Source organism: Bacteroides sp. f07 (assembly GCF_042854785.1).
Classification (GTDB): domain Bacteria; phylum Bacteroidota; class Bacteroidia; order Bacteroidales; family Bacteroidaceae; genus Bacteroides.
Map to the genome: position 1 here is coordinate 3,229,603 of NZ_BAABXI010000001.1, position 57,671 is coordinate 3,287,273.

Consider the following 57,671-nt stretch of genomic DNA (forward strand, 5'->3'; position numbering starts at 1 on the left):
GTTTCACTTATTACAATACCTCCAAAACGACCGGTAAATGTCATACCCAGGTTGACACCTTTATATCCGAATCCTAAATTCCATCCCATATTCATCTTAGGCAGAATAGAACCCAAATGAGTTTCTTTATTTTCCAAGGAAAGACCTACTCCATCCTCATTGAGGATGTATCCGTTCAAATCACGTTTCAGCACTTTCTGTCCGTATACATCTCCCATCGAACCGCCTACACGCAGAACCAAGTGAGCATCCGTCTTTCCATAAGTCATCATTTCAAGTTCCGGCATTTCTATCGGTTCTCCCGTAGCATAGTTATAGACACCATCGGCTAGTTGCTTGATTTTATTACGGTTCCAAGTCAATGTATAGTTAGTGGAGAAAGAGAAATCGCCCCATTTCTTATCGTAGCCCAAAGCCATTTCGATACCTTCATTCATAATGTTTCCACTCTGAATCGGAATTTTAGAATATCCGGAAGATTCGGACAAGCTGGCATAAAATGTCTGGTTGTAAGTATTGGAACGATAATAAGTCAAGTTGAAGCTAATATCATTCAGGAATTTGGCATCTACACCTATTTCCCATGATTTCGTGCGTTCCGGTTTTAATTTAGTGTTCGGATAAATAGATGTACTGGTCCAATTATGCGATGCTTCGTCATATGGGTAAGTAATGGATGTCATGAAACGGTCGTAAGAGTTACCTACCTCTGTGTATGAACCGCGAACCTTCAGGAATGACAACCAGTCCGGCGCATCAAACATGCTGGAAATAATAGCCGAAAGACCTACCGAGGGATAGAAGAATGACTTATAGTCAGAAAATGCCAATCTGGAATCCCAGTCATTACGACCGGTGACAGTCAGATAAAGCATTGACTTCCACCCGAGTTCAGCATTTGCAAAAATAGCTCTTGTCTGGTCATGCCAACCGTCCTGTTTAGGTTTCCACGCTTCATCGAAGTTGATATTATGTACGGCAAAGAAATTAAGAATCTTCAAACCGCCTTCATACCCCATAGATTCATAGCGATTGTCGTTTAAAGATACGCCCAGGTTCACATTAACCGACCAGTCATTGATATTCTTATTCACTGTAGCAATAGCATCCGCATATGTACTCTTTGATTGTGCCCAAGAATCAGCATAAGTACCTCTGTCACCAGCAACCAGGCTACCGGTAGAAGCATATGCCTTATATGTCCTGCGGTTTTCATAATTGTCAACCTTCACACGCCCTGTTACATCCAGCCAATCAAATATCTGGTATTTGAGAGAAGCGTTGACCATGTAACGGGTCTTTTTATTTTCACGTATCTGGCGATTTTGTATCCAGTATGGATTTGCCAGTCCACTTGAAGTTCCTCCATAAGGCCAGTATTGTTCCATGATATCCAAACCTTCATTATATCGCTCATACATACGCAAATCTTCAAAGTTTTCGGAACGAGGGAAGCGATAAAGTCCGGGCAGAGGATTATAGTAATATCCCTGGGACATCATGTTTTTATCATTCTGAAGAATATAACTCGCACCGGCATCCAAGGTCATTTTGTCATTCAAAAAACTGGTTGTGTTGCGTACGGTAAAATTATAACGGTTATATCCGCTGTTAGGCAGAATATTTGTCGTATTGGTGGTAGAAGCAGACAGATAAGCCTGATTCTTTTTATTACCGGTAGATAAAGACATCGAATTGATTATATTACTTCCTGTACGGAAGAAATCACGCGGATCGTAATCACTGTTTACAATCGGTCCCCAACTATCCAAATTTCCCGCAACGTTTCCATATTTGCTCTGCATTTCAGGCATCATGGCTACTTTGGAGAAAGTGGTATTATTGGAAACGGTTACAGATGTCTTGTCTACCGAGCCTTTCTTTGTAGTAATTAATACAACTCCGGCAGCGGCAGCATTACCGTACAATGCAGCAGCGGAAGGACCTGTCAACATGGAGATTGATTCAATATCTTCGGGGTTGATATCGGCAGCACCATCTGTACCCGGCTGATCGGAATAAATACTTCCGCCACCACCGTTCGACATATTGTACATCGGCACACCGTCAATCACATAAAGTGCAAGGTTGGAAGAAGTGATGGATTTGACACCACGCATAACGACACGTGAAGCACCACCGGTTGTATTAGATGAATTGATAGTAACACCCGCTACCTTACCATTCAAAGAAGAAATAAAATTGGCATCTTTGATTGTAGTCAATTCATCGCCTTTCACTTGCTGTACGTTGTATGACAAAGCCTTTTCCGAACGCTTGATACCTAATGCGGTAACAACAACTTCATCCAACACCTCAGCATCCTGTTTCAATACAATCTGATAAAATTCTTTATTAGAGGCTGCAACTATTTGAGTAGCATATCCTATATAAGATATTTTCAGTTTGGAATTGCTGAATGCTTTGATTGTAAAGTTTCCGTCTATATCCGTAATGGTACCCGTAGAGCTTCCGTCAACAGAGATGTTCACACCGATTAACGGTTCGCCACTTTCATCGACAACTTTACCTTTGATTGTTTTCGCAATCTGTTGCGTCACTGGCTTTTGTTCAGTTATTATGATATAATTATCATGGATTTGATAAATGAAACCTGTTCCTTTCAAGATTTCATCGAGTGCGGTAGTCACAAGTGCGTTTTTCAAGTTCAGATTAACAATTGTCTTTCCTCTCAATTGAGAATTACTATAATTTATTGACATTTGAGTCTGTTTTTCCACAGTCTTCAATGCTTCAATCACAGTAATATTTTTCTGTTGGATAGTGATTTTACTATCCTTTTGTCCCAAAACAAGCGTAGGTATCATTAATAATACTAAAAAAGGAAGAAAAACTTGCTTTTGGAATACTCGTCCTGCTATTTCTTTATATTTTTGTAGCATCTTTCTCGTATTAGTAAATTGGTTATTATTTCTATTTAATCGTTAGGAGTTTGCGTCAATTAAACGCTAATATCAGGAAAGTTTTTGATTTCATATCCGGAAGGAACTGGCATTCCCTCCGGGTATTTTTTTACATGGTGTGCTAAGTTAACAATTAGACAATAGGGATTATTTTTTATCAGTTATATAGCATTTATTATCTTTAATCACATAGTGGATATCTCCTGTTACCTGCGATACAATTTTCATAATTTCATCCAAAGTCGCCTGTTTGGGAAAACGGAAACTGTATGTGTTATTATTCAAACTATGGAAACTATATACAAAAGTATAAGGATATTTACGTTCAAGTCTCGTAAATATGTCTTCCAAATGCGCATCACTAAATACAGTTTCTCCCCGTTGCCAAGCCAGTACATCATCAACTTGTGATTGTTGCAAACTACTTTTCTTCGTCAACTTATTATAAGATAACTGTTCATTGGGTTTCAATATAACACTTGAAATCAAATTATTATATTCCACTTTTACACTACCCGAAATCAAAGTAGCATGTACTTCTTCATTTTCCGAATAAGAGTTTACATTAAATTCCGTACCTAAGGCTGTCACCTGAAAATCAGCACCTTTTACTATAAATGGATGTTTTTTATCTGGCTTCACCTTAAAATAAGCCTCCCCCATCAGGTAGACACTTCTAGTTTCACCACTAAAACTCTCCGGGTAGAACAAGGTACTTTTAGAGTTTAGCATTACAGAACTGCCATCCGGCAAAGTCAATTCACGTATTTCCGCAGTTGGTATATAACATTCTATCAAATCACCGGAAAAATCCCCTTTCTCTAAAAGTAAATAGATAGAAACTGACGATACTGCCAACAACAGCGCTGCAGCCACCTGCCAAACCCGTAATATATATTTCTTCTGTGATGAGGCAGGCCGGATACCTATATTTTGTTGCATACACCGTATGGATTGCTTCATTCCTTGGGGAACTTTCTCCTGACCGGCTTCCTTCCAAAGAGTATTAAGAGCTTCCATCTTCTCCTCAGCATGGTCTTCGTCTGCCAACCAGTGCCGGAATTGCTTCTGCACTGAAATCGGATAATCATTTTGACTAAACAGTTCTATTACTTGTCGAATATAATTCTTCATCATTATTTCTTTTTTATTTCGGCCTTATACTTTAAAGACAACTAAAAACAATGTACTACTTAAGGATACTAACAAAAAAATTAAAAAAAGAAGTATTTTCTTTAGGTCTATTAATGCCAAATAGACTTGATGTTCCACTGTACGAATAGAAACACCCAGTTTTTCCGCAATATCTTTATAGCTTAATCCTTGGAATCTGCTGGCTTCAAAAATCACCCTCCGACGCTCGGGCATCTTCGCCAAAGCAAGCCGGAGTATCATAAGCAACTCTTTATAATAGATATTCTTCAGAGCCTGGTCATCTTCTATTATTTCGCAAAGTATCGCATTCTCCGCAAAATCTGCCTGATAGTCCTGCTCGATACGCTGATGCTTAAACATATTAAGAATGATATTCCGTGTTGCTACAAAAATATACCCATCCAATTTATCATTGGGGGGTTGCCATATTTCCGGTTGTTGCCAGAGTTTACAAAAAACATCTTGTGCGACATCTTCTGCATCTTCATCCGACTTTAACAACCGCCGGGCAAAATTTTTCACTTTAGGAAAGTTAGTGATAAAAAAATACTGGAAGTCTTTTTCCATTTGTTTTTGATTATTTTCCATCATAATACGTTAAAGTAACAACGGACAAATTAAGCACATTGACAGCAAAAAAACAACAGTAATATTGTTTTTTATCAAATAAGGCAAAATAAGAAAAAACAATTGCCAAGAATAAGAATATCCTTGAAACATATTCATTTATATAAGAAAAGACAAACCTCTAAAATCGTCCTTTTTTGCTCAAAATTCTTAAACCTGTGCATTTTTTACTCGGATTTCTTGTCAGAACCAAGTGTTTGAGTAATTTTGCATGCTGATAGTTAACCGGATAGTTTGGATAGCAAGAGATTACTACTTGACTACTGGCTGCTAACTTGTAGAAATACTAATACTAAAATTTATAGCATGAGTTTGAAAATTGTTGTATTGGCAAAACAAGTTCCCGACACACGTAATGTTGGGAAGGATGCCATGAAAGCCGACGGGACGATTAACCGTGCGGCACTTCCCGCCATCTTCAACCCCGAAGACCTGAATGCTCTTGAGCAAGCGCTTCGATTGAAAGATGCTCATCCAGGCTCTACCGTAACCATCCTGACAATGGGACCGGGACGGGCAGCCGACATTATTCGTGAAGGACTTTTCCGTGGTGCAGATAACGGTTACTTGCTGACCGACCGTGCTTTCGCTGGTGCAGATACACTGGCTACTTCTTACGCACTGGCTACCGCCATCCGCAAAATCGGTGACTGTGACATTATTATCGGTGGTCGTCAGGCTATCGACGGTGATACAGCCCAGGTAGGTCCTCAAGTAGCAGAGAAGCTGGGATTGACGCAAATTACATACGCAGAAGAAATTCTGGAAGTGGGCGATGGTAAAATCAAAGTGAAACGCCACATTGATGGCGGCGTTGAAACAGTAGAAGGTCCGTTGCCTATCGTGATTACCGTAAACGGCTCGGCAGCCCCCTGCCGTCCGCGCAACGCGAAACTGGTTCAGAAATACAAACATGCCAAGACTGTCACTGAAAAACAGCAGGGTAATCTTGATTATACAGACCTGTATGACAAGCGCGACTATCTGAATCTAGCAGAATGGAGTGTAGCTGACGTAAACGGTGACCTCGCACAATGCGGTCTGTCCGGTTCGCCGACAAAAGTGAAAGCCATCCAGAACATCGTGTTCCAGGCTAAAGAGAGCAAAACCATCAGCGGCAGCGACCGTGACGTGGAAGACCTGATTGTTGAACTATTAGCTAACCACACCATCGGATAATCATGAATAACTTATTTGTATATTGCGAAATAGAAGAAGGTAACGTTGCAGACGTCAGTCTCGAACTTCTGACCAAAGGTCGTTCGTTAGCCAACCAGTTGAACTGTCAGCTCGAAGCTGTGGTTGCCGGAAGCGACCTCAAAGATATTGAAAAACAAATTCTTCCTTACGGAGTAGACAAACTTCACGTTTTCGACGGTGAAGGACTCTATCCTTATACTTCACTTCCTCACACCTCTATTTTGGTGAACCTCTTTAAAGAAGAGCAACCGCAAATCTGCCTGATGGGTGCTACCGTTATCGGTCGTGACCTCGGTCCGCGCGTTTCTTCTGCTTTAACCAGCGGGCTGACTGCCGACTGTACTTCACTCGAAATCGGTGACCATGAAGACAAGAAAGAAGGCAAGACTTACAAGAACCTGTTGTACCAGATTCGTCCGGCATTCGGCGGTAACATCGTTGCTACGATTGTAAACCCCGAACACCGCCCGCAAATGGCAACTGTCCGCGAAGGCGTGATGAAGAAAGAAATCCTCTCTCCGACTTATCAGGGAGAAGTAATTCGTCACGACGTGAAGAAATATGTAGCCGATACGGACTATGTAGTGAAAGTAATCGAACGCCACGTAGAAAAGGCAAAGAACAACCTGAAAGGTTCTCCAATTATCGTAGCCGGTGGTTACGGTGTAGGTTCGAAAGAAAACTTCGACCTGCTGTTTGACCTCGCTAAAGAACTTCACGCAGAAGTAGGCGCCAGCCGTGCTGCCGTTGACGCAGGTTTCGCAGAGCACGACCGTCAAATCGGCCAGACGGGGGTAACGGTTCGCCCGAAACTCTACATCGCTTGTGGTATTTCCGGACAGATTCAGCATATCGCCGGTATGCAGGAAAGTGGTATCATCATCTCCATCAACAACGACCCGGACGCTCCTATCAACACGATTGCCGATTACGTAATCAACGGAACTATCGAAGAAGTTGTGCCGAAGATGATTAAGTATTATAAACAAAATAGCAAGTAAGGAAAGATGGCTAATTATTATACAGACATACCGGAACTCAAGTTTCACTTGAACAATCCGATGATGAAACGTATTTGCGAACTGAAAGAACGCAATTACAGAGATAAAGATGAGTTCGACTATGCTCCGCTGGACTTCGAAGATGCTGTAGACTCTTACGACAAAGTATTGGAGATTACCGGAGAAATCACCGGAGAAATCATAGCCGCCAACGCAGAAGGCGTGGACGAAGAAGGTCCCCACTGTGCCAACGGACGTGTAGAATACGCTTCGGGAACTAAACAGAACCTGGACGCTATGGTAAAAGCCGGCTTGAATGGCATGACCATGCCACGCAAATTCGGCGGTCTGAACTTCCCGATCACCCCGTACACCATGTGTGCGGAAATCGTAGCTGCCGCCGATGCAGGCTTCGGAAACATCTGGTCTTTGCAGGACTGTATCGAAACTCTGTACGAATTCGGTACAACCGACCAGCACAGCCGTTTTATCCCCCGCGTATGCCAGGGCGAAACGATGTCTATGGACTTGACAGAGCCGGACGCAGGCTCCGACCTTCAATCCGTTATGCTGAAAGCTACTTACAGCGAAAAAGACGGATGCTGGTTGCTGAACGGTGTGAAACGTTTCATTACGAACGGTGATGCCGATATTCACCTCGTACTGGCACGTTCGGAAGAAGGGACAAGAGACGGTCGTGGTCTTTCCATGTTCATCTATGACAAACGTCAGGGTGGTGTGAACGTACGCCGTATCGAGAACAAACTCGGTATCCACGGTTCACCTACTTGCGAATTGGTATATAAGAATGCAAAAGCCGAACTTTGCGGTGACCGCAAACTCGGTTTGATTAAATATGTAATGGCTTTGATGAACGGTGCCCGCCTGGGTATTGCCGCACAATCCGTAGGTTTGAGCCAGGCTGCTTACAATGAAGGATTGGCTTACGCCAAAGACCGCAAGCAGTTCGGTAAAGCAATTATCGAATTCCCGGCAGTATATGACATGCTGGCTATCATGAAAGGCAAGCTGGATGCCGGACGTGCATTGCTGTATCAGACAGCACGCTACGTAGACATCTACAAAGCATTGGATGACATCGCCCGCGAACGTAAACTGACTCCGGAAGAACGTCAGGAACAGAAGAAATACGCAAAACTGGCCGACAGCTTCACTCCGCTCGCCAAAGGTATGAACTCTGAATATGCTAATCAGAATGCTTACGACTGTATCCAGATTCACGGCGGTTCGGGCTTCATGATGGAATATGCTTGCCAGCGTATCTACCGTGATGCACGTATCACCAGCATCTACGAAGGAACGACTCAGTTGCAGACCGTAGCTGCCATCCGTTACGTAACTAATGGTTCTTACATCGCCACTATCCGCGAGTTTGAAACAATTCCCTGCTCACCGGAAATGGAACCGCTGATGTCCCGTCTGAAGAAGATGGCTGACAAATTTGAAGCAAGCACCAACGCTGTAAAAGAAGCACAAGACCAGGAATTACTGGACTTCACTGCCCGCAGACTGATGGAAATGGCTGCTGACATTATCATGTGTCACTTGTTGATTCAAGATGCCAGCAAATCTCCTGATCTGTTCTCTAAATCTGCCCATGTATATTTGAATTATGCGGAAGCAGAAGTAGAAAAGCATACAAGTTTCATCGAAAACTTCGACAAAGAAGACCTGGCTTTCTACAAAAAGTAACAGATTAGCTGTCAATAATAGAATAAAGCATCCCTTCTCTTGAAGCGGATGCTTTTTTATTTGTCATATTCTGTCATTTATCATTATTATTCTATACATTTGTCAAGGAGATAAGTAAATTTTAATCAAGAACCAGATATAGAGAAAGAAATATGCCACTCAAACCTTCATATGACGACAAACTACATTTATCAGGATTATCAAATACGGAAATTCTAATATTAGCCCTCGAGGCTGCTCAGAAACTTGAATGGAAGATTGAAAAAATAGCTCCGGAAGGCATCCTGTTCCAAGTCCCGTTCAATATGTATTCCCACGGAGAGGAAATAACCTTTACCATAGAACAGGGAAGTGACGGAGAAGTATCCGTCCGCAGCCAGTCTTCTTCCATACAATTTGTAGATTACGGCAAAAACAGAAAGAATATCCAAAAACTACAAAAGGCAATGGAAGAGGCAAGAAACAGCCTTTCCCCGGAAGAACTGACCCAAAAAGGAAATGAGCTGGAAGAAGATTTCAACCGCCCGCTCACAGAAGAAGAAAAAGCATATATAGAAGAGGAAATGAAAAAAAACTCTATCCTATCTTTCTTCATACCACGCAAAGGATTCATAGCGACACCTATCCTTATCGATATCAATATTCTGGTATTTATCCTGATGGTCGCTTCGGGAGTGGGAATCTTGAATCCCGATACATTACCACTATTAAAGTGGGGAGCCGACTTCGGACCACTGACTCTCACAGGTGACTGGTGGCGTACTGTAACCTGTAATTTTATTCATATCGGCGGTTTCCATCTTGCGATGAATATATACGCTTTCATGTTTGTCGGTCTTTTCCTGGAGCAGCTAATAGGAAGCCGACGAATGTTCGCTTCTTATTTTCTGACCGGATTATGCTCGGCAGCATTCAGCCTGTATATGCACGGCGAGACAATTAGTGCCGGAGCTTCCGGAGCAATCTTCGGACTTTACGGCATATTCCTCGCCTTCCTCCTGTTCCACGGCATCGCCAAAGAAGAACGGAAGGCATTATTAACCAGCATCCTTATTTTCGTCGGCTATAATTTGATTTACGGACTGAAAGAAGGAATCGACAATGCCGCACACATCGGCGGATTATTGAGCGGCTTCCTATTGGGAATTGTTTATGTATTCAGTAATAAGTTCAAGAACCCTGACGCGCAGCGAACCGTATCCATCATTGGAGAACTTGGCATATTCTGCATATTCCTGTTCAGTTTCATTATGCTTTGCAAGAATGTGCCGCCTCTCTACCAGGAGATACGTCAAGAGTGGGAAAGCGGCATCGTGGAAGCCTACCTTAATGGAGAACTGGAAGAAGAAAACGAGAATCATCCGGTTATGAGCCCTCCCGGCAACTCTTCCGACAGGCAGTTTCCTTCATATGTTCCTATCGGCAATAATGACACCTGGCTTTCTTATTATGATGCAGAAACCAATTTCAGTTGCCAATATCCTACCAACTGGAGAAAAATAACAGGAGCAAAAGGATTGACTCCCAGTGCCCCACCGCCATTGCTCAAGCTTGTCAACGGAGCCAACCAACTGACAGTCGTTTCCATCGCCTACGATACTCAGAAAGAATTTGAGCATACGAAAAAACTGTCGCTCATTGTCCCGCGGAATGAGAAGGGGCAGCCATCGGAAGATTATAAGCAAAACGACATCAACATCAACGGACTGCCCATGACAAAAACAACAAACCCGCTGCATATCGGAGCTCCCGATGAACCGGGAAAAGATATACAACAAATCTCATTTAAATATTTCCAGGAGAAGAATAAAAGAATATATAGTATTGTCATGCTTCTCTACGATGAAGAAGCAGCCGCCGATTTAGATGCCATTGTATCGAGTATACAAATAACCAAATAAAGAGAATATGAGAGTCTATATCCAAGTCAAACAATTAGGAAAGCGAAAGTGCAGCATTGAAAAGATGCCCGTTGATTTTCCTGTTCCGCCTGCCCATGTACAGGAATTGATTGAAGCCATCGTCAGTTGGCAAGTCAGTGAATACAACGAACGCTTACAGCAGAGCGAAGTGCTGAAATACCTCACTCAGGAAGAAGTGGAAGATAAGGCAGCTTCAGGCAAAGTAGGGTTCGGAGTCAACTATAACGGCAAACCCGCCGCAGAAGCAGAAGCTATCACCAATGCCCTGCAATCCTACGAAGACGGAATTTTCCGGATTTTCATTGATGACATGGAAGCGGGAGACTTATCCTCTCCCATCCTGCTGGAAGAAGACTCCACATTAACCTTCATCCGGCTGGCTATGCTGTCGGGAAGATTATGGTAATTATTATATCCTACCAAACACTTAAAAACAAATAGAATCATGAGACTTATTTATAATGAAGCATTAAACAAACGGGTACTTCCGTATCTGGAGAAACTGACCCAAAAGAGAAGCAGCCTGGACAAAAAGACAGCCGCCTTGTTTGACATATTCATGTTATACTTTAATATGGATACCCGGTACGGCACCTATAACGACAAGCTGGAACCTTGCATTATAAGTGTCATCAAAGAAGAAAACATCAAAAGCGTAGCCAATCTTTTCGATGGAAAACTGAGCAAACTGCTCCGTTACATATTGGGAGATGAATATGCCCGCCTGTTCCACACCTATCTGAAACTCAAAGTACATTGCCCGTACACTCACGGCTATTCACGGCGTTCACAACGTGCCGCCAACCCTTATCTGCACTTCAACCACGTCATAGACGCATTGACACAATTCCTGAAACTGCGCGCCACCGGCTTTACAGAACAAGCCATATTGAACGGTGGAAATACACCGGAAGAAATAGAAGCATACAAAGACTGCATGAGCTGCGAGAACTGGATAGCCGCCCAAATAGCAGAAGGCAACAAAACAGTCATCGAATACCTGCATAACGTGCTGACCAGCGAAAATAACGCCAACCGCCTCAACCAGGGACATCTCAAGGCTATCGCAATGAGCGGATACCGCCCGTTGCTGGAACTGGAAGGAAAATTGCTGCTGGCAGCAAAACTACAAGAAGGACTCCGACAAGCTATCGTGGAAACGATGGACGAAGGATGTCCCGAAAGCTATCTTCATCTGCTTACGGTAATTTATGAGAACGGATTGCAACGTTTTGCTTCCGTGAAACGTGGTATCGCGGTAAGTACAGGCATCGGAGAACAGGACAGCAGCGAACGTGTCACCAATAAATACATAGAACTAATCCTGCACTTCCTGAACAACCAACAACAGGCACGCAAAGCCCTTCAAAGCAAAGATACCGTCGAACTCTACCTGGCCTTATGGAGCATCGGGTTCTATAATACAAACGACATCCAAGCACTTGCACCTGAAATTCTCAAAAACGGGGCCAAGCACCAAGTACAGACTTTCCTTTACTTCCTGCTCTGTACGCAACACTCCGGCATGAGTTATTACATCAGTAAAGAAGCTTTCGAAAAATGGCATAACGACCCGTCGGTCGTAGCAGCCATTCTCCCGCTCTATCTCACAAATTTCTATCTCAGCCGATATGGCGGACGTGAAGACCCCAAACTCACCGATTACTTTGAGAACAGGGAAGAAGCTGTGCGCCACTACGGATATTTAAAACAAATCTACCACTCCATCTCAGCCAAAGAAACCTATGCTCCCTATATCTTCCCTTGGGAAAGCACACAACTGACCCGTTCGGAAGTTATCCTCAAAATGGCATATATCGTCTGGATGCTGAATGATTCTGCCATGAAAGATGACCTTTGCGGCTATCTGGCATCTCTTGATTCCTATATGCGGGCAAGCTATATCGGCATTGCCCTGAATCCGCCTACCAGTCCGCTGCAAGAAGAATACATCCTCCAATCATTGGGCGACCGCTCATTGGACGTACGCAACGAGGCATACAAAGTATTGTCCGAAATGACCTTATCGCCCGAACAGAACCTGAAAGTAGAGGAACTGCTACGTTTCAAATACAGCGAAATGCGCATTAATGCCATCAACCTGCTTATGAAGCAACCGAAAGAAGAACTGGCAGGCAGTATCCGCCGGCTGATTACAGACAAGGTTGCCGAACGCCGCCTGGCGGGACTGGACATGATGAAGACAATTCATAACGTAGAATTCCTGCAAGACATCTACCAGAAACTTCTTCCTGCCATCAAAGAGATTCAAAAACCAAATGCCAAAGAAAAGGTATTGATAGCGTCTTTGATTGGTGACGGAACGGAAAAGAAAGCTACACAGCACTACACCAAAGAAAACGGTTTCGGTCTGTACAATCCTGCATTGGAAGTCAGCCTGCCGGAAATCACACCGGATAAAGGGTTCTATGTCAAGAAAGCATTTGAGTTTATCAGCTACGGAAAAGCGAAACTTACTTTCGAAAGGTTGAGCAAATACATCGCCGCGCACAAAAACGATGAGTTTAAAAACGACTACGGAGAAGCACGCCTGGTAGGTAACAGCGTACTGATGAAATGGAGCAACTACGGTGGACTGAGCGGTCTTGGACTCCCGGAACTTTGGATGGATTTCTACGAACGGGAAATCGGGAGCTACGAAAAACTATTGATGATGAGTTTCATGCTTGCATCAACAGGTGTCGCCCAAGAAAACGATGACTATGACGAAGGGGATGAAGAAGACAGAAAAGCCGATATTAAATCCGCCAATAGCTTTGAACCACTTGTGAACAAGATGTATGCAGGCTTCAGTTACCGCGGATTACAGAAAGTACTCCGGAAGTTGCCCTATTATGAGCAAATGGAAGACATCATCGATGCACTGGCATACGAGTACAGAGACGAAACGGTTTATCAGCGAATGGCCGCCAATATGCTGCTCCAGCTAATACCATTGCTCAATACAGAGAATATCTTCCGTCAATATACAAACAAGCATACATGGCTCAGAGATTCAATGGAATACGGAGAAAAGGTCATTGTTTATCCGATACACAACAACAAGTTTGTGCAATTCTGGCTTGACACCCCCTGCAGACCGATAGACGATGCCCTGTTTACCCGTTACTTCACCGTGCGCTATCAGCTATATAAGCTCACCAACTATATGGAGCACACGCCCGAACTGGAAGAAACCGATTCCTATCTGCAATCCGCAGACTTTGCCCGTGCCTGGATGCTGGGGCTGATACCGGCAGAAGAAATATATCGCGAACTGACAGGACGTGTCAACTCCCCCACACAAATCAAGAATATCACTCTTGCGTTGAATGAAAACCGTCGTCCCAACGAAGTGGACAGAGAGCGGTTCGCCTATATCAAAGACTTCAACTTCACTTTATTCCGACCATTATTGCAAAAGGCTGTCGACCGGATTCTGGATATAGAACTATCACGCGGAGACTCTGAAACGCAGGTTACCCGCCTGGCGGAAGAACTGACCTGCGTCTATGGAGCCGAAACATTCATCCGCATCCTGCAAGCGTTCGGCAAAGATACGTTCATACGCGACAGTTACAATTGGCGGAACACGAAACGGGAAGTATTGAGCAGCCTGCTTCACGTTTGCTACCCGTTGCCGGCAGACACAAGTGCCCAGCTCAAGAAACTGGCGAAACAAGCCGAAATCAGCGACGAACGGCTGGTGGAAGCCGCCATGTTCGCTCCCCAATGGATAGAACTTACCGAACAGGCAACAGGATGGAAAGGACTGACAAGCGCAGCATACTATTTCCACGCCCATACCAACGAGACTTGCGATGACAAGAAAAAGGCAATTATCGCCCGTTATACCCCGATTGACGTAGAAGACCTTCGGGAAGGCGCTTTCGACATCGGGTGGTTCAAAGATGCTTTCAAGACGATTGGCAAACAACGTTTTGAAGTGGTTTACAATGCCGCCAAATATATCTCATGCAGCAACAGCCACACCCGTGCCCGCAAGTTTGCCGACGCCACCAACGGTGCAGTGAAAGCAGAAGATATAAAGAAAGAAATCTCGGCCAAACGCAACAAAGACCTATTAATGAGTTACGGACTTATCCCATTAGGGAAAAAAGCGGATAAAGAACTGTTGGAACGCTACCAATTCCTGCAAAAATTCCTGAAAGAAAGCAAGGACTTCGGAGCACAAAGACAGGAAAGCGAAAAGAAAGCAGTGGCTATCGCTTTGCAAAACCTGGCTCTCAACTCCGGTTACGGTGACGTCACCCGCCTGACCTGGAGCATGGAGACGGAACTGATTAAAGAACTTCTCCCCTACCTGTCCCCGAAAGAGATAGACGGTGTGGAAGTCTATGTACAAATCAACGACGAAGGCAAAGCGGAGATGAAACAAGTCAAAGCCGGAAAAGAACTCAACAGCATGCCAGCCAAATTGAAGAAGCATCCGTATGTAGAAGAGCTGAAAGCGGTACACAAGAAACTGAAAGACCAACACGCCCGCTCCCGCATCATGCTGGAACAGGCTATGGAAGACTGTACGCGCTTTGAAGAAAACGAGCTCCGCAAGTTGATGCAGAATCCTGTTATTTGGCCGCTACTGAAGCATCTTGTCTTTATCAGTAACGGACAAACAGGTTTTTATACCGATGGATTACTGGTGACAGCGAATGCCGTCTGTCTCCCGCTGAAACCAAAAGACGAATTACGCATCGCCCATCCTACCGACCTGTACACGAGCGGCGAGTGGCATACGTATCAGAAGTTCCTGTTCGACAAAGCCATCCGCCAACCTTTCAAACAAGTGTTCCGCGAACTGTATCTACCGACTCCGGAAGAGGAAGAAGCCACACAATCCCGCCGCTATGCCGGAAACCAGATTCAACCTCAGAAAACGGTTGCCGTCCTGAAAGGACGCCGATGGGTAGCCGATTATGAAGACGGGCTTCAAAAGATATATTACAAAGAGAACATTATCGCCACTATCTACGCTATGGCAGACTGGTTCTCTCCTGCCGATATTGAAGCCCCGACACTGGAATATGTCTGCTTCCACAACCGCAGGGACTACAAACTGATGAATATTTCAGAGATTCCGCCCGTTATCTTCTCCGAAGTGATGAGAGACGTGGATTTGGCAGTCAGTGTAGCCCATGCCGGAAGTGTCGATCCGGAAACCAGTCACTCTACCATCGAAATGCGCAGCGCATTGGTGGAACTGACGATGCCATTATTCCATCTCAACAATGTGAAAGTGGCAGGCAACTTTGCTCATATCGAAGGCAAGCTGGGAAAATATAACATTCATTTGGGCAGTGGTGTGATTCATCAGGAAGGCGGTGCGCAAATTGCAGTTCTTCCGATACATTCGCAGAGCCGCGGACGCCTGTTCCTGCCTTTTGTAGACGAAGACCCGAAGACTGCCGAGATATTGACAAAGATTATCTTCTTCGCAAAAGACGATAAGATAAAAGACCCGAGTATCCTGAATCAAATCAAATAAGAACAATATGGCAGAAAATTTATCAATCAGTACAGGAAGCAAAGAAGAGAAATATCGTGAGTTACTTCCACAGTTACATACTTTAGTCAGCACGGAAACGGATTTCATAGCCAACCTTGCCAATGTTGCAGCGGCTCTAAAACAGACTTTCGGTTTCTTTTGGGCAGGTTTTTACATAGTGAAAGGAGATGAACTCGTATTAGGTCCGTTCCAAGGGCCTATCGCTTGCACACGTATCCGTTTCGGCAGAGGAGTTTGCGGAACAGCCTGGAAAGAAGCACGTACATTGATTGTCCCTGATGTAGAGCAGTTTCCCGGACATATAGCATGCAGTTCGGATTCCAAATCGGAAATAGTAGTACCGATACTAAAACAAGGTGAAGTAATCGGAGTATTGGATATAGACAGCGATACACCGGATAGTTTCGATACAGTTGACGCACGTTATCTGGAAGAAATCTGTACATACATCGGATAACTCCATCCGTGCTGTTATCATACAAAAAAACAGAGGCTCCGATTGGGTAAATCAGAGCCTCTGTTTGCTATAAATAGAGCCTCAGTTTGGTGTAAACAGAGGCTCTGTTTTTCTTACCAGTCAATCTCTTCTATTTTCCGTTCACGGTATAGCGTAAGCTGCTTACGGAGTGAGTTCATTTCATGCCTCATCTCCTCCATTCTTTCCAATAAATGATGAATGGCATCAATACCTTCCATGTTTATGGACAAATCATAATACATCCTGCTATATCGCTCCACATTCGGAAGTTCGGACACAAGCAGATAATGTTCATTACCCTCGGTATGTACGTTAATCAAACCGCCCTCTTCCAGCATATCTATGAATGAAGGCTCAATATGACATTTGTGACAGTATTCACTGACAATAATTAATTCGGTCTGCATAGCACTCATTCTTTTTAGTTCATACTCTGTAACTCGCGGAACAACTCTTTCTGTCTGTCCGTCAGGTTCGTAGGAATCTTGACAGAATAGGTCACAATCAGGTCACCGAATTGTCCTTCCTTCTTATAAACCGGGAATCCCTTGCCTTTCAGACGGACTTTCGTACCGTTTTGGGTTTCCGGTTTTATCTTCAGTTTCACTTTACCGTCCAACGTGTCCACAACCTTTTCACCACCCAGTACGGCTGTATAAAGGTCTACTTCCACGTCTACGTACAAATCGTCACCCAGGCGCTTGAATACCGGATCTTCGGCTATTACGAAAGTGATATACAAGTCGCCCGCAGGTCCGCCGTTGATACCTTCGGCTCCGTAGCCTTTCAGTTTAATCACTTGTCCGTCGGCTACACCGGCAGGGATAGTGATACGCACTTGTTTTCCATTGACAGTCAATATCTGTTTATGCGTCTGAGCAGCATCACGAAGAGACAGGTGAAGTTCGGCATTAAAGTCCTGTCCGCGGAATCCCGCAGAACCTTGTCCTCTTCCCCCCCGATGTCCACCGAACATTGATTCGAAGAAATCGGAAAAGCCACTGGCATTACCGCCGGAGAAGCCTTCGCCGTCGGAACTGTACCAATATGTTCCGTTACCGTCAGAGAATCCCTGTCCGCCACCGCCAAATCCGCCGAAACCTCCTGCACCGCCAAAGCCACCGGCTTGTTGCTGCGCCCGTTTCTGTGCTTCGAATTCATCGGCATGCTTCCAATGTTCTCCGTACTCATCATACTTTTTACGTTTCTCAGGGTCACTCAGTACCTCATTGGCTTCGTTGATTTCCTGAAACTTATCCTTTGCACTCGGGTCATTGGGATTCAGGTCAGGATGGTATTTCCGGGCCAACTTACGAAAAGCCTTTTTGATATCGTCCTGAGAAGCACTTTTGTCTACTCCAAGAATCTTGTAATAATCTATATAGGCCATGTTTTATGAATTTAATCGTTCATACATCATACGGCAAATAACACACCAATCCCGCTTTTGGATTCAAAATTTAGCACAATTTATAATAACCGGCTAATAATCAATTTCCTTTTGCTCCAACATTTGGAAATCTTGCTTTTTCATACCCAAATCATCCAACGGACGGGGTTCGTTATGGTCATTCAAATAGACCCTCGGCTTCATTTGATAAAGTGAAGCTATTACGGATTGTGAATTATCCCGGTAAGGAGTTTCTATTCCACCCAAATCCAGTATGGTCGGAAAAAAAGAGCTGCTGGAAGACACATTCTTATCCCTATTATCCATTGCGGCTTCCCAGTGTTCAGGGTAAGTCTCGCGATAACTGCCGGACATCCAAACAAGAAACGGCACATGAAGCTGATAGTAAGAAGGTACAGGCGAAGCATGAAGGAACAAATGACGGGAATCGTCGAAAATATCCTCTCCGTGGTCGGAAGTATAAATCATGGCGGCGTCTGCCTGTTGTTTTTCCAGCATACGGATGATTCTTGACAGGAAAGCATCCGTGTAACGGATAGAATTATCGTAAGCGTTCACCAAGTTATTCCGGTACTTCCTTTCCGCGTCAACCGGATAATCCGGTGTGAAGAACGTGTTTTCCAAAGGATAACGTTCGCGGTAATTAAAATGAGAGCCATAGGTATGGAGCACGATGAACTGTTTCGTAGCCCCTTTCTCCAGTTCTTGTTCCACTAATTTCAAGAGTTCGTCGTCAGACGGGTTGTAACTGTAATCAATAGAATCTTCTTTTATAAAATCATACGTATCGGCTTCCATCCCGAAAAAATCGATAAACGAATGGTTATAACGCTGATTGGAGAAGAAAGCAGTTTGGAAACCCGCTTCTTTAAAAGCGGTGATAATCCCTTTTTGATGATAAATAGAGTCGTAGTTGCAGGCATTGACGTCCGACATCAGCATAGGTACACTTTTGTGTGTCGTATTTGATTCAGTCAGTACCTTCGGAAAAGCAATCAATCCGGTTTGCCGAGACAGCAACGGATTCGTTTCACGTTCATAACCATATAATTGCCAGTTCAGGGCACGGGACGTCTCCCCTACTACCATCACATATACTTCCCGTTTTTCTTTCGGACGGGTAGTTTTGGCATGGAAGGTAAAGTCTTCCGACGTGTGATGATAGTTCTGTGTCAAGGCTGTCCGCTGAAAGGCAAGACCTACATTATAACAGACGTTCAGCGGATATAAATCCGATTTCAGTTCATATCCTGAATCCTGCACATAGGCTCCGGCAAGGCTGAGAAGGGAGATTCCCAAAACGATGAGTGCTCTCCTCCGTTCTCTGCGGATAAACTCTATCGAGAGTTTCCGCTTGTGGATAATTGAAATCGTTCCCAATATCAGTGCGGGAACATACAGTATGACTACGGCGATAATGGCAGGTGTCAGGTTATCAAGTAGTTCGAGCGCTTCACTCGAATTGGTAGTCACCAGGTTCAAGAACATATCCACAGCGATGATAGACTGTCCGAACAAATAAAGCAATACGATTTGGAAAGCTCCGAAAAAGAGAAACAGGAACAAAATCCAAAGCATTTTGCCACAGTTCCTCGATAAAGTCATCAACAGGTAATAGCCTCCTAAAGGCAGCAATACATTAGTTACTTTTGCCATCACCGGCAGCGGCTCCGTAAAACAGAGGACGATGTTAGGCACTATCAGGATAAACAGAAACAGATAAAACAAGTGTTCCTGATTTTCCAACCAATTCTTTATATTCTTAAAAAGCTTCATTTATATTAAAGATAAATCCGGTCTGGTGTTTACCAAAACCTAAGTCCAAACGTACATTCACTCTCTTTTTAAACTCCCAACGGTAGCCGAAACCATAGTTGGGAAGAATATGTTTCGGGGCAAAGTCGGAGAACTTCGGAAAGATAGTCCCTGCTCCCACCCATACGGCCACTCCATTTCGTTTCCAAACGTGTTGCCGCAGTTCTATTTGCGCATCCATCGCACACTTATCGCGATAACGCCCTTCGTAGTACCCACGCATCGAATAAGAGCTTCCTAAAGTTGCCATCAATCCCCACGGGGTATCTCCGTAAGTCAGCAGTGTGTGGAATTGTCCTGCCAGCACTCCGCCTTTCCATACGGGGTGATAGTAACTGGTAGTCAGTTCGGTACTGCTGAACGCATATTTATTGCCAAGAAAAGCAGGACTGAACCGCTGGTCCAGCCGCAGATAGTACCCCCGGTAAGCATTTGTCAGAAAATCACGTGAGTCGTAGAGAAGAGAAAGCCCGAGACTTATGTTGGTAGTCCGTGCCGCCATTCCTTCCCATAGCTCCGGCTTTTCAAAATCGCGTCCGTCGATGTAATCGAATACAGCCATCGGCCCGATATAGAAATTCTTTGCCATACAGAACATGAAGTCCACCTTCACCTGTGCTTGGAAACGTTTATATTCACTTTCATTATCGGAATTTGCTCCGTTATCGTATCCTCTTCCCCAATAGAGACTGGGAAAAGAGTAAAAATAAAGATTATAGTTCAACCGGTATTTATCCTGTGGAAACAGATGAGTTCCGCGGACTCCCAATAAATAGAATCCCACCGTAGAGACATCTCCGTAAAGAGATACGTTTGAAGGCGGAAGAATTGTATTATTATAATCCGTACGATATAAACCTGCCGCCACCAGTCCGAGTCCGAACTTCGTATCACTGGAATAGTGAGGGCCTCCTATCACACTGAAATCGAACTTTTTATTCTTTTTTTCCTTATTAGCATCATTGAAGTAATCAAGAAACTTCTTGAAAAAGCTGCGCTTTAGCGGAACAGAATCATTAATGGCCGTAACAGATACAGAATCTTCCGGCATTCCTATCTGAATAGAATGCGTCTGCGCACTAATAAAGGTTTGTGTCAATAATAATAGCGCAAGTAATATCAGCCTGTTCTGTCTAGTATCCATATATAATAAGAAGTTGAAAACTTCGGGGACAAAGTTAGTTTCAAACTTCTTATTACAACAGCGTTACACAGGATTTTGTTGTTCCTTATTTCTCTTTTAACGTTTCAAAACTCGTATAAATTCGTCAACATCTTCTTCTGTGGTATCAAAAGAAGTTACCAGACGAATCTCGTTGTTATCCTCGTTCCAAAAATAAAAGAAGTAAGATTCCAGCATCCGGTCGATTATCGGGCGGGGCATCGTCAGGAACAACTGATTGCTCTCTGCTTTTTGAGTGAAGGTTACCTCCGGAAGCTTTTTCAATTCATTGTAGAGTTTGGCAGCCATTGCATTGGCATGACTCGCATTCTTCAGCCAAAGCCCATCTGTCAGATAAGCCGTGAACTGGCAGGAAAGATAACGCATCTTCGATGCCAGTTGGGCGGATTGCTTACGGATAAAACGGGCTTCCGGTTGCAAGTCCTTATTGAATATGATAACGCACTCACCCATCATCAATCCGTTCTTCGTTCCTCCGAAACTAAGAATATCGACTCCGCAATCTACGGTCAATTCTTTTAAAGAAAGATTTAAAGCGGCACAGGCATTAGCAATTCTTGCTCCGTCCATATGAACGTACATACCGTTCAGATGGGCAAAGTCAGTAAGACGTTTCAGTTCTTCGGGAGTGTAAATCGTGCCAAGTTCGGTACATTGGGAGATATAAAGAGCTTTGGGCTGTGAATGATGCTGGTCACCAAAGCCGTGAAGATAAGGTTGCATCAATTCTGGGGTAAGTTTGCCGTCCGGGGTAGCAATCGGACGAATCTGACAACCGGTCATTTTCACGGGCGAACCACATTCGTCAACATAGATATGGGCGGTTTCCGCACAAAAGATAGAATGATACGGGCGGGTCATTAATTGCAGTGCCACGACATTGCTGCCTGTTCCATTGAATACAAATAAAGGAACGCAGTCCGGAGTGAAGGTTTCCTTAATCTTTGCTACGGCTTCTTCCGTCCATTTATCATCGCCATAACCTAACGCATGGTCTATATTCGCCCGGTTCAGCGCTTCCATCACCAACGGATGCACACCGGAATTATTATCAGAGGCAAAACTTCTCATTGTTTCCTTACATTTTAAATTGGATTGCAAAGTAACAGAATTATTTTCAGATATCATCTGAAAGGAACAGACATAAAAACAAAAATCCCCGAAGCATTGACTATCCTGTCGTTACTTCGGAGATTCTTTTGTTCTTGTCGAGGTACTAAGCTCCTTCAGCCAATGTAAACATTTACACAGAGATACACGTAAAGTTCTTCTTCACACTGATCGAACTCTATCTTATTCTCTCTTGACAACCATCCCAAAGCAGCGCCCAACTCTTTGTCCTTCAGTCCGGATTTTCTTTTCAAAAGTCCATAGCCCCACTTCTCGTTATTGCTAAGCAGTTGCCAAACTTTACCGGCATTCACACCGATTTCACTTCTATTCATTTTCTACAGTTATTAAGAGGTTTAAAACATTAGGTTAAGATTTCGCCCATAAAGAAAACAAAAGGATATTGCAATTGTTTATTCTACCTTACTAAAAAGTTGTTACAAAATTCTTTTTAACATAAAAAACATGATGTGTTCCGACACAAAGCCGCTATTAGCATATGTTAAATTAGAACTTTTCTTTGTAAGCAACTGTTATTAGTTAAAAATCAACCCTTAACTAATTTCAAATATGGCAAAGAAAATTGCAGAACAACTTATTAATACTTTAGCAGAGTCTGGAGTAGAACGCATTTACGCTGTGACCGGCGACAGTCTGAACGAAGTAAACGAAGCTGTCAGAAAGAACAATAAGATACAATGGATACATGTACGTCATGAAGAAACCGGAGCATATGCCGCCGCAGCGGAAGCCCAACTGACCGGCCGTCCGGGATGCTGCGCAGGAAGTAGCGGGCCGGGCCATGTCCATCTTATCAACGGCCTGTATGACGCACATCGTTCGGGTGCACCGGTGATCGCTATTGCTTCCACTATCCCTACCGGAGAGTTCGGTACTGAATATTTCCAGGAGACGAATACAATCAAATTATTCAATGATTGCAGCTATTATAATGAAGTAGCTACTACGCCTGCACAATTTCCACGTATGCTTCAATCCGCCATTCAGACGGCTATCACCCGCAAGGGAGTATCAGTAATAGGCTTACCGGGAGATTTGGCAAAGGCTTCTGCCGTCTCTGTCGATTCGTCGGTACGGAACTATCCTGTTGTACCGGAAGTTTGTCCGGCAGAAGAAGATTTGGCACAACTGGCCGACTTATTAAACAAGCATAAACGTATCACTCTTTTCTGCGGCATCGGCTGCCGGGGAGCGCATGAGGAAGTAATCGCGCTTTCCGAAAAGCTGAATGCTCCGGTAGTTTATACTTTCAAGGGAAAGATGGAAGTACAATATGAGAATCCGTATGAAGTAGGTATGACCGGACTTTTAGGAATGCCTTCGGGATATTACAGCATGCACGAGGCAGAAGTGCTTCTCATGCTCGGAACGGATTTTCCTTATTCTGCATTTTTGCCGGATGACATTAAGATAGCTCAGATAGATATCAAGCCCGAACGCCTGGGACGCCGTGCCAAAGTGGATATCGGACTTTGCGGAGATGTCAAGATGAGTATCCAGGCTTTACTCCGTATGCTGAATCCGAAAACGGATGATACATTCCTTGTGAAGCAACTTAAAAGATATGAAGGGGTGAAAAAAGACCTTGCCGCCTATACGGAAGATAAGGGAGAAGTGAATAAGATTCATCCCGAATATGTAATGTCCGAAATTGACAAACTGGCTTCGGACGATGCCGTGTTCACTGTAGATACGGGAATGACTTGCGTGTGGGGAGCACGTTATCTGCAAGCAACAGGCAAACGGCATATGTTGGGTTCTTTCAATCACGGCTCCATGGCAAATGCCCTGCCGCAAGCTATCGGTGCAGCTTTAGCTTGTCCCGAACGCCAAGTGATTGCACTTTGCGGAGACGGAGGACTGTCAATGACTTTGGGGGATTTGGAGACTGTCGTCCAATATAAATTGCCGATTAAGATTATCGTATTCAATAACCGTTCGCTGGGAATGGTGAAACTGGAAATGGAAGTGGACGGTCTGCCGGACTGGCAAACGGATATGCTGAATCCCGATTTCGCACAGGTAGCTGAAGCAATGGGAATGACAGGTTTCAATGTCAGCAATCCGGAAGAAGTATTACCTACCTTATTCAATGCTTTCGAACTGGACGGCCCTGTACTGGTGAATATCATGACCGACCCGAACGCACTTGCCATGCCGCCCAAAATCGAATTCGGACAGATGGTAGGCTTTGCCCAATCCATGTATAAGCTATTAATCAATGGACGTTCACAAGAAGTTATTGACACTATCAATTCGAACTATAAGCATATACGGGAAGTATTTTAAGTTGCCGGAGAGGGTGATAATCATTTTATTTTCTTATGTTTGCAATCATCAAAAAGTAAAAACACATGGAAAAGTCTGACTATTCACCCTCGTCACGACAATCCCTGTACGCCAATAAAAAGGAATGGAACCGGTTTCTGTCCATTTTCTTACTGGCTGCGGGCATTGGTTTTACAGTATCGGGCATTATCTTTTTCTTTGCCTATAACTGGGACGAGCTGCCCAAATTTGCAAAGCTGGGAATTGTGGAAGTACTGCTAGTATCTTCTGTCCTGCTCACCGTATTCACCCGATGGAATATGCTCGTCAAAAAGATTCTCCTTACAGGAGCCACTTTCCTGATAGGTACACTCTTTGCCATCTTCGGACAAATCTATCAGACGGGAGCTGATGCCTATGACCTTTTCCTAGGCTGGACACTGTTCACCATTCTTTGGGCGGTTGCCATCCGCTTTGCGCCATTATGGCTGACTTTCATCGGATTACTTTGTACTACTATATGGCTGTACAATATACAAATTGCCACTCGCGGCTCATGGGAAATGACTTTGCTTGCCAATGCAGTAACCTGGATATGCGCCTCGGCAGCCGTCATCACAGAATGGATGAGTATAAAAGGAAGTCTGAACAAACAGAATCGCTGGTTCGTCAGCCTGCTTTCATTAGCTACCATTGTGCACACCAGTTTTCTTACGATGCTGGCGATATCAGATACCAACTCGCTTGCAATAGCAACCATCTGCGAAGAAAAAGCTATAATCGTTTCACTCGTAAGCACTATTCTTATATTCTCTGCGGGACTATGGTTTGGGTGGAAAGAAAAGAATCTGTTCTACCTGGCTGTTATTCCTTTTGCGACATTGATGATTCTATTGACTGCATTTATATGTCACAGCAATCTAAGAGATGTCAATCTATTCTTCTTCTCAGGGATTATGATTATCACTGGAACGACCTTACTTATCTACATTATTCTTCAACTTAAAAAGAAGTGGTATGGCACAGAAGCATAATCTTACAATTCAAGTCGTATCCATCATCGGTGGAATACTGACTGCTATCTTCTTTCTCGGATTTCTTGCACTTGCCCGAATCATACGTTCCGAAATATCGTGCCTGTTAGTTGGGAGTTTATTAATTATTGCCACATTAACAATCAGCCGTCTTGTCATCCGGTCTTTCCTGGATGCTATGAATATCACTTTATATATTGCAGGATGCGTATTGGTCGGCTTTGGACTTAGTGAGTATATGAATATACTTTTCATTGTACTCATAGTAATCAGTATGCTCACCTTCAGGCTGTCGAAAGGTTTCATTCTGCCCTTTCTTTCAGTGATTGCGTTTATTATATCTTTCTTTGGAGAAATAACTCATATCTTTTCTTCTTCCTATCCTCTGCAAATTGCAGTAGTTCCTGTTATGGCAGCATTTCTGTTTACCAATCTTTTCGAAGTGAAACTGCTTGCCCGACCAGGAAATAGTTTTTCCAAATATATGCCATTCCACTACGGGCTATTCGTTTCTTGCCTTGTTTTAATGAGTGGACTGTCAATCAATTATCTGACACAGGATATGAATTATTGGATTATATCCTGCATTCTGTCTGTATTTATATGGATAGGACTTCTCATCATGGTTCAACGGATTATGAAAGTTATGCAAGTGAATAAGCCGGTACATCAAGTCGGCATCTATATTCTTTGTATCGTTATCTGTCTGCCCACTATATTTGCCCCTTATTTATCCGGTAGCTTATTGATGATTCTGATATGTTTCCATTATGGTTATAAAGCAGAGTGTGCAGCCTCACTCCTTCTCTTTATCTATGCTGTTTCCAAATACTACTATGATTTGAATATAAGCTTACTTATTAAGTCTATCACGTTATTCATTATTGGAATCGCATTCATTGCAGCCTGGTATTTCTTCACTCAAAAAAGAATAAGACATGAAAAAATATAGCCGGATATTGATTATTGCAAATCTTATATTGCTACTGGGATACTTCAACTGGTCAGTTTTCAAGAAAGAACAGACTTTAAAGGATGGACAGCTAGTGTTATTACACTTAGCTCCCGTTGACCCTCGTTCTCTCATGCAAGGGGACTACATGAGACTCAACTACGAAATAAACTCATCTTCGTCAGGCCTGATAGATAAGCAGACTGCCACGCGCGGTTATGCGATACTCCAAACGGACAGTAATCAGACAGGTCAACTTATACGATTACAAAATGCTCTAACACCTTTGAATGATAACGAGATAGCTATCAAATACAAAATAGTAAACAAGCGGATATTCCTCGGTGCCGAATCTTTCTTCTTTGAAGAGGGACAAGATACCCTTTATCAGAATGCCATGTATGGTGGGCTAAAAGTGGATGATAAAGGACAAAGTTTACTTATTGGACTGTATGATGAGAACTTTCAGCATATTCAATCGGATTGATAGAATCTAAAAAGCCCGGACTTTCGCAAGCCCGGACTTTGAATTCTTAAAACCACCTCCTTTTGGGAAATAAGGGACTAGTAAATTTAACTAGCATAATAAAGGAGATTTATTAAGAACTATAAAAAGGGATACCTGTGGGAAATAAGGGAGGTATCTCCTTTTTCTCAAGAAACAGTTATTCAAATGAGATACTTTCACAAGCATCGCCATTCCTCTGTTTCCTCTTAGCGATAACAGAGGACGTTCCGTTATTTCAATAGAACGTCCTCCGTAAATTGTTTGAAGTATACTTTCATTAATAAAAAGGCTACTTCGTATTATTTCAGTTATCTAGCTAACTTAACCTTAATATAGCATGATACAACAGACAAATCTGTAAATGTAACTGTTGCTTTCACTTTAAAGTCAAGGTCTTTTGCTAATACAGTACCCTCGTTCTGCCAAACTACTTCACCTGTAGTTTTATTCACACTCAAAGTAGAACCAGAGGTCAATTGTGATGTAAATTGATTCCAGACTTCGTCCTTAACCGGTTCAAATATTACATTTACAATATCTTCTGTAAGTTTATAGGTATTCTTAGCTACATCACTCAATGCCAACTTACCATCCACATATGAATAAATCTTATTTGCGGGTTTAGAATTATCATTTACAAGTACCTGTGGCATAGTTTCACCTGTATTCTTTCCAATAGCATTACCATTAATAGTTACCAAACTAGCACCACCAGCAACAAACGGATTAACAAATACTACATTATAACTAAAGTTACAAGTTTCATCATTATTCAAAGTCACCTTATAGTTCATTTGTTTCTCAATTTCAGGTACAGTCATTGCTGCAGATAATTTCAGTTCCTCATTTGTACTGAATGGACCAGCCGGAGTCACTCCGTTTGCATCAGCCCACTCGAAGGAAATAGCTTTTGTATTATTAACACTATTGTAATACTCAAAGATATTCTGACCAGCACGTAATTCAAAATGTTCAGCAACTCTAGAAGACATTACCCAGTGTCCACCAGCTATTTGTCCCTTAACAACAATACAATTTTCATGCCCATTATATTCTTCAAAATAATAGTTTTCATTGTGTTTATAAGCCTTACATTCTTCCTTCACATAGAACACCTGTTCAAGTATCACGTCTTTATGTGAGTAATCATCGGCAGGAATAGTAATCTTCACTGTATATTTGGCACCCTTACCATCAACATCTTTATAAGTATTCTGTGTCTTGATTTGATCGTTGATACCAACCTTGATAGAAGCTGTCTGAGTATTCTCACTGTTCAAGTTTATGTTAAGAAGAACACCTTTAGCATTCTTCACTACATCTGTACTTTGTTTTGCACTTTCCTCGATAATTGTTTCTTCCTGACCATTTTTAGAAGTTACAGTAACCAATACAGTGTACTCATTTTCGTCACCCCCATAATAATTCCAGAATGTGGTAGATGTCAGTTTTGCAGCACCATAAATCTTATTGTTGATATCCTGGTATCCCATATTGGCATTATCCATTGCATATCCGTTAGTGAATGCTTTTGTACCATCCTCCAATGAGTGGTAATCAGCTGATTTCGGAGCAGAGATAACGTCCTTGATAGGATCCGGTTTCACATCCGGTGCAGTTTCCGTCTCTGTAATTTGCAGCTTGATATACGAAGAAGCAACTAAGGTTTTTGCTCCATTATTACTAGTCAAGAAAGCATCCACTCTCACAACCGGAGTACGTCCGATAGCCGGAGTTCCATTTTTCACTTCCGGATTGACCATAATAACACCATTTTCAAGAGAATTTGCTCCATTTTTCGATGGGTCTTTTACAATAAACCACTGCTGATTTGTCTTTTCGTCATCTGCTGCCAAATAGTTCTGAGGAATAGAGAACTCATAGCTCATTCCTTTGAATCCGAGCTCGGCTAACCAGTCGTTCTTATCATCAGAATACAATCCAACATAATCTTTCAAATTAATAGTAGACGTATACTTGAATGTAGCATTTACAGCATCACTCAATTTAACGAACTGTTTGATAAAGTCACTTGACTCACCACCATTTTTCTTGATAGATTGCGTACGACTATAGAACGTTGTAGCAACATCATCACCAGCTGTAGTTTTCACGCTGTCGGCAAGTACAAGATCGATTTCTTCAGAAGTGGCATATACGTAATCCGATGTCATCGGGTTCTGACCATACCATGCCTGCAAAGCAGCGATATTTTTTTCTTGATCTTGAGCCAAAGCGTTCGGATTGATCGTTGCTCCGATCACTGCCACACCGTCAGCTACTTTCATCTCGTCTACATTCAGTAACACTTTATTGTCACCGGCGGCACGAGTTTTAATCTTACGATCAATAAAACCAAATACAGTATTTTCTCCAACAAATGCGTCTTTCGGATTCAAACGATAACTCATTGCTACTACATTAGATTTGCCCCAGTCAGACAATACGTTGAAACTACCTGTAGAAGCGTTATACTTAGCTTCATCTAAGTAGTTCTTGATATGATAGAAAGGCATGGCAGTAGTTGCATAAGGAACGTCAGTACTTACCACATCGGGGATGAATGCAATAGAAGACAAAGCGATACCGGAAGCAATATTGATTGGCACACCTTCCTCCTGTCCTTCTACTCCATACAGAGTCAATATATTACCGTCAAGAATAGCAGTCATACCACCTTCGGACGCAGCTTTCCAACTAATATCTGTTTCTTCTATAAATTTACCATCCTGATAAATGTCGAATTTTCCGGTTTCTTTGTTAGGTACATAGTACTTACCGTCTATACCATTCGTACCATTAGATCCGTTTGTCCCATTCGTACCGTCTACTCCTACAGCCTTGAATTTAGTCTTTACATCATTCTTATACCAAAAACCATCTTCGTTGTTAATAGTCCAAACATCAGCATCCTTGCCATTTGTGCCATTAGTACCATTAGTCAGTTCATAGCTTTTGCCATCACTAAGCATCACAGTTATTCCATTATCCCCTTTCACAACATTTGTTATAACGGAACCGCTGTTAACCTTTACCTGCAACTCCTCAAGTGACACCTTTACAGCGTCAATCTGTGTTTGCAGATTGTCGATGTCATCATCGTAGTCCTTACAGCCTACATAGGTGACAGTAGAAAGTGCCAACGCCCCGAAGAACATCACTTTTACAAATTTTCTTTTCATAACTACTTAAAAATTACATTAATAATATATTATTAAACACTAAGTTTCAATAATAGACAGCCCGTTACTTCGTAGGTAACGGTAAAACCTTTGTGCCTGCTCTTTTGGAGTAGCCAATACTATAAAATGTACGATATGCGATGAAACTTTTTTACCCCTGCTTCTGATAAGTGGCAGAGGGGAGGGAAATCTTATGCAAAATTTAGAAGTTAACAAAGCCCTAATACAAAGAATCCGCGTGTTTTATCTGTCCTATCCTTATTTTGTGTGGTTTATTAGAAAAAATGTGTGATTTCGTTTGGTTGTTTTAAGAAATATGCTCATATTTGCACCGGAATTTATTCCCGTTACCTACGAAGTAACAGGATAATTTTCAAGCATTTACGCTATACACAGCACGCTTTACAAAATTAATGACCTGCTTATTGGCTTCATCTATTTTCTTACTTCTAAAAGGCTTCAGGTAAGTCTCAGTCACTGTAATAGATGAATGTCCCATCGCTTCGGAGATAATACCCGGATGAATTTCACAATAATAAGCCGTTGTAGCCCATGTATGCCGGGCGGTATATGAGCTTAGTTTATCACCCAGTCCTAATAATTCCCCTAGAAGCATCAACTGTTGATTGAAGCTACGCAATGCTAATTGATATTCCCGGTACGCTTCTTTCGTCCCCTCACAGCTTTTCAAAAACGAAAACAGATAAGGCGAAGAAGGCGCATGGTAATAAACCTGTGTATGTGAGATGAAATTTTTACCTTTGCAGAAGTAAAAAGAACTGCAATGGAAAAGAATCCGTATATAGAACTGGCCGAGTGCCTGCTGCCCGAGGAAATGGTTGAATACTTTGAAGTGGTCAAGGTTGAAAAAACCAAAGAAACACTTGATGTGACACTGGAAGAACGTGACAATGGAGTTGACGGCTATGAGGCCGGACAGCTACGTCCCAACGGGTTCTACGAGGAAAGCACAGTGCGGGACTACCCGGTCAGAGGCCGGAAGATGACCTTTCACGTCAAGCGTCGCCGTTGGGTTGAGATTGAGACAGGTAAGAGCGTTTCAAAACGCTGGGACATAGTAGCTGAAGGCACCCGCTTCTCGAAAGAGTTCGCGGCTTTTTTAAAAGGTATGCTTGGACAGATACCCGATTACGGGCCGCTCTCTTGAGTGGTTCTTCGATATTGACGGAGACCTGTTCGAGCGTCAGTACAAACGCCATCTGAGCGGTTACTGGCAATGGAAAGACACCGCAGAGGGACTACATGCCGAGCAATGGCGTGTCTTCCCTGAAAACATCGGAGAACACCTGAGTATTGATGAGACATCATTGAGTAATGGCGAACTATATACGATTGTTACCAACAAAGCAGCTCACGGGCGAAAACATTCCATAGTGGCCATAGTACTTGGAACTGACTCTGATACGGTACTGCACGCATTAAGACAGATTAACAGTCGTCTGCGCAACAAGGTGATTGAGATAACTCTTGATCTGGCCGACAGCATGCACCGTATATGCCGCTATGCTTTCCCTAGGGCAAAGCGCGTTATTGACCGCTTTCATGTTCAGAAGCTGGCGCTGGAAGCCGTGCAGGAGATACGCATCAAGCATCGCTGGGACGCCGTAAATGCTGATACCGAAGCGCGTGAACAAGCAAAATTATCAGGCGAGAAGTATGTGCCTGAACGGCTTCCAAATGGCGACACTCTCAAGGAGCTACTTGCCCGTGGACGTTATGCATTGTTCAAATCCCCTGATAAATGGACTGAATCCCAACGGCAGCGCATTGATCTGATGTTCTCGCTCTATCCTGATCTTAAAGAGGCATACTGGTTATCTCAGCATCTCAGAGCAATATTTTCTAGCAAGAAATCCACTCCCGATACCGCCCGGCTCAATCTTGCTCGTTGGTATAATAAGGTGGCTGAATCAGGTTTTAAGTCTTTCAACACCATCGCTGCTACCTTTTACGAACACTCCGATGAAATAATAAACTTCTTTGATAACCGATCTACAAACGCATCCGCCGAGTCCATCAACTCTAAAATAAAGGCATTCAGAGCCAAACTACACGGTGTCAACGATACTAAATTCTTTATCTTCCGCCTTTGCAATCTATACGCATAAACACAGGTTTATTACCATGCGCCGCGAAGAAGAGTCACGGTTCATATACTTTTTTATCAGAATCATAGCTTCCGGGGTCAGTGTCACCGATAAGGAACGCCCTGTTTTACGTCTGCGATACGTGATCATATTATCACGTAAATCACTCTTTCGCAAATAAGCCAGATCGACAAACGGCATACCACGAAGCAAAAACATCAGAATGAACAATTCTTGAGCCTGACGTACAGGTAGTGATATCCCCGTCCCCCGCAAATCAACAAACACCTTTCTCATGTCATCATCACTTAAAGCACGTTTATGGTCGGCACGCGTCCCAGTGTAGACGGAACGGAACAGATACGGAACGTAAGGAGCTTTTCGAAGATTAACCGCACGATTGTACACTGCACGGAAAGTACGCAAATAGGTGGAAACCGTATTCCAACTACATCCACGACTACGAAGATGGACTTCGAACCCCTTCAACCACTCCGAAGTCACTTCACTAAAGACAAAGTCTCTTTTCCCACGATAAGCAATGATGGCATTCAGACTGCTTCGATAGACGTGTGCAGTACCAAAGTTTCCCTCCATCTGTAGCTCGGCGGCTACCTGCTTCATAAATGTTAATACTTTCAACATCTCACTTTTTATTAATAAATTTGACGATAAATATACACGTATTCTCATTACCAAGAATACGTTGGACAAACAAAAGTAGAATCATTTAAGTTTCGGAGAAGTTAATAAAAAAAGAGTCGCTTTCGGAAATCCGAAAGCGACTCTTATATTCATTCAAAGGAAACCGGAATTACATCATTCCGCCCATGCCTCCCATTCCGGGAGCGCCCATCGGCATTTCTGGTTTGTCTTCCTTCTTTTCTACGATTACACATTCGGTAGTCAGGAACATACCAGCGATAGAAGCTGCATTTTCCAAAGCTACACGAGCCACCTTGGCAGGGTCTACTACACCGGCAGCGTGCAGGTTTTCGTAAACGTCCGTACGTGCGTTGTAACCGAAATCACCTTTGCCTTCACGTACCTTCTGAACAACTACCGCACCTTCTTTACCTGCATTTGCCACAATTTCGCGAAGCGGTTCTTCAATAGCACGTTTGATAATGCCAATACCTGTCGTTTCGTCAGCATTGTCACCCTTCAAGTCTTCGATACTGTCGATAGCACGGATGTAAGCTACACCACCACCCGGGATGATACCCTCTTCGATAGCGGCACGAGTTGCACGCAATGCATCGTCTACGCGGTCTTTCTTTTCTTTCATTTCCACTTCAGAAGCAGCACCTACGTAAAGAACAGCTACCCCACCTGACAATTTAGCCAGACGTTCCTGCAATTTCTCACGGTCATAGTCAGACTTGGTTGCAACAATCTGAGCCTTGATTTGCTCGCAACGTTCCTTGATGCTATCTTTGTTGCCGGCACCGTTCACGATAGTTGTGTTATCTTTAGAAACAGTTACCTTGTCGGCAGTACCCAACATTTCGATAGTAGCTTGTTCCAGTTTCAGACCTTTTTCTTCGCTGATAACAACACCACCTGTCAGGATAGCGATATCTTCAAGCATTTCTTTACGACGGTCGCCGAAGCCCGGAGCCTTCACAGCACAAATCTTCAACTGAGAACGCAGACGGTTTACTACCAGTGTAGTCAACGCTTCGCTATCTACGTCTTCTGCGATTACCAACAGAGGACGACCAGTCTGTACAGCCGGTTCGAGGATAGGCAAGAAATCTTTCAAATTGGAAATCTTCTTGTCGTAAATCAGGACGTAAGGTTTCTCCATCTCACATTCCATCTTTTCCGTATTTGTCACGAAGTAAGCCGACAGATAACCACGGTCGAACTGCATACCTTCCACTACACCGATAGTAGTGTCAGTTCCTTTCGCTTCCTCGATAGTGATAACACCGTCCTTAGAAACTTTACGCATAGCGTCAGCAATCAATTTACCGATTACCGGGTCATTGTTTGCAGATATGGTAGCAACCTGTTCGATTTTCTCATAGTTGTCACCTACTGTCTCAGCCTGTGATTTGATTGATTCTACCACTTTGGCAACGGCCTTGTCGATACCACGTTTGATATCCATCGGGCTGGCACCTGCAGTCACGTTCTTCAGTCCTTCAGCTACGATAGCCTGAGCGAGAACAGTTGCAGTAGTTGTACCGTCACCGGCATCGTCACCAGTCTTGGAAGCAACTTCTTTCACCAGTTGTGCACCGGTGTTCTGATAAGCATCTGCCAATTCGATTTCTTTTGCCACTGTCACACCGTCTTTTGTGATGTGTGGAGCACCGAATTTCTTCTCGATGATAACGTTACGTCCTTTCGGGCCAAGAGTTACCTTTACTGCATTTGCCAAAGCATCGACACCTTTTTTCAATTGGTCACGGGCATCGATATTGAATAATATTTCTTTTGCCATCTCTTTATTTACTATTTAAGATTTATGATTTACTATTATTAATTAACCCAAAACAGCGAGAACATCGCTCTGACGCATGATGAGATATTTAGTACCTTCAACATCAAGTTCTGTTCCGGCATATTTGCCATAAAGAACTGTATCGCCTACTTTCAATACCATTTCTTCGTCTTTCGTACCGTGACCTACTGCCACAACTTCACCCTTCAAAGGTTTTTCTTTTGCTGTATCAGGAATAATGATACCACCAATTGTTTTTTCTTCTGCAGGTGCAGGGAGGATAAGCACTCTGTCTGCTAATGGTTTAATGTTCATAGTTACTTTTTTATATTTTAGTTATACATTTATATGGTAGATGTTATCCGTCTTTTTCAGGCGGAACGCTAAAGACATTGCGAAAAGCGTGCCAAAGTAGATAAATGATTCTTTGTCAGAAATTGACTGACAAAATGACTGACAACCCATACCTTATGGCAAAAAAGTATATTTGTTCTATACTTTTTAAACAAAATAAAAGGTTTATTCCTTATAATAACGTATATTCGTAAACAGACCATTTAATGCATTGTACTAATAATATGAATAAAATAGCATCCGGCATATTTATCGCCTCTTGCATCTTCTGCTCCTGTAATTCGCGTACAGGAGAGATTTCGTCTGCCGAAATCCAGCCATCGGATTCATTAATGCAGGACACGATTACTGAAACCGCCGCTAAACCTGTCGTTGAAAAGCTGACAGGGGAGCAGATACATATCACCAAAGATTTACTCTATGACAAATATACACTGGATGACACCTATCCTTATAAAGATACTACCCGGCAGTTTCAATGGGATAAAATAAAAGAACGGCTGGCCTTGCTTGAGAATATACAGCTACAACCCACCACATGGGCTATTCTTCAGAACTATAAGAACAGGAACGGGGAAGCTCCCCTTGTAAGGAATTTCAAGAGAAATGCTTACGGACGGGTGGCAGATACTCTCGGAGTAGAACGCTACCAATCCGTTCCCCTCTATCTACTGACGGACACACTCGTTCCCGAGCGTTACGGACAGGACGGTGAACTGACCCGTTTTATAGAAGACGGAGAAAAGTTTGTCAAAGCGGAGCCGATATTTACGGGAGATGAATGGATGATTCCCAAGAAATATGTCAAGGTTATCGGAGATACGATTGTTTTCAACAAAGCTGTTTTCGTAGACCGGCACAATCAGAATATCACCTCTCTTGAACGTAGTGGGAAAGGGGAATGGATAGTACGCAGCATGAATCCATCCACTACCGGACGCCACCTTCCGCCGTATGCGCAGGAGACTCCTTTAGGTATGTTTGTATTACAGGAAAAGAAAGTCAAAATGGTATTTCTCAAAGACGGTTCGAAAGAAACAGGCGGTTATGCACCTTATGCCAGTCGTTTCACGGATGGAGCTTATATTCATGGAGTACCAGTCAATGCTCCCCGCAAAACGCTGATAGAATACAGTCCGTCATTAGGAACAACCCCACGCTCGCATATGTGTGTACGAAATGCAACTTCGCACGCCAAGTTTATTTATGACTGGGCGCCCGTGAATGAGACTGTTGTTTTTGTATTGGAATAATTGGAGCTTTTTCCGTATGCATTCGGGTTAATCAATCTTTGTACATTAATAGGCTAATTCTATTTTAACTTATAGAAGCATCTCCCAAAAAATAATTTTATGATTTTACTCTCATACCCTCATAGATTCACCCAATCCCTTTATTCATCGGTATTACAGCTATGAGAGCAGGCTATAATAGCACCCTGAGAGTAAAAGTTACCCTCATACCCATTCGAACGAATACCAAGATGCTAATACCTGAAACACAAGGTATTAACAGTTATTCCTTCAAGCATTAACACCCTAAACTTCAACCATTAATAGTTGAGAAACCAGGTATTAACACATAAAAAGTGATGTAAAATGACTGATAAACGGAGTAATGCTACTTAAAGTTACAGGTTGAACGAGATAATAGGTACAGGTGAAGTTATTGTAATCTATTCCATTATAAGACCAAATCTACACAGGAAATATCTGTTTATACAGGCAGACAATCTGTAGCCCACGTGCAAACAGAAGTTTCAACAAGGGAAAGTTTCAGTTTCGTGCCTTGAAACTTTAGTTTCCAACCCTTGAAACTTTAGTTTCAAAGGCTTGAAACTAACTGTTTCAAGGGTAGAAACAAAGTGTTTCTCACCGTGAAACCAACTGTTTCAAGCCATGAAAAAGTCCGAGCAAAGGATGCTACACAGTGATTGCTTACGTGTTCCATGTGTGAGTACCTTGAATATTCGTAAAATTGGTATGAGAGTAACTTTTACTCTCAGGGTGCTATTATAGCCTGCCCTCATAGCTGTAACACCGATGAATAAAGGGATTGGGTGAATCTATGAGGGTATGAGGGTAAAATCATAAAATTATTTTTTTGGGAGATGCTATATGATGATTTTAATTTATAAACCAGCCATATATTTCCAAAGCGGAGCGGCGTTCAGCGATTGCATGATTTCATTATTTTCAAGCAGGCTCCTTACCTCTTCCAAGGTGAGCAAATGAACGGAAAGGTCTTCGGTATCTTCCAGATGCTGATGGTCTATCAATTCCACATCTGTGGCAAGAAAGCAATGTGTCAGGTTGGTGTGAGTGCTCGGATTGGCGGAAACCACCATATATTCCTGCCAGTTTCCTTTTCCATAGCCCGTTTCCTCCCACAGTTCACGCTGGGCGGACACTAATGGCGAAGCATCTTCTGCTTCACACACACCGGCACAAAGTTCATAACAGGTTCGCTGGATTCCAGGACGGTACTGGCGGACAAATACAAATTTGCCTTCTTTCGTGATGGCAATCGTATTCACCCAGTCGGGATATTCTAAGATGTAATATTCGGGGATATGGTTTCCGTTGGGAAGCAACATATCTTCACAGCGTACAGTCAGCCATGGACGGCGAAATAGATACTTGCTACTTACCGTTTTCCAGGCTTTATTCTTTTCTTCCATTAGGTTTCGTTTTTCTTCCGCACAAAAATAATGATTTTCACCGGAATACCGCACCTTTTTCAGTTTTCTATCTTTTATTCATCAATATCAATACAAGTAATCTCTATTCCCTGTATCTGTTCCAGATATTTTTTGGTCGAACTAACCAAAGAACTTCCCATGTAGAATAAAAACATCAAACTGATAATTACCATCAATGCCCCAATCATTGCAAAGCGGCCGCGTTGTTCAAAAATACTGCTGTTCATACCTCTGCCTCCTCTTCTTTTATGTCCACCACAAAGATAACACGCGAAGGCTACAAAAAAAAGACAAGAATGTTACAAAAGGCTTAAATATTGAAATTCTGTTCGTATCTTTGCACCGGCTAACTAACAACCTCTTTATTACAATATGGCATTTACGAATAATATTATGATTGTCCGGCACAAATTGCTGGCTGACCTTGTCAGACTCTGGAAAAACGACCAGTTAGTAGAAAAGATAGACCGACTCCCGATCGAGCTGAGTCCGCGGAAATCGAAACCGTTAGGACGTTGCTGCATACACAAAGAGCGGGCGGTGTGGAGATACAAGACTTTTCCGCTGATGGGACTGGATATGACAGACGAACACGACGAAGTAACTCCGCTTTCCGATTACGCGCGCATGGCACTGAGCCGTCCCGAACCGGACAAGGAGAATATCATGTGCGTCATTGACGAAGCATGTTCTTCCTGCGTACAAATCAATTATGAGATTACAAACCTTTGTCGCGGATGCGTAGCCCGCAGTTGCTATATGAACTGCCCGAAGGGTGCGATACGCTTCAAGAAAAACGGTCAGGCCATGATTGACCACGATACGTGTGTCAGTTGCGGTATCTGTCACAAGAGCTGTCCTTATCATGCCATTGTGTATATTCCCGTACCTTGCGAGGAAGCCTGTCCGGTAAAGGCCATCAGCAAAGATGAACATGGAATAGAACATATTGACGAAAGTAAATGTATCTATTGCGGGAAGTGCATGAATGCTTGTCCGTTCGGCGCCATTTTCGAGATTTCACAGACATTCGATGTGCTGCAACGGATTCGGAAGGGAGAAAAGATGGTTGCCATCATCGCTCCGTCCATTCTCGGACAATTCAAAACTTCCATCGGACAAGTGTACGGTGCTTTTAAAGAAATAGGATTCACCGATGTGATTGAAGTAGCCGAAGGAGCTATGTCGACTACCAGCAACGAAGCCCACGAATTATTGGAGAAACTGGGAGAGGGACAGAAGTTTATGACTACTTCCTGCTGCCCTTCCTATATAGAATTGGTAGAGAAGCATATTCCGGACATGAAACCTTATGTATCTACCACCGGTTCGCCAATGTATTATGCGGCACGGATTGCCAAAGAGAAGCATCCCGACGCAAAAGTCGTATTCGTAGGCCCTTGCGTGGCAAAACGTAAAGAGGCACGCCGCGATGAAGCCGTGGATTACATCCTGACATTTGAAGAAGTAGGTTCCATACTCGACGGACTGGATATCCAGTTGGAACAAGTGCAGGAATTCTCCGTATTGCATACTTCCGTCCGCGAAGCACACGGCTTTGCGCAGGCAGGCGGTGTGATGGGAGCAGTCAAAGCTTATCTGAAAGAGGAAGCGGAGAAGATTAATGCGATACAGGTATCGGACATCAACAAGAAGAACATTGCCCTGCTACGTGCTTGCGCCAAGACAGGAAAAGCTGCCGGACAGTTTATCGAAGTGATGGCTTGCGAAGGCGGATGTATCACCGGGCCAAGTACGCACAATGATATTGTTTCAGGACGTCGCCAACTGGCACAAGAGCTTCTCAAACGGAAAGAGAGCTATGAAACAATGGATAGATAAACTCCGACAGGAAAGAACGCTCCGGCAGGAAGAGTTCCGGCAACTGTTGACCGGATGTGACGCAGAAACCCTGCGAACCATCAATGAACAGGCGCGGGAAGTCAGCCTGCTCCACTTCGGCAACAAGGTTTATATCCGCGGACTGATTGAGGTAAGTAATTGCTGCCGGAATAACTGTTATTACTGCGGCATCCGAAAAGGAAACCCGAACATCGAACGCTACCGACTGACGCAGGAAAGCATCCTGGACTGCTGCAAGCAAGGCTATGAACTGGGTTTCCGTACTTTCGTGCTGCAAGGCGGAGAAGACCCTGCCCTGACAGACGACTGGATAGAAAAAACGGTCGCCGCCATCCGGCAGAATTATCCGGATTGTGCTATCACACTGTCGCTCGGTGAAAAGTCGCGCGAAGCGTACGAACGTTTCTTCCGGGCAGGCGCCAACCGCTATTTGCTTCGTCACGAAACTTACAACGAACTGCATTACGGGCAACTGCATCCGGCAGGGATGTCCGGCAAACAGCGTTTGCAATGCTTGCGGGATTTAAAGGACATCGGTTATCAGACGGGGACAGGAATCATGGTAGGCAGTCCTGGGCAAACGGTGGAGCATATCATCGAGGATATCCGGTTTATAGAAAAACTTCGTCCGGAAATGATTGGCATCGGCCCTTTCCTGCCCCACCATGACACGCCTTTTGCCGGATACCCAAGCGGTACGGTGGAACAGACCCTTCTTCTACTGTCCATCTTCCGCCTGATGCACCCGTCCGCATTAATTCCGGCAACAACGGCACTGGCTACGCTCGCTCCCGACGGCAGGGAACGTGGAATACTGGCAGGCGCGAATGTGGTAATGCCCAACCTGTCGCCCCGGGAAGAACGGAAGAAATATGAATTATACAATGACAAGGCTTCACTCGGAGCGGAATCCGCCGAAGGACTGGCTATGCTGCAAAAGCAGTTGAACGCTATCGGCTACAGGATTTCCACCGAAAGAGGAGACTTTTCCAGTGGTTAACAGGATAGTGATTAGTGATTAACGCCATGTGGTAACACAGCTATGCAGTAATAGAACTCAGCTAATCACTAATTCAGTCATCACCCATCACAAAGCCCATTAATCACTAACCACTAATCACTAAAAAATGAACTACCAAGCAAATTCATCAAAAGCAGAAGAATTTATCCACCACGAAGAGATTCTGGATACACTGGAATACGCACAAAACAACAAGGATAACCGTGCACTGATTGAACAACTTATTGAAAAAGCTGCCCTGTGCAAGGGACTGACCCACCGTGAGGCAGCCGTCCTGCTGGAATGCGACCAACCTGACCTGATAGAACGTATCTTTCATCTCGCCAAAGAAATCAAACAGAAGTTCTACGGCAACCGCATCGTCATGTTCGCGCCGCTTTACCTGTCGAATTATTGCGTAAACGGCTGTATATACTGCCCGTACCACGCCAAGAACAAAACGATTGCACGTAAGAAACTGACACAAGAAGAAATCCGACGGGAAGTGATTGCCTTGCAGGATATGGGACACAAACGCCTTGCCCTCGAAGCCGGAGAGCATCCGGCACTGAACCCGATAGAGTATATCCTCGAATCTATCCGGACGATTTACAGTATCAAGCATAAGAACGGCGCGATAAGGCGGGTGAATGTCAACATCGCCGCCACCACCGTAGAAAACTACCGCCGTTTAAAAGAAGCGGGCATCGGCACTTATATCTTATTCCAAGAAACTTACCATAAGGAAAACTACGAAACGCTCCACCCTACCGGCCCGAAAAGCAACTACGCTTATCATACCGAAGCTATGGACCGCGCCATGGAAGGGGGAATTGACGATGTAGGGATAGGCGTACTTTTCGGTTTGAATACATACCGGTACGATTTTACAGGCTTGTTGATGCATGCCGAGCACTTGGAAGCCCGGTTCGGTGTAGGACCGCATACTATCAGTGTGCCGCGTATTTGCTCGGCGGATGATATTGACGCGGGAGATTTCCCGAACGCCATTTCCGATGAGATATTCAGCAAGATTGTAGCAGTTATCCGCATTGCGGTTCCCTATACGGGAATGATTATCTCCACACGCGAGTCGCAGGAATCCCGGAAAAAGGTGCTCGAACTGGGGATTTCACAAATCAGCGGCGGTTCGCGTACCAGTGTAGGCGGATATGCTGAAAAAGAACTGCCCGACAATAACTCCGCCCAATTTGATGTAAGTGATACGAGGACATTGGACGAGGTAGTAAACTGGTTACTCGAACTTGGCTACATCCCCAGTTTCTGTACGGCATGTTATCGGGAAGGACGGACGGGCGATCGCTTTATGGCGCTCGTAAAATCCGGTCAGATAGCAAATTGCTGCGCACCGAACGCATTAATGACTTTGAAAGAATACCTGGAAGATTATGCTTCGGAAGATACTCGCCAAAAAGGGGTAAGGCTCATCCTAAATGAAACGGAACGAATCCCCAACCCCAAAATCAGAGAAATAGCCATCCGAAACCTCAAAGCCATCGCCGAAGGCAAAAGAGACTTTAGATTTTAGTGATTAATGCGCAGCCCGTTAATCACTAATCACTAACAAACTAATCACTAATAAACATGAGCTTGACAGATACTCCCAACGCTAACAGACTTCACATAGCCCTTTTCGGCAAACGAAACAGCGGCAAGTCTTCTCTTGTAAATGCGCTGACAGGACAGGATACCGCCATCGTCTCGGATACGCCCGGAACAACAACCGACCTTGTTTCCAAGGCAATGGAAATTCATGGCATCGGTGCTTGTCTTTTTACCGATACTCCGGGATTCGACGACGAGGGGGAACTTGGCGAAATGCGTATCGCCCGGACATTGAAGGCGATTGAGAAGACGGATATTGCACTACTGCTTTGTGAAGATGATTCAACTTCTTGCAAAAACGAAAAGTTGAAGTCACCGGAAGATGAAATGTTGAAGCTACTGAAAGAGAAGAATATCCCTGTCATCCTGATACTGAACAAAATTGATATACGCGAAAACACTGAGGCGGTGGCCGCACGTATTGAGCTACAATATAACCAGCGCCCGTTGCTTGTCAGCGCAAAAGAAGGAACAGGGATTGAAGAAATCCGACAGGCGATTCTTAAAAAGCTCCCTTTGGACTTCGGTCTGCAGAGTATCACCGGAGAACTTGTCGCTGAGAATGACCTCGTGTTACTAGTCATGCCACAGGATATTCAGGCTCCTAAAGGCAGGCTCATTCTGCCGCAGGTACAGACTATCCGTGAACTGCTGGACAAGAAATGCCTTGTAATGACTTGTACTACCGATAAATTTCCGGAAACCTTACAGGCTCTTGCCCGTCCGCCGAAGTTAATCATCACCGATTCACAAATCTTTAAAACCGTCTACGAGCAGAAACCGGAAGAAAGTAAACTGACTTCTTTCTCTGTTCTCTTTGCGGGATACAAAGGGGATATTCATTATTATGTAGAAAGTGCTGCCGCCATTGAAAGCCTGACGGAATCGTCGCGCGTACTGATAGCGGAAGCCTGTACACATGCTCCCCTTTCCGAAGACATCGGAAGAGTGAAACTCCCACGCCTGTTACGAAAAAGAATCGGAGAGAAACTGCAGATTGATATTGTAGGCGGAACGGATTTCCCACAGGATTTGACTCCTTATTCTTTAGTCATTCATTGCGGAGCATGTATGTTCAACCGCAAGTATGTGCTCAGCCGCATTGAACGTGCACGTAAGCAACATATCCCCATGACGAATTACGGAGTGGCCATTGCCTACCTCAATGGGATACTTGAACAAATTGAATATTAAAAAAGGAAGTTATTTAGTTGTATGCTAAGAACATATTCCTTACATTTGTCTTACTATATTATTAATCCCTTTATTAACTTACAACACATGAAAAAGAAAGGAATGGCCTTTGCCATTTTACTGGCAACCGGGACTGCTTTTCAGGTCCGGGCACAAGAGAGACTGACGAGCTACAAAGTAAGAAATGCTATCGAAGTACGTACTCCCGTTATGAACGACAGCATTAACCCGAAAGGAGAAAAACACTCCGTGAAAATGTTGCTCAAGACTCCGGTAGTACTGGATTTGCCGGATGCGCCAATGCAGTCATTGACTGTTGATACGGCAGGTTATCTGAGTCTGGAAAAAGCGGAGAAAAACAATAAACTCTACCTGCTGAAAACGCAAATACGTGCAGAACGCTTCCTCAAAGGGAAGCTGAAGGTCACTTCTCCCGTCCGCTGGGAAGTCTTTATCGATGGAGTTTCCAAGCAGACAAAAGATGCTGCCGAAGACAGTATCACTTCTGCCTCTTCCCGTGAAATAGCTATCAGCATGGAGCCTGAACGTGATTATGAGATTACTTTCAAACTACTTTCCGCTTCGGAAGACAAAGTTGCCCCTACCTTGAAATGTGAACTGATTAAAGACGGGAAATTCAAAGAGATTGCCTGCACGCTTGCTCCCGACGCCAAGCAACGTTTCTCGCTTGACAATACCGTATATGGCAACCGGACGATTTCTGTCGCCATCTCTCCCAGCGGAAAGTATTTATTAACCCGCTACTGGAATAATCATTCCGCCAAACGTTCGCGCACTTATTGCGAACTCAGCGACTTGAAAACCGGAAAAGTTCTTTTGGATAATGTAAGGGATGGCATGCGATGGATGCCGAAAAGTGACAAGCTGTATTATACCGTCACTGCCCTAAGCGGAAACGACGTAATCGCACTCGACCCTGCCACTCTTCGCGAAGAGGTTATTTTAAAAGGAATTCCCGAACAAAGTTTCACCTGGTCACCCAATGAAGATTTCCTTATTTATTACCCCAGGGAAGAAGGGAAAAATGAGACAGGGGCTCTCCGCCGCATTGTAAGTCCGGCAGACCGGATTCCCAATACCCGGGGACGCAGTTTCCTGGCTAAGTATGACATTGCCAACGGAGTTTCCGAACGGCTGACTTACGGCAATCACAGCACCTACTTGCAGGATATTTCTCCCGACGGAAAGTATATGGTATACAGCACTTCCAAAGAAAATATCACCCAACGTCCTTTCTCTTTGTCTTCTCTCTATTTGGTAGACTTGGAGACTTTGAAGGTAGATACTCTTTTCCATAACGAAAGATTCCTGGGTGGCGCCAGCTATTCACCGAACGGAAAACAGTTGTTACTGACTGCAAGCCCCGAAGCGTTCGGCGGTATTGGCAAGAACTGCGGCAATCAACCCATTGCCAACGATTTCGACACACAAGCCTTTATCATGGATTTGGCTACACGCAAGATTCAACCGATAACCAAAGACTTCAATCCTACCGTCAGCCCATTGCAATGGAATCGCGGAGACGGTTGCATTTACTTCAACACGGATGACGGCGACTGCAAGAATATCTACCGTTATTCTCCGAAAAACGGTAATTTCGAAAAGTTGAACCTCGAAGTAGATGTTGTCAGCACTTTCACCCTGTCGGAATACAATCCGTCTATCGCTGCTTATATCGGCCAGTCGGATACCAATTCGGGAGTTGCCTATCTCTACGATATGAAGAAAAAGACTTCCCGTTTGCTTGCCGACCCGATGAAACCGATTCTGGATAAAATTGAATTAGGCAAAACCGAACCTTGGAACTTCACGGCTTCGGACGGAACGGTTATCACCGGAAAGATGTGTCTTCCCCCTGACTTCAACCCCAACAAGAAGTATCCGCTAATCGTTTACTACTACGGTGGCACCACTCCTACGACACGCGGCATCGGAAACCCGTACTGTGCCCAACTGTTCGCATCACGTGATTATGTAGTATATGTCATCCAGCCCAGCGGTACTATCGGCTTCGGACAGGAGTTTTCCGCACGCCATGTCAATGCTTGGGGAAAGCGTACTGCGGATGATATTATCGAAGGAACGAAACAGTTCTGCAAGGAACATTCTTTTGTGGATGCGAAAAAAATCGGATGCCTCGGTGCTTCGTACGGTGGATTTATGACTCAATATCTGCAAACTCAGACCGATATTTTCGCTGCTGCCGTATCCCATGCTGGTATCAGTGACGTGACGAGCTATTGGGGAGAAGGTTATTGGGGATATTCATACAATGCTATTGCGGCTGCCGACAGTTATCCCTGGAATAACCCGGAACTGTTTACCAAACAAGGCTCCCTGTTCAATGCCGACAAGATTAACACTCCGTTATTATTGCTGCATGGCACAGTGGATACGAATGTACCCATCGGAGAAAGTATCCAGCTTTTCAATGCGCTGAAGATATTAGGCAAGACCGTAGAGTTTATCACAGTGGATGGCGAAAACCATTTCATTTCAGATTACGACAAGCGTATCAAATGGCACAATTCTATCATGGCATGGTTTGCACGCTGGCTACAAGACCGTCCCGAATGGTGGAATGAGTTATATCCGGAACGTCATCTGTAATCCTGATTGTAACTCCGTTATCATCTTCCATCTACAAATTCCGAAACGTACAATCTCTTAAATAATAAAGGTGTCGCTGATTCTACATTCAACGACACCTTTTATTATATTATCAATTTATCCTATAATTGTCCCTGCTTATTTCTTCACAGCAGCAATCAACTCTTCTGCCGAAACAAGATTCTGTTCTCCTGTCTCCATATTCTTCAACATCACCTTTCCTTCGTTCATCTCGTTTTCGCCGACAATGGCTACAAACGGAATATTCTTCGCATTGGCATAGCTCATCTGCTTCTTCATCTTCGCAGCATCCGGGAAAATCTCCGCACGGATATCGGCAGCGCGCACTTTAGCCAGAATTCCCATAGAGAAAGCAGCTTCCTTTTCACCGAAGTTGATAAACAGGATTTCCGTTCCGTTCACGGCTTCTTTCGGATAAAGGTCGAGTTGGTTCAAGACGTCGAAGATACGGTCTGCACCGAAAGAGATGCCGACACCCGAAACTCCTGCCATACCGAATACACCGGTCAGGTTGTCATAACGACCGCCACCTGTGATACTTCCGATTTGTACATCCAGTGCTTTTACTTCAAAAATAGCACCTGTATAATAGTTCAGTCCGCGAGCCAGCGTCAGGTCGAGTTCGATTTCATTCTTCAATCCCATTGCTTCCAATGTATTCAGAATAAATTCGCTTTCTTCCACTCCCTTCAACCCTACTTCACTGGCTGACAGTACTTCTTTCAATGTCGCGAGCTTCTCCGCATTTGTTCCGCTGAGAAGGATTATCGGCTGCAACTTGGCGATAGCCTCATCACTGATACCCTTATCTCTCAACTCGGCATTCACATTATCCAGTCCGATTTTATCCAGTTTGTCTATCGCTACGGTGATGTCGACAATCTTATCCGATTCGCCGATAATCTCTGCAATGCCGGAAAGAATCTTACGGTTATTAATCTTAATACATACACGGATATTGAAACGGCTGAATACCGTGTCAACAATCTGCATCAATTCCACTTCGTTCAGCAATGAATCACTGCCTACCACGTCAGCGTCGCATTGATAAAATTCGCGATAACGTCCTTTCTGCGGACGGTCGGCACGCCACACGGGCTGAATCTGATAGCGCTTGAACGGGAAAGTGATTTCATCACGGTGCATCACCACATAGCGGGCAAAAGGCACTGTCAAGTCATAACGCAATCCTTTCTCACAAAATTTGCTTGCCAGCTTCGCAGCATTACGGCTCAACAATTCTTCGTCAGTGATACCGGAGAAATAATCTCCAGAGTTCTGAATCTTAAAGAGTAGCTTATCTCCTTCGTCACCGTATTTTCCCATCAGTGTGGAAAGCATCTCCATCGACGGAGTCTCTATCTGTTGGAAACCATACAAATGATATACGTCACGAATCGTATTGAATATATAATTACGCTTCGCCATCTCTACCGGCGAAAAGTCACGAGTTCCTTTAGGAATACTTGGTTTTGCTGCCATAATATTACTGTTTATAATTTTAATTGCGCAAATTTACTGCAAATTTCCGAGCAACGCTTGCATATATCTGAAAAAATGCTCAATATTGTACCCCAAGTTATGCAAAACTTTCCAAACAGAGAGCGGCATTACACTTTTGGAAACTTTAAAGACCGGAAATATGATGAATACAACTACTATGTGCCCGATAAAAAAGACGAAAATTCTTTTTATTACTGCTTCACTTTTGGCAATGCCGATACTGGCACAAAACAATATCCAGAATACCCCGCCCTTCAAAAGTACCCGCACTACGGTACATCAGGCTATACAAAAAGATACCGCATGGGCAGCAGGTGCCGTTGTCGACCAGATTCATTTTGTAAGATATGACCGTAACGGACGGAAGATAGCAGAGAACTCACTAAAGCCGGACGGAAGTGCCGACAGTAAGATAATCTTCGTTTACGATAAAGCCGGGAATGTAATAGAGGAAGTCATCGCCTCTATCAAAAAAGGCGGAGTCAGCGATGTATATCAATATCATTATGACGCACAAGGCAGGATGGACGGTAAGAAGAAACTTAATGCCCAACGGACTGTAGTAGGAATAGACACTATTATACGCAACGAAGCCGGGCTAATCATACAAAGAATCCATGCAGGAGTAATCTACTCTCCTTCAAGAGAATCCAAAGAAAGAACATACCGTGAAGCGGTGAATATCCTCTACAACGATGAAGGGCAGGTCACGGAAGTCATTGAAGAAAGTACGCTGAACAAGAATGGCAATCCCGGCAACCGGAAACTGCAAAAAAAAGACACAATACCATTAAAGCCTTACTCGGAAGGGAAGTTTGCACGATATAAAGCTCCTAAAAGCAAAAGAGTGGATATGTCCTATGACCAGTACGGCAACTGGATTAAACGTATAGAATACAATGGTGCCAACCCGGAATATATCGTCATGCGTACCATCGAATATGCCGGAACGGAAGATACGGACTGGAAAGCACTGTTGCTCCAAGGAAAAGTGAAAACCGTACACCAGACTTCGTACATAGCGCTTCCCAACGGTCCCGACATCATCAACAGAGGACAGAAGAAAGGGAACTTCTTCATCTGTAAATTTGATAAGGACGGACGAAAGACGATGGTTTCACATTTCTCGGATACAGGCATACCGAAAGGTACTACCGAATATGTATATGACGCTAATGGGAACGTAGAGAAGGAAATAGAAAAACTACCCAATGCCAAAATAGAAAGCACTTCGTTGTTGACGTACAACGATGACGGCAGAGTGAAAAGTAAATCCTTGATGGATGCCAACAATGAAATGCTGCGCAAGACAATTTTCCGTTATGACGGAGAAGGCAATTGTATTGCAGAATTATGCTTCGGCAAAGACGGTTCAAAATACAGCGATGTCCGCAACCAATACGACCCATACGGTAATCTGATTATGAAACAAATACTGGTTGCCCCGGCGGAAGCCAAGGGGACGGAATTTCAACCGATAACCCGCATATGGAATACCAAAGGCAGAATCGTTGAGGAAAAAACAGGTACTCCCGGAAACGAACGGAGTTATACTTATCAATACAGTACCCGTGGAGAAGTTATTTCCGGCACGGAAGCGATAAACAATGAGCCACCTGTAAAATTCGTATATAAATTCTATAATGACAAGCATGGCAACTGGAAAAAGCGCATCAAGTTTATTGATGACAAACCTGTATTATACGAAGAAAGAGAATATACTTATTACGAATGAACAGAAATAAAGAATAAAATTCAACATATAAAACAAAACGTCTCCATAGCATTTCAAGTCTATGGAGACGTTTTGTTTTATATAGAGGGAGCCGTGCAAAACCTACATACTCCCTTTTTTTAGTCTCTTCTACCCATGAAAATCATGATGTAGTAAACCAATGTAGCCAATGAGCCCAATGCAGCAACTACATACGTATAAGCAGCGGAACGAAGAGCATCTTCTGCCTGTGCATGATTATACGAGTTAGTAATACCGGACGAGCTCAGCCAAACGAGTGCACGCTTACTTGCATTGATTTCCACCGGCAGCGTGATAAAACTGAACAGGGTAGTCATAGCAAACAGAATAATACCTGCCAACAGCAATTGCGGGAAACTGTTTATTAACAAGATACCACCCAACAATACCCATGTCATAATGGAAGACGCAAAGTTCACAACCGGAACCAACGCACTACGCATTTTCAACGGGGCATACATACGTGCATGCTGCACAGCGTGTCCACATTCATGTGCTGCCACGGCAGCCGCCATTATGCTATTACTTTCATAGACCCCTTCACTCAAATTCACTGTTTTATTAGTAGGGTTGTAGTGGTCGGTCAATCTGCCCGGAGTATGTGTAACCTGTACATCATAAATTCCATTGTCATGCAACATTTTCAAAGCTACATCGCGTCCTGTCATGCCATTCCCTGTAGGAATCTTGGAATACTTCTTGAACTTGTTCTGCAAATTCATCTGTACCAGCCAACTTACTACGGCAATTCCAATAAATAATACCCAATAAGACATCATATACTTTTCATTTTAATTATTACTCTCTATCTCTATAAACAAATTACTTGCCAAAAGTAAGGGGAAACTACCAATGTCAGGATAGTTTCCCCTTGCTTTTATGAAGAATTATCTAAAAATTAGTCAATTGTAAGTTCTACTACATAGTCAATATCTTTCGGCACATCGGCAAACTCCAGCAAAACACCTGCTTTCGTTTTGGTAAAGCGAACCGGAGACTGGTCTTTGAACAACACCGCTTTCTTCACTTTCTTATCTGTCAAAGGCAGGAACAACGCTTTATCTTCCAGATTGAGGATATGCACATAAAGTTTATTACCTTTCTGCGTCGTCACTCCCCAGTCGTGCGGAGCAACCGCACCGCTACGTGTTCCGTAGATAGTTTCGCCATACTGCTTCATCCACTCTCCCATTTCCGCCAAACGTTCTACTGCCACCGCTGGAAGCTCCCCATCGGGCTGAGGGCCGATATTCATCAAAAGATTGGCATCCTTACCGGCTGCCTTCACCAAGTAATGAATCAGTGTTTTCGTAGACTTATAGTTCTGGTCGGTAATCTTATATCCCCACATACCGTTCATCGTTTCGCAAGTCTCCAACGGCAGATGGCTTACATCCTGTCCGGAAAGTCCCGCTGAATTTTCACCGGGCAGGTCACGTTCGAAAATCTGAATATCTTCCCCCGCAAAAGGCACCTGATGATGATTATTGCCGACAAGGCATCCGGGTTGGAGTTTATGAATCAATGCGTATTGTTCAGGCAACTCCCAGTCGAAATTTTTGTTCCTGTCCTGATCCCACCATCCATCAAACCAAATAGCGCCTATCGGACCGTAGTTTGTCAACAGTTCCGTCAATTGATTATTCATGAATTGATAATAGCTTTTCCAATCTCCTTTCGGATTCGGGCGTCCCGTTCCCCGTCCTGTACGTCCCCAGGGATAATCTTCGCGCATCCAGTCGAGATGTGAATAGTAGAAATGAAGCTTGATTCCATGCTTCGCACAAGCGGCTGCCAGTTCCTTCACGATGTCACGCTTGAAAGGAGTCGCTTTCACTACATTATAATCCGAATATTTGGTATCGAACATGGAAAATCCCTCGTGATGGCGGGTAGTGAAACAGATATATTTCGCTCCCGAAGCCTTGATAACCTCCACCCATTTGTCCGCATCAAACTTGGAAGGATAGAAGCCGCCTGCCAGTTTGGCATATTCCTTATAATTCAGATTATTGTTTGTCATAGTCCACTCACCGGTAGCGAGCATGGCATACAATCCCCAATGAAGGAAAATACCAAACTTATTGTCCTGAAATTCCTGACGTGCTTTCAGATTCTCTTCGGTGGGTTGGTAAGAAGAGGACTGTGCAAATGCACTAACGCCCATTGCGAGCAATAAAAGAAAAGTAATAAAACGTGTTTTCATACGCGCGATTATTTATGTGTATTAAAAAATAGATAACAAAAGGTCTGAACAAGAAAGGCGGAGATAAAAAAAACTCCGCCTTCCCTCTATATAATTACCAGATTGTTATTCTTCAGTATAACGTTCGATAGTCTGTGCCCTGTCCGGTCCAACAGATACAATCTTGATTTCCACACCAAGCTGTTCTTCCAGGAAAGTCAGATAAGCGTTGAATTCTTCCGGAAATTCATCTTCGCTCTGCATCTTCGTCATATCAGTCTGCCAGCCCGGAAGTTCCGCATATACAGGTTCCACGCCGTCAGTGATATCGTACGGGAAGTAATCAATTTCCTCGCCATCCAGTTTGTAAGCCACACAAGCTTTGATTGTATCGAAAGTATCGAGCACATCGCTCTTCATCATAATCAATTTGGTTACGCCGTTTATCATAACGGAATACTTCAACGCTACCAGGTCAATCCATCCGCAACGACGTTTACGTCCTGTCACCGAACCGAACTCATGTCCCAATGTACACATCTTGTCACCGGTTTCGTCAAACAATTCTGTCGGGAACGGTCCTGCACCTACACGCGTACAATAAGCCTTGAAGATACCATACACTTCTCCGATACGGTTGGGAGCCACTCCCAGTCCGGTACAAGCACCTGCGCAAACAGTATTGGAAGAAGTCACAAACGGATACGAACCGAAATCAATATCGAGCATAGTACCCTGAGCACCCTCACAAAGAACGCTCTTGCCATCCTTCAACAGGTTATTCACTTCATGTTCGCTGTCTACGAAATGGAATTGCTTCAGATATTCGATGCCTTCCAACCATGCCTTTTCCAGTTCCGTCAGGTCATACTCATAGTTCAGACTCTTCAAGATTTGTTCGTGGCGTGCTTTTGCAGCAGCATATTTCTGTTCGAAGTTGTGAAGGATATCACCTACACGGACACCATTACGGCTAACTTTATCCGTATAAGTAGGGCCGATCCCCTTACCGGTAGTTCCTACTTTTGCGTCCCCCTTGGCAGCTTCGTAAGCAGCATCGAGGATGCGGTGTGTAGGAAGAATAAGATGAGCTTTCTTTGAAATGTGCAAACGTTCTTTCAACGGATGGCCTGATGCTTCAAGCGCCTCGGCCTCTGCTTTGAACAGTGCCGGGTCAAGTACCACACCGTTACCGATGATGTTTACCTTGTTTCCCTGAAAAATACCGGAAGGAATAGAACGAAGCACATACTTCTGTCCCTCGAACTCAAGTGTATGACCGGCATTCGGGCCGCCCTGGAAACGGGCAACCACATCGTACTTAGGTGTTAAAACGTCGACTACTTTTCCTTTACCTTCGTCGCCCCATTGTAATCCTAAAAGAACATCTACTTTCATCTTTATTTTTTATTGTTGTTATTAACTTTCTTCTTTTTGTTAGCTCTGTCGCACTTGCTGCATATTCCATATATATATAAGGAATAATGCGAAAGTTGGAAACGGCTTAATTTCGTATTTTCAATGGCATGCTGCAAATCCTCGTTCTGAAACTCGGTCACTTTACCGCATTGCGTACATATCTGGTGATGATGTGTCTCGCGGTTATATGATTTTTCGTATTGGGAGGAAGTTCCGAATTGGTGCTTGATGACCAGCCGTGCATTGATAAGAAGAATAATGGTATTGTAGAGGGTTGCCCGGCTTACCCGGAAATTCTCCTGGTCCATCATCCGCGAATAGAGCATATCGATATCGAAATGACCGTCGATAGAATAGATAGTATCGAGTATGGCGTAGCGCTCAGGAGTCTTACGATGCCCGTTCGCTGTGAGATATTCCGTGAATATCTGCCTTACTGTATCTTTCACGTTTTGAGTTTCCATCATCAGCCAAAATTAGCGCGAACAAAGTTAAGCCTTTTTTGCGGAACGCAAAAGGATTTCTTTGATATTTATCAGAGTAGTCATTCTGTCTCCGCTTTCACCATATTATAAAGCATCCGCTCACCTTCTACCGAGGAATCAGCCATTCCTTCCACCAGACGGCATATCTGGAAAGCGTGCTCTTCACTATGCTGCATATATTTCCGGATCACCAGCAAAGCCGCATTCCTCACATGATAACTCTCGGAATGGACGTTGCACATAGCCTGATCGAGCAGTTCGCCGGAAGCCCGTTCGGTCATATCCCCTTTCTTCATCAGCAGCCGGGCAGCAGTCAGGAAACCACAGGTCTGCACATACTCGCGCTCATCGGCAATCCAGTGAAAAGACTTGGCGGGAGCATACGGCAGATTCTGGAACAGGTTCATACAAGTCAGCTCCGCGATTTCGATATTCCGGATGTCTTCCACCCAAATATCAGCAATCTCGGGATAGAAAGTCTCAATCGGTTGAAGCATGGCTGCCAGAATCTTACATTCCCGAATCTCCTCTTTCCACAAGGCTTGCGCCAGATCGTGATTCTTTTCGTAGCCTTCGGCAATCATTTTGATACGGGGCAGTTCCACTCCGAAATTGAGTTTGTACACCAGCCCTTTTTCACGCATACTTTGGGACACAGCCCCGTTCATTGAGAGACGGAGCTGTGTTTTGATATCTTTAAGTTGTTCTTTAATATCCATTTTCAGATTAGTTGTTTACTGAAGGAAGCGGAGAGTAATCCTTGCTGTAACGCAGCATTTGTTCCACATACCCTTCATCATAAGCCACCGTGACATCGGTAATGTTTCCATTCTCGTCTGTCACCAATTCATATTTCGGATTTACGAAACCTTTATATGGAGCCAGATTCAGTTTCTTATAACGCTCCAATATTTCAGCATGCAAAGCCGGGTCTACCTTTACAGCGTAATTTTCTACTAAGGAGCGGGCTGCTTCGAAGTCGCCTGTCGACTTGATACGCTGAATTTCGGCGAGCAATTCACCGAACAGCTCACGTACTTTCTCATAGTCATTGATAACGACATATGTCTTTCCGTCTTTCTTCACCAGTTCCACTACCTTGTCGGCTGCCCCCTTCTCGAATACCCAACGGGCGATTAACTGGCGGTTACGCATATGAGCTTCTTCCACCGTATTTCCCGGTTCGATACGTACCAACTGTGTCATCAGACCGTTCATCAGATACGTATAATACTGAGCCTTGTAAGCTTCGGGAGAAGAGAGAAGCTTCAGTTCCACCAGTTTCGGGTCAGCCACGTAATACAAACCGAACAAGTCGGCACGCGCTTCTTCAATCGTAGAGCCGTAAGCCTTCAGTGCGTCAGGGTCTACCCCCGGAAGCAGCTTGCCGGAACCGTGTCCCAGACATTCGTGCAAGTCTGTGTGCAGTTCATCCGTCAGGTCGGCATAAGTATCAATCAATTGTCTTTCCGTATCGCTGTAAACAAACTCTTCATTGAATCCGTTTCCGTGAGCCGCCTTGTTATAGGCATCCGTGATATTGCCGATAGTCACCGACTTGGAACCGTGATGTGCACGAATCCAGTTGGCGTTCGGCAGGTTGATGCCGATAGCAGTTGCCGGATAAAGATCCCCTGCAAGGATAGCGGCAGTGATAACTTTTGCCGATACACCTTTCACTTCGTCTTTCTTGAAAGCCTTGTCCACCGGCGAATGATCCTCGAACCACTGCGCGTTGCTGCTGATAATCTCCGTGCGGTGTGTAGACTCCATATCCTTGAAGTTCACCAATGATTCCCAGCTAGCCTTCATTCCCAGCGGGTCACCATAGCTTTCCGTGAATCCGTTCACAAAGTCGATTCGCGAATCCAAATCTTTCACCCAAAGGATGGCATATTCGTCGAAATCTTTCAGGCTGCCGGTTTCATAGAACTGAATCAGCTTGGAGATAACCGCTTTCTGTGCGTCGTTCTCCGCTACCCCTTCGGCTTTCTTCAACCAATAAACGATTTTCTCAATAGCCTGCGTATAGAGTCCGCCTACCTTCCATACTTTTTCCTGCAACTTACCGTTCTCTTTCACCAAACGGCTGTTCAGACCATACGAAACCGGAGTTTCATCTTTCGGATCTTTCATCGCATTATAGAAATCTTCCGCTTCTTTCTGCGTCACTCCGTCATAATAGTTACAAGCGGAAGTCAGTACAAGATCCTCGCCATCCGCCTGGTTCACCCGCTTCGGCATGACAGCCGGATCGAAGATGACCGGGAAGAGCTCATCGCAAAGCTGTTCGGCAGTTTGTCCTTCCGCCAACGGAAGCAGTGTGGCGTCAAGCCCGAGTACAGCCTGCTTCAAGAAATCCTGTGAGAATCCGGGTACAAATTTCTCCGTACCATAATGATGATGAATACCATTGGAGAACCATACTCTCTTCAAGTACACTTCCATATTCTTGAAATCAGGAGTCGTTTTATCCCCCTGGTAATTCGTATATACTGCTTCGAGCATCCGGCGGATTCTCAAATTATACTTCCCATTCTGGTCAAACAGAATATCCCTTCCTTCGAGAGCGGCCTCTGTCAGATAATAAATCAGTTCTTTCTGTTTCAGCGTCAGTTCCTCAAATCCGGGGACTTTATAACGCAAAATCTGTAAGTCTGCAAATTGTTCCACTGTATAATCAAATTTATCTGCCTCGGCAGTTGTTGTTTTGGCTCCGCCGCACGATGTCAGAATCGTGGCAGCCACAGCCATTGAAATAAGATGTTTATTCATAATGCTAGTGTTGATTAATTAAATAAGAAAAGGAATTATCTCCAAAATTTTTCATTTAGAGGTAATTCCTTTCAATCAAATTCGGAATGCGCAATTACTTTTTGTTTTCCAAATGTTTTTTGCGGTATCCGTTAGGAGTCTCACCTACGTTCTTGTAAAATGCAGCGTAAAAAGATTGACGATTTGCAAAGCCAACCATAGCGCTAATCTCTTCCACATTTTTGTCTGCATAACGCTTGTCAGTCAATAAATGCAAAGCATCTTTTACTCTGTATTCATTCAACAGACAAGAATAGTTCATGCCGAAACGTGAGTTTACTACTGCAGAAAGGTAACGAGTGTTCGTTTTAAGCTCTTTCGCCAAGTCTTTCGCTGAATAGTCAGGATCCTTGTACTTCTTCTGTACAACGATAATATTCAGAATCTTGTCATACAACTCGTCTGCCAATTCCGGTCTGATTAATGACCTGTATGCAGCCTTTTTTTCTTTCTTTTCCCTCAAATTGTAGGGACGTTTTTTCGGAGTTTCTTCCGATTTTTTGTTCTCTAAATCACTCATTGAATTAACTGGTTAGGGTTTGTTCATTTGTTAATAATTGCATATTTGCAACGTTACATGTTACAAATGTCTTACTTTTTTTTTAAACACACAATTATTTTGTGCATTTTTTTTCTAATAAAACAATCAAAAACCTTGAAAAAGAGGGAATAAGCCCGAATAATAAGAAACTTTAACCTTTTTATATTTCATCTCGGAAACAGAAATCTACACACTGCGGGAATTGTCAAAGAAAAACGTACCTTTGCAGCCAGTTAAAAACAAGCGTCCATGAGAGAAACTCTAAAAAAGCACTTCGGATACGACAGTTTCCGTCCCCTGCAAGAAGATATAATACGCCACATCCTCGATAAAAAGGATGCATTAGTGCTAATGCCTACCGGTGGGGGAAAATCTATCTGTTACCAACTCCCCGCCTTGCTCAGTGAAGGTACTGCCGTTGTAGTATCCCCGTTGATTTCATTAATGAAAGACCAGGTAGAGGCATTGCTGGCAAACGGAGTTGCCGCCGGAGCGCTGAACAGCAGCAATGATGAAACTGAAAACGCCAACCTGCGCCGTGCCTGCATTGAGGGACGATTAAAGCTACTTTACATTTCACCTGAAAAACTGTTGGCGGAAAAAGACTATTTATTGCGAGATATGCATATTTCTCTGTTCGCTATTGATGAAGCCCACTGTATTTCGCAATGGGGACACGACTTTCGCCCGGAATACACTCAAATGGGAGTACTCCACCGGCAATTTCCGCAAGTGCCGATTGTTGCTTTGACTGCCACCGCAGATAAAATCACCCGCGGAGATATTATTCGCCAACTGCATCTTATCGAACCTCGCACCTTCATATCCTCTTTCGACCGCCCCAATATCAGCCTGACGGTAAAGCGCGGGTTCCAGGCAAAGGAAAAGAATAAAGCCATCCTTGAGTTTATTCACCGCCACGAGGGAGCAAGCGGAATCATTTACTGTATGAGCCGTAACAAGACGGAGACAGTAGCTCAGATGTTG

The 57,671-nt window shown here is 43.8% G+C and carries 43 protein-coding genes and 2 pseudogenes (2 of these 45 only partly in view); 21 read left to right on the forward strand and 24 right to left on the reverse strand.

The features are described from left to right. The 3 genes from ACGHVY_RS13155 to ACGHVY_RS13165 all read right to left on the reverse strand — a co-directional run. Positions 1–2,903 carry the 5' portion of a SusC/RagA family TonB-linked outer membrane protein gene (locus tag ACGHVY_RS13155; RefSeq protein WP_390599431.1) on the reverse strand. The gene continues 385 nt to the left of window position 1, outside the view, so only the first 2,903 of its 3,288 coding nucleotides appear in the window; the start codon lies at positions 2,901–2,903; its stop codon lies off the left edge, out of view. A gap of 168 nt (positions 2,904–3,071) precedes the next feature. Then, positions 3,072–4,058: a FecR family protein gene (locus ACGHVY_RS13160; protein WP_390599686.1), complete on the reverse strand. Its 987-nt coding sequence runs from the start codon at positions 4,056–4,058 to the stop codon at positions 3,072–3,074. Positions 4,059–4,082: 24 nt separating this feature from the next. Continuing rightward, entirely contained in the window at positions 4,083–4,667 is a 585-nt protein-coding gene (locus tag ACGHVY_RS13165) for an RNA polymerase sigma-70 factor (RefSeq protein WP_390599687.1), read from the reverse strand. A 345-nt stretch (positions 4,668–5,012) separates the two neighbouring features. Here ACGHVY_RS13165 and ACGHVY_RS13170 point away from each other — a divergent pair, with 345 nt between their 5' ends. From ACGHVY_RS13170 to ACGHVY_RS13200, 7 genes are all read left to right on the forward strand, one after another. Beyond that, complete coding sequence (locus ACGHVY_RS13170) at positions 5,013–5,885, forward strand: electron transfer flavoprotein subunit beta/FixA family protein (RefSeq protein ID WP_308745408.1); 873 nt, start codon at positions 5,013–5,015, stop codon at positions 5,883–5,885. Positions 5,886–5,887: 2 nt separating this feature from the next. Then, positions 5,888–6,907, forward strand: coding sequence for an electron transfer flavoprotein subunit alpha/FixB family protein (locus ACGHVY_RS13175; RefSeq protein WP_308745409.1), 1,020 nt, complete (start codon positions 5,888–5,890; stop codon positions 6,905–6,907). A 6-nt stretch (positions 6,908–6,913) separates the two neighbouring features. Then, positions 6,914–8,620 (forward strand): Acyl-CoA dehydrogenase C-terminal domain-containing protein, encoded by a 1,707-nt coding sequence (locus ACGHVY_RS13180; protein ID WP_308745410.1) that lies wholly within the window; start codon positions 6,914–6,916, stop codon positions 8,618–8,620. 152 nt (positions 8,621–8,772) lie between these two features. Further along, positions 8,773–10,521, forward strand: a complete 1,749-nt coding sequence (locus ACGHVY_RS13185) for a rhomboid family intramembrane serine protease (protein WP_390599432.1) — start codon at positions 8,773–8,775, stop codon at positions 10,519–10,521. A gap of 7 nt (positions 10,522–10,528) precedes the next feature. Next, positions 10,529–10,948 (forward strand): hypothetical protein, encoded by a 420-nt coding sequence (locus ACGHVY_RS13190; RefSeq protein ID WP_390599433.1) that lies wholly within the window; start codon positions 10,529–10,531, stop codon positions 10,946–10,948. A 39-nt stretch (positions 10,949–10,987) separates the two neighbouring features. After that, on the forward strand, positions 10,988–16,048 hold the full coding sequence (locus ACGHVY_RS13195) for a DUF4132 domain-containing protein (protein ID WP_390599434.1): 5,061 nt from the start codon (positions 10,988–10,990) through the stop codon (positions 16,046–16,048). Between the two features lie 7 nt (positions 16,049–16,055). After that, positions 16,056–16,526 (forward strand): GAF domain-containing protein, encoded by a 471-nt coding sequence (locus ACGHVY_RS13200; RefSeq protein WP_390599435.1) that lies wholly within the window; start codon positions 16,056–16,058, stop codon positions 16,524–16,526. A 113-nt stretch (positions 16,527–16,639) separates the two neighbouring features. On the opposite strand, the gene ACGHVY_RS13205 is transcribed toward ACGHVY_RS13200, so the two are convergent. The 6 genes from ACGHVY_RS13205 to ACGHVY_RS13230 form a co-directional block, all read right to left on the reverse strand. Then, complete coding sequence (locus ACGHVY_RS13205) at positions 16,640–16,954, reverse strand: chaperone modulator CbpM (RefSeq protein ID WP_308745427.1); 315 nt, start codon at positions 16,952–16,954, stop codon at positions 16,640–16,642. A 14-nt stretch (positions 16,955–16,968) separates the two neighbouring features. After that, positions 16,969–17,937, reverse strand: a complete 969-nt coding sequence (locus ACGHVY_RS13210; protein ID WP_308745415.1) for a J domain-containing protein — start codon at positions 17,935–17,937, stop codon at positions 16,969–16,971. Between the two features lie 93 nt (positions 17,938–18,030). Then, a complete protein-coding gene (locus ACGHVY_RS13215; RefSeq protein WP_390599436.1) occupies positions 18,031–19,734 on the reverse strand; it encodes a sulfatase-like hydrolase/transferase in 1,704 nt (567 codons plus the stop codon). Then, positions 19,721–20,917 carry a BamA/TamA family outer membrane protein gene (locus ACGHVY_RS13220; protein ID WP_390599437.1) on the reverse strand — a complete coding sequence of 399 codons (1,197 nt, stop codon included), beginning with the start codon at positions 20,915–20,917 and terminating at the stop codon, positions 19,721–19,723. The genes ACGHVY_RS13215 and ACGHVY_RS13220 overlap by 14 nt, the downstream gene beginning before the upstream one ends. Before the next feature lie 96 nt (positions 20,918–21,013). Next, a complete protein-coding gene (locus tag ACGHVY_RS13225; protein WP_390599438.1) occupies positions 21,014–22,027 on the reverse strand; it encodes a threonine aldolase family protein in 1,014 nt (337 codons plus the stop codon). A gap of 155 nt (positions 22,028–22,182) precedes the next feature. Beyond that, positions 22,183–22,401, reverse strand: coding sequence for a winged helix-turn-helix domain-containing protein (locus ACGHVY_RS13230; RefSeq protein ID WP_308745419.1), 219 nt, complete (start codon positions 22,399–22,401; stop codon positions 22,183–22,185). A gap of 235 nt (positions 22,402–22,636) precedes the next feature. On the opposite strand from ACGHVY_RS13230, the gene ACGHVY_RS13235 reads away from it, so the two are divergent. The 4 genes from ACGHVY_RS13235 (at position 22,637) to ACGHVY_RS13250 (ending at position 26,828) form a co-directional block, all read left to right on the forward strand. Continuing rightward, positions 22,637–24,376: a thiamine pyrophosphate-dependent enzyme gene (locus ACGHVY_RS13235; RefSeq protein WP_308745420.1), complete on the forward strand. Its 1,740-nt coding sequence runs from the start codon at positions 22,637–22,639 to the stop codon at positions 24,374–24,376. A 65-nt stretch (positions 24,377–24,441) separates the two neighbouring features. Continuing rightward, positions 24,442–25,389, forward strand: a complete 948-nt coding sequence (locus tag ACGHVY_RS13240) for a DUF2157 domain-containing protein (RefSeq protein WP_390599439.1) — start codon at positions 24,442–24,444, stop codon at positions 25,387–25,389. Continuing rightward, the gene (locus ACGHVY_RS13245) at positions 25,373–26,341 is read left to right on the forward strand and encodes a DUF4401 domain-containing protein (protein ID WP_390599440.1); all 969 of its coding nucleotides are present in this window, start codon (positions 25,373–25,375) and stop codon (positions 26,339–26,341) included. The genes ACGHVY_RS13240 and ACGHVY_RS13245 overlap by 17 nt, the downstream gene beginning before the upstream one ends. Further along, complete coding sequence (locus ACGHVY_RS13250) at positions 26,328–26,828, forward strand: GDYXXLXY domain-containing protein (RefSeq protein ID WP_390599441.1); 501 nt, start codon at positions 26,328–26,330, stop codon at positions 26,826–26,828. Before ACGHVY_RS13245 ends, ACGHVY_RS13250 begins: the two co-directional genes overlap by 14 nt. A gap of 329 nt (positions 26,829–27,157) precedes the next feature. On the opposite strand, the gene ACGHVY_RS13255 is transcribed toward ACGHVY_RS13250, so the two are convergent. Then, on the reverse strand, positions 27,158–30,031 hold the full coding sequence (locus tag ACGHVY_RS13255) for a hypothetical protein (RefSeq protein ID WP_390599442.1): 2,874 nt from the start codon (positions 30,029–30,031) through the stop codon (positions 27,158–27,160). 373 nt (positions 30,032–30,404) lie between these two features. After that, positions 30,405–30,749: pseudogene (locus ACGHVY_RS13260) on the reverse strand (tyrosine-type recombinase/integrase); the annotation flags it as partial. A gap of 117 nt (positions 30,750–30,866) precedes the next feature. Between ACGHVY_RS13260 and ACGHVY_RS13265 the strand changes: the two are divergent. Beyond that, on the forward strand, positions 30,867–31,199 hold the full coding sequence (locus ACGHVY_RS13265) for a hypothetical protein (RefSeq protein WP_390599314.1): 333 nt from the start codon (positions 30,867–30,869) through the stop codon (positions 31,197–31,199). Then, on the forward strand, positions 31,165–32,160 hold the full coding sequence (locus ACGHVY_RS13270) for a transposase (protein ID WP_390599313.1): 996 nt from the start codon (positions 31,165–31,167) through the stop codon (positions 32,158–32,160). Before ACGHVY_RS13265 ends, ACGHVY_RS13270 begins: the two co-directional genes overlap by 35 nt. 24 nt (positions 32,161–32,184) lie before the next feature. Here ACGHVY_RS13270 and ACGHVY_RS13275 read toward each other — a convergent pair. The 3 genes and pseudogenes from ACGHVY_RS13275 to ACGHVY_RS13285 all read right to left on the reverse strand — a co-directional run. Further along, positions 32,185–32,784: pseudogene (locus tag ACGHVY_RS13275) on the reverse strand (site-specific integrase); the annotation flags it as partial. 169 nt (positions 32,785–32,953) lie between these two features. Next, positions 32,954–34,591, reverse strand: a complete 1,638-nt coding sequence (gene groL / locus ACGHVY_RS13280; RefSeq protein WP_308746172.1) for a chaperonin GroEL — start codon at positions 34,589–34,591, stop codon at positions 32,954–32,956. Positions 34,592–34,633: 42 nt separating this feature from the next. Further along, positions 34,634–34,906 carry a co-chaperone GroES gene (locus ACGHVY_RS13285; protein ID WP_004314007.1) on the reverse strand — a complete coding sequence of 91 codons (273 nt, stop codon included), beginning with the start codon at positions 34,904–34,906 and terminating at the stop codon, positions 34,634–34,636. A gap of 245 nt (positions 34,907–35,151) precedes the next feature. On the opposite strand from ACGHVY_RS13285, the gene ACGHVY_RS13290 reads away from it, so the two are divergent. Then, complete coding sequence (locus ACGHVY_RS13290) at positions 35,152–36,198, forward strand: L,D-transpeptidase (RefSeq protein ID WP_390599443.1); 1,047 nt, start codon at positions 35,152–35,154, stop codon at positions 36,196–36,198. 878 nt (positions 36,199–37,076) lie between these two features. On the opposite strand, the gene ACGHVY_RS13295 is transcribed toward ACGHVY_RS13290, so the two are convergent. Next, entirely contained in the window at positions 37,077–37,625 is a 549-nt protein-coding gene (locus ACGHVY_RS13295) for an NUDIX hydrolase (protein ID WP_308746174.1), read from the reverse strand. A gap of 74 nt (positions 37,626–37,699) precedes the next feature. Beyond that, positions 37,700–37,873, reverse strand: a complete 174-nt coding sequence (locus ACGHVY_RS13300; protein WP_175628684.1) for a hypothetical protein — start codon at positions 37,871–37,873, stop codon at positions 37,700–37,702. 145 nt (positions 37,874–38,018) lie between these two features. Between ACGHVY_RS13300 and ACGHVY_RS13305 the strand changes: the two genes are divergently transcribed. The 5 genes from ACGHVY_RS13305 (at position 38,019) to ACGHVY_RS13325 (ending at position 45,960) form a co-directional block, all read left to right on the forward strand. After that, a complete protein-coding gene (locus tag ACGHVY_RS13305) occupies positions 38,019–39,488 on the forward strand; it encodes a 4Fe-4S dicluster domain-containing protein (protein WP_308746175.1) in 1,470 nt (489 codons plus the stop codon). Further along, positions 39,469–40,509, forward strand: a complete 1,041-nt coding sequence (gene hydE, locus ACGHVY_RS13310; RefSeq protein WP_390599444.1) for a [FeFe] hydrogenase H-cluster radical SAM maturase HydE — start codon at positions 39,469–39,471, stop codon at positions 40,507–40,509. The genes ACGHVY_RS13305 and hydE overlap by 20 nt, the downstream gene beginning before the upstream one ends. Before the next feature lie 127 nt (positions 40,510–40,636). Continuing rightward, complete coding sequence (gene hydG, locus ACGHVY_RS13315) at positions 40,637–42,058, forward strand: [FeFe] hydrogenase H-cluster radical SAM maturase HydG (protein WP_390599445.1); 1,422 nt, start codon at positions 40,637–40,639, stop codon at positions 42,056–42,058. Positions 42,059–42,114: 56 nt separating this feature from the next. Then, positions 42,115–43,329: a [FeFe] hydrogenase H-cluster maturation GTPase HydF gene (gene hydF / locus ACGHVY_RS13320; protein WP_390599446.1), complete on the forward strand. Its 1,215-nt coding sequence runs from the start codon at positions 42,115–42,117 to the stop codon at positions 43,327–43,329. An 87-nt stretch (positions 43,330–43,416) separates the two neighbouring features. Further along, on the forward strand, positions 43,417–45,960 hold the full coding sequence (locus ACGHVY_RS13325) for a prolyl oligopeptidase family serine peptidase (RefSeq protein ID WP_390599447.1): 2,544 nt from the start codon (positions 43,417–43,419) through the stop codon (positions 45,958–45,960). Positions 45,961–46,098: 138 nt separating this feature from the next. Here ACGHVY_RS13325 and hisS read toward each other — a convergent pair whose 3' ends face one another. Beyond that, positions 46,099–47,463, reverse strand: coding sequence for a histidine--tRNA ligase (hisS, locus tag ACGHVY_RS13330; RefSeq protein WP_390599448.1), 1,365 nt, complete (start codon positions 47,461–47,463; stop codon positions 46,099–46,101). A 160-nt stretch (positions 47,464–47,623) separates the two neighbouring features. Here hisS and ACGHVY_RS13335 point away from each other — a divergent pair, with 160 nt between their 5' ends. After that, the gene (locus ACGHVY_RS13335) at positions 47,624–49,219 is read left to right on the forward strand and encodes a hypothetical protein (protein ID WP_390599449.1); all 1,596 of its coding nucleotides are present in this window, start codon (positions 47,624–47,626) and stop codon (positions 49,217–49,219) included. 119 nt (positions 49,220–49,338) lie between these two features. Here ACGHVY_RS13335 and ACGHVY_RS13340 read toward each other — a convergent pair whose 3' ends face one another. The 7 genes from ACGHVY_RS13340 to ACGHVY_RS13370 form a co-directional block, all read right to left on the reverse strand. Next, a complete protein-coding gene (locus ACGHVY_RS13340; RefSeq protein ID WP_004301089.1) occupies positions 49,339–50,019 on the reverse strand; it encodes a zinc metallopeptidase in 681 nt (226 codons plus the stop codon). A 119-nt stretch (positions 50,020–50,138) separates the two neighbouring features. Continuing rightward, positions 50,139–51,446: an alpha-L-fucosidase gene (locus ACGHVY_RS13345; protein WP_308746182.1), complete on the reverse strand. Its 1,308-nt coding sequence runs from the start codon at positions 51,444–51,446 to the stop codon at positions 50,139–50,141. A gap of 105 nt (positions 51,447–51,551) precedes the next feature. After that, on the reverse strand, positions 51,552–52,823 hold the full coding sequence (locus ACGHVY_RS13350; protein WP_308746183.1) for an adenylosuccinate synthase: 1,272 nt from the start codon (positions 52,821–52,823) through the stop codon (positions 51,552–51,554). A gap of 2 nt (positions 52,824–52,825) precedes the next feature. Next, positions 52,826–53,308: a transcriptional repressor gene (locus tag ACGHVY_RS13355; RefSeq protein WP_308746196.1), complete on the reverse strand. Its 483-nt coding sequence runs from the start codon at positions 53,306–53,308 to the stop codon at positions 52,826–52,828. Between the two features lie 80 nt (positions 53,309–53,388). Continuing rightward, positions 53,389–54,048 (reverse strand): DNA alkylation repair protein, encoded by a 660-nt coding sequence (locus tag ACGHVY_RS13360; RefSeq protein ID WP_308746184.1) that lies wholly within the window; start codon positions 54,046–54,048, stop codon positions 53,389–53,391. A gap of 7 nt (positions 54,049–54,055) precedes the next feature. Beyond that, the gene (locus tag ACGHVY_RS13365; RefSeq protein ID WP_390599450.1) at positions 54,056–56,104 is read right to left on the reverse strand and encodes a dipeptidyl-peptidase 3 family protein; all 2,049 of its coding nucleotides are present in this window, start codon (positions 56,102–56,104) and stop codon (positions 54,056–54,058) included. A 94-nt stretch (positions 56,105–56,198) separates the two neighbouring features. Then, positions 56,199–56,663, reverse strand: coding sequence for a helix-turn-helix domain-containing protein (locus ACGHVY_RS13370; protein ID WP_390599451.1), 465 nt, complete (start codon positions 56,661–56,663; stop codon positions 56,199–56,201). 270 nt (positions 56,664–56,933) lie between these two features. Here ACGHVY_RS13370 and recQ point away from each other — a divergent pair, with 270 nt between their 5' ends. Then, on the forward strand, positions 56,934–57,671 hold the 5' portion of the coding sequence (recQ, locus tag ACGHVY_RS13375) for a DNA helicase RecQ (RefSeq protein WP_390599452.1). The gene runs 1,071 nt beyond the window's last position; only the first 738 of its 1,809 coding nucleotides appear in the window; the start codon lies at positions 56,934–56,936; its stop codon lies off the right edge, out of view.

Bases quoted from the DNA above. Each gene is read 5' to 3' on its own strand.
- ACGHVY_RS13160 (WP_390599686.1), bottom strand. From the start codon at position 4,058: ATGAAGAATTATATTCGACAAGTAATAGAACTGTTTAGTCAAAATGAT.
- ACGHVY_RS13165 (WP_390599687.1), bottom strand. From the start codon at position 4,667: ATGGAAAATAATCAAAAACAAATGGAAAAAGACTTCCAGTATTTTTTT.
- ACGHVY_RS13170 (WP_308745408.1), top strand. From the start codon at position 5,013: ATGAGTTTGAAAATTGTTGTATTGGCAAAACAAGTTCCCGACACACGT.
- ACGHVY_RS13175 (WP_308745409.1), top strand. From the start codon at position 5,888: ATGAATAACTTATTTGTATATTGCGAAATAGAAGAAGGTAACGTTGCA.
- ACGHVY_RS13180 (WP_308745410.1), top strand. From the start codon at position 6,914: ATGGCTAATTATTATACAGACATACCGGAACTCAAGTTTCACTTGAAC.
- ACGHVY_RS13185 (WP_390599432.1), top strand. From the start codon at position 8,773: ATGCCACTCAAACCTTCATATGACGACAAACTACATTTATCAGGATTA.
- ACGHVY_RS13190 (WP_390599433.1), top strand. From the start codon at position 10,529: ATGAGAGTCTATATCCAAGTCAAACAATTAGGAAAGCGAAAGTGCAGC.
- ACGHVY_RS13195 (WP_390599434.1), top strand. From the start codon at position 10,988: ATGAGACTTATTTATAATGAAGCATTAAACAAACGGGTACTTCCGTAT.
- ACGHVY_RS13200 (WP_390599435.1), top strand. From the start codon at position 16,056: ATGGCAGAAAATTTATCAATCAGTACAGGAAGCAAAGAAGAGAAATAT.
- ACGHVY_RS13205 (WP_308745427.1), bottom strand. From the start codon at position 16,954: ATGCAGACCGAATTAATTATTGTCAGTGAATACTGTCACAAATGTCAT.
- ACGHVY_RS13210 (WP_308745415.1), bottom strand. From the start codon at position 17,937: ATGGCCTATATAGATTATTACAAGATTCTTGGAGTAGACAAAAGTGCT.
- ACGHVY_RS13215 (WP_390599436.1), bottom strand. From the start codon at position 19,734: ATGAAGCTTTTTAAGAATATAAAGAATTGGTTGGAAAATCAGGAACAC.
- ACGHVY_RS13220 (WP_390599437.1), bottom strand. From the start codon at position 20,917: ATGGATACTAGACAGAACAGGCTGATATTACTTGCGCTATTATTATTG.
- ACGHVY_RS13225 (WP_390599438.1), bottom strand. From the start codon at position 22,027: ATGAGAAGTTTTGCCTCTGATAATAATTCCGGTGTGCATCCGTTGGTG.
- ACGHVY_RS13230 (WP_308745419.1), bottom strand. From the start codon at position 22,401: ATGAATAGAAGTGAAATCGGTGTGAATGCCGGTAAAGTTTGGCAACTG.
- ACGHVY_RS13235 (WP_308745420.1), top strand. From the start codon at position 22,637: ATGGCAAAGAAAATTGCAGAACAACTTATTAATACTTTAGCAGAGTCT.
- ACGHVY_RS13240 (WP_390599439.1), top strand. From the start codon at position 24,442: ATGGAAAAGTCTGACTATTCACCCTCGTCACGACAATCCCTGTACGCC.
- ACGHVY_RS13245 (WP_390599440.1), top strand. From the start codon at position 25,373: ATGGCACAGAAGCATAATCTTACAATTCAAGTCGTATCCATCATCGGT.
- ACGHVY_RS13250 (WP_390599441.1), top strand. From the start codon at position 26,328: ATGAAAAAATATAGCCGGATATTGATTATTGCAAATCTTATATTGCTA.
- ACGHVY_RS13255 (WP_390599442.1), bottom strand. From the start codon at position 30,031: ATGAAAAGAAAATTTGTAAAAGTGATGTTCTTCGGGGCGTTGGCACTT.
- ACGHVY_RS13265 (WP_390599314.1), top strand. From the start codon at position 30,867: ATGGTTGAATACTTTGAAGTGGTCAAGGTTGAAAAAACCAAAGAAACA.
- groL (WP_308746172.1), bottom strand. From the start codon at position 34,591: ATGGCAAAAGAAATATTATTCAATATCGATGCCCGTGACCAATTGAAA.
- ACGHVY_RS13285 (WP_004314007.1), bottom strand. From the start codon at position 34,906: ATGAACATTAAACCATTAGCAGACAGAGTGCTTATCCTCCCTGCACCT.
- ACGHVY_RS13290 (WP_390599443.1), top strand. From the start codon at position 35,152: ATGCATTGTACTAATAATATGAATAAAATAGCATCCGGCATATTTATC.
- ACGHVY_RS13295 (WP_308746174.1), bottom strand. From the start codon at position 37,625: ATGGAAGAAAAGAATAAAGCCTGGAAAACGGTAAGTAGCAAGTATCTA.
- ACGHVY_RS13300 (WP_175628684.1), bottom strand. From the start codon at position 37,873: ATGAACAGCAGTATTTTTGAACAACGCGGCCGCTTTGCAATGATTGGG.
- ACGHVY_RS13305 (WP_308746175.1), top strand. From the start codon at position 38,019: ATGGCATTTACGAATAATATTATGATTGTCCGGCACAAATTGCTGGCT.
- hydE (WP_390599444.1), top strand. From the start codon at position 39,469: ATGAAACAATGGATAGATAAACTCCGACAGGAAAGAACGCTCCGGCAG.
- hydG (WP_390599445.1), top strand. From the start codon at position 40,637: ATGAACTACCAAGCAAATTCATCAAAAGCAGAAGAATTTATCCACCAC.
- hydF (WP_390599446.1), top strand. From the start codon at position 42,115: ATGAGCTTGACAGATACTCCCAACGCTAACAGACTTCACATAGCCCTT.
- ACGHVY_RS13325 (WP_390599447.1), top strand. From the start codon at position 43,417: ATGAAAAAGAAAGGAATGGCCTTTGCCATTTTACTGGCAACCGGGACT.
- hisS (WP_390599448.1), bottom strand. From the start codon at position 47,463: ATGGCAGCAAAACCAAGTATTCCTAAAGGAACTCGTGACTTTTCGCCG.
- ACGHVY_RS13335 (WP_390599449.1), top strand. From the start codon at position 47,624: ATGATGAATACAACTACTATGTGCCCGATAAAAAAGACGAAAATTCTT.
- ACGHVY_RS13340 (WP_004301089.1), bottom strand. From the start codon at position 50,019: ATGATGTCTTATTGGGTATTATTTATTGGAATTGCCGTAGTAAGTTGG.
- ACGHVY_RS13345 (WP_308746182.1), bottom strand. From the start codon at position 51,446: ATGAAAACACGTTTTATTACTTTTCTTTTATTGCTCGCAATGGGCGTT.
- ACGHVY_RS13350 (WP_308746183.1), bottom strand. From the start codon at position 52,823: ATGAAAGTAGATGTTCTTTTAGGATTACAATGGGGCGACGAAGGTAAA.
- ACGHVY_RS13355 (WP_308746196.1), bottom strand. From the start codon at position 53,308: ATGGAAACTCAAAACGTGAAAGATACAGTAAGGCAGATATTCACGGAA.
- ACGHVY_RS13360 (WP_308746184.1), bottom strand. From the start codon at position 54,048: ATGGATATTAAAGAACAACTTAAAGATATCAAAACACAGCTCCGTCTC.
- ACGHVY_RS13365 (WP_390599450.1), bottom strand. From the start codon at position 56,104: ATGAATAAACATCTTATTTCAATGGCTGTGGCTGCCACGATTCTGACA.
- ACGHVY_RS13370 (WP_390599451.1), bottom strand. From the start codon at position 56,663: ATGAGTGATTTAGAGAACAAAAAATCGGAAGAAACTCCGAAAAAACGT.